This window comes from Clostridium puniceum (genome assembly GCF_002006345.1).
Lineage (GTDB): Bacteria > Bacillota > Clostridia > Clostridiales > Clostridiaceae > Clostridium > Clostridium puniceum.
This window is the reverse complement of record NZ_LZZM01000178.1, coordinates 1-51,885: the sequence shown is the minus strand read 5'-3', so window position 1 is coordinate 51,885 and position 51,885 is coordinate 1. Positions and strand designations below refer to the sequence as shown.

General features: G+C 27.6%; 42 protein-coding genes and 1 pseudogene. 9 read left to right on the top strand and 34 right to left on the bottom strand.

The window, feature by feature from the left end; genetic code table 11:
* Positions 1-106 precede the first annotated feature (106 nt).
* The 8 genes from CLPUN_RS14635 to CLPUN_RS14605 all read right to left on the bottom strand — a co-directional run bounded on the left by CLPUN_RS14635 (position 107) and on the right by CLPUN_RS14605 (position 9,443).
* Positions 107-751 (bottom strand): IS3 family transposase, encoded by a 645-nt coding sequence (locus CLPUN_RS14635; RefSeq protein ID WP_077847993.1) that lies wholly within the window; start codon positions 749-751, stop codon positions 107-109.
* Entirely contained in the window at positions 748-1,425 is a 678-nt protein-coding gene (locus tag CLPUN_RS14630) for a helix-turn-helix domain-containing protein (protein WP_077847992.1), read from the bottom strand. The genes CLPUN_RS14635 and CLPUN_RS14630 overlap by 4 nt, the downstream gene beginning before the upstream one ends.
* Positions 1,426-1,586: 161 nt before the next feature.
* Positions 1,587-3,014, bottom strand: coding sequence for an MFS transporter (locus tag CLPUN_RS14625; protein WP_077847991.1), 1,428 nt, complete (start codon positions 3,012-3,014; stop codon positions 1,587-1,589).
* 508 nt (positions 3,015-3,522) lie between these two features.
* On the bottom strand, positions 3,523-3,975 hold the full coding sequence (locus CLPUN_RS14620) for a MarR family winged helix-turn-helix transcriptional regulator (protein ID WP_077847990.1): 453 nt from the start codon (positions 3,973-3,975) through the stop codon (positions 3,523-3,525).
* Between the two features lie 603 nt (positions 3,976-4,578).
* Entirely contained in the window at positions 4,579-7,413 is a 2,835-nt protein-coding gene (locus CLPUN_RS14615) for an alpha-L-rhamnosidase (protein WP_077847989.1), read from the bottom strand.
* A gap of 63 nt (positions 7,414-7,476) precedes the next feature.
* Positions 7,477-7,626 (bottom strand): hypothetical protein, encoded by a 150-nt coding sequence (locus CLPUN_RS27690; RefSeq protein WP_158078778.1) that lies wholly within the window; start codon positions 7,624-7,626, stop codon positions 7,477-7,479.
* 63 nt (positions 7,627-7,689) lie between these two features.
* Positions 7,690-7,992, bottom strand: a complete 303-nt coding sequence (locus CLPUN_RS14610) for a hypothetical protein (RefSeq protein ID WP_077847988.1) — start codon at positions 7,990-7,992, stop codon at positions 7,690-7,692.
* Positions 7,993-8,048: 56 nt separating this feature from the next.
* Positions 8,049-9,443 (bottom strand): MFS transporter, encoded by a 1,395-nt coding sequence (locus CLPUN_RS14605; protein WP_077847987.1) that lies wholly within the window; start codon positions 9,441-9,443, stop codon positions 8,049-8,051.
* 466 nt (positions 9,444-9,909) lie between these two features.
* On the opposite strand from CLPUN_RS14605, the gene CLPUN_RS14600 reads away from it, so the two are divergent.
* Positions 9,910-11,013: an AraC family transcriptional regulator gene (locus tag CLPUN_RS14600; RefSeq protein ID WP_158078777.1), complete on the top strand. Its 1,104-nt coding sequence runs from the start codon at positions 9,910-9,912 to the stop codon at positions 11,011-11,013.
* Between the two features lie 169 nt (positions 11,014-11,182).
* Here CLPUN_RS14600 and CLPUN_RS29820 read toward each other — a convergent pair.
* From CLPUN_RS29820 to CLPUN_RS14565, 7 genes and pseudogenes are all read right to left on the bottom strand, one after another.
* Positions 11,183-12,983 (bottom strand): annotated as a pseudogene (locus CLPUN_RS29820) (N-acetylmuramoyl-L-alanine amidase family protein).
* Positions 12,984-13,022: 39 nt separating this feature from the next.
* Positions 13,023-13,235 (bottom strand): hypothetical protein, encoded by a 213-nt coding sequence (locus CLPUN_RS14590; protein WP_077847985.1) that lies wholly within the window; start codon positions 13,233-13,235, stop codon positions 13,023-13,025.
* Entirely contained in the window at positions 13,232-13,369 is a 138-nt protein-coding gene (locus tag CLPUN_RS29650) for a methyl-accepting chemotaxis protein (RefSeq protein WP_423237301.1), read from the bottom strand. Before CLPUN_RS29650 ends, CLPUN_RS14590 begins: the two co-directional genes overlap by 4 nt.
* A gap of 7 nt (positions 13,370-13,376) precedes the next feature.
* A complete protein-coding gene (locus CLPUN_RS14580; protein ID WP_077847983.1) occupies positions 13,377-13,838 on the bottom strand; it encodes a putative transcriptional regulator in 462 nt (153 codons plus the stop codon).
* Positions 13,839-13,941: 103 nt separating this feature from the next.
* Entirely contained in the window at positions 13,942-15,240 is a 1,299-nt protein-coding gene (locus tag CLPUN_RS14575; RefSeq protein ID WP_077847982.1) for an MFS transporter, read from the bottom strand.
* Positions 15,241-15,635: 395 nt separating this feature from the next.
* Positions 15,636-18,119, bottom strand: coding sequence for a glycoside hydrolase family 2 (locus tag CLPUN_RS14570; RefSeq protein WP_077847981.1), 2,484 nt, complete (start codon positions 18,117-18,119; stop codon positions 15,636-15,638).
* 66 nt (positions 18,120-18,185) lie between these two features.
* Positions 18,186-19,067, bottom strand: coding sequence for a glycoside hydrolase family 43 protein (locus CLPUN_RS14565; protein WP_077847980.1), 882 nt, complete (start codon positions 19,065-19,067; stop codon positions 18,186-18,188).
* A gap of 321 nt (positions 19,068-19,388) precedes the next feature.
* Here CLPUN_RS14565 and CLPUN_RS14560 point away from each other — a divergent pair, with 321 nt between their 5' ends.
* On the top strand, positions 19,389-20,486 hold the full coding sequence (locus CLPUN_RS14560; protein ID WP_077847979.1) for an AraC family transcriptional regulator: 1,098 nt from the start codon (positions 19,389-19,391) through the stop codon (positions 20,484-20,486).
* Between the two features lie 368 nt (positions 20,487-20,854).
* The gene (locus CLPUN_RS14555; protein ID WP_077847978.1) at positions 20,855-21,640 is read left to right on the top strand and encodes a hypothetical protein; all 786 of its coding nucleotides are present in this window, start codon (positions 20,855-20,857) and stop codon (positions 21,638-21,640) included.
* Between the two features lie 356 nt (positions 21,641-21,996).
* Here the strand turns inward: CLPUN_RS14555 and CLPUN_RS14550 are convergent, their stop codons facing one another.
* The gene (locus CLPUN_RS14550; protein ID WP_077847977.1) at positions 21,997-22,860 is read right to left on the bottom strand and encodes a LysR family transcriptional regulator; all 864 of its coding nucleotides are present in this window, start codon (positions 22,858-22,860) and stop codon (positions 21,997-21,999) included.
* Positions 22,861-23,271: 411 nt separating this feature from the next.
* Here CLPUN_RS14550 and CLPUN_RS14545 point away from each other — a divergent pair, with 411 nt between their 5' ends.
* Both CLPUN_RS14545 and CLPUN_RS14540 read left to right on the top strand, forming a co-directional pair.
* Entirely contained in the window at positions 23,272-25,236 is a 1,965-nt protein-coding gene (locus CLPUN_RS14545; RefSeq protein WP_077847976.1) for an ABC transporter ATP-binding protein, read from the top strand.
* Position 25,237: 1 nt separating this feature from the next.
* A complete protein-coding gene (locus tag CLPUN_RS14540) occupies positions 25,238-26,977 on the top strand; it encodes an ABC transporter ATP-binding protein (RefSeq protein WP_077847975.1) in 1,740 nt (579 codons plus the stop codon).
* A 348-nt stretch (positions 26,978-27,325) separates the two neighbouring features.
* Here the strand turns inward: CLPUN_RS14540 and udk are convergent, their stop codons facing one another.
* The 11 genes from udk to CLPUN_RS14485 form a co-directional block, all read right to left on the bottom strand.
* Entirely contained in the window at positions 27,326-27,946 is a 621-nt protein-coding gene (gene udk, locus CLPUN_RS14535) for a uridine kinase (protein WP_077847974.1), read from the bottom strand.
* Positions 27,947-28,148: 202 nt separating this feature from the next.
* Positions 28,149-28,970: a hypothetical protein gene (locus tag CLPUN_RS14530; RefSeq protein WP_077847973.1), complete on the bottom strand. Its 822-nt coding sequence runs from the start codon at positions 28,968-28,970 to the stop codon at positions 28,149-28,151.
* Positions 28,971-29,356: 386 nt separating this feature from the next.
* Positions 29,357-30,496 (bottom strand): tRNA guanosine(34) transglycosylase Tgt, encoded by a 1,140-nt coding sequence (tgt, locus tag CLPUN_RS14525; RefSeq protein WP_077847972.1) that lies wholly within the window; start codon positions 30,494-30,496, stop codon positions 29,357-29,359.
* Between the two features lie 299 nt (positions 30,497-30,795).
* Positions 30,796-31,821, bottom strand: a complete 1,026-nt coding sequence (gene queA / locus CLPUN_RS14520; RefSeq protein ID WP_077847971.1) for a tRNA preQ1(34) S-adenosylmethionine ribosyltransferase-isomerase QueA — start codon at positions 31,819-31,821, stop codon at positions 30,796-30,798.
* Positions 31,822-32,105: 284 nt separating this feature from the next.
* Positions 32,106-33,146, bottom strand: coding sequence for a Holliday junction branch migration DNA helicase RuvB (gene ruvB / locus CLPUN_RS14515; protein ID WP_077847970.1), 1,041 nt, complete (start codon positions 33,144-33,146; stop codon positions 32,106-32,108).
* A gap of 180 nt (positions 33,147-33,326) precedes the next feature.
* Positions 33,327-33,923: a Holliday junction branch migration protein RuvA gene (gene ruvA / locus CLPUN_RS14510; protein WP_077847969.1), complete on the bottom strand. Its 597-nt coding sequence runs from the start codon at positions 33,921-33,923 to the stop codon at positions 33,327-33,329.
* Positions 33,924-34,263: 340 nt separating this feature from the next.
* A complete protein-coding gene (locus CLPUN_RS14505) occupies positions 34,264-34,839 on the bottom strand; it encodes a hypothetical protein (protein WP_077847968.1) in 576 nt (191 codons plus the stop codon).
* Positions 34,840-35,077: 238 nt separating this feature from the next.
* Positions 35,078-35,812 (bottom strand): hypothetical protein, encoded by a 735-nt coding sequence (locus tag CLPUN_RS14500; protein WP_077847967.1) that lies wholly within the window; start codon positions 35,810-35,812, stop codon positions 35,078-35,080.
* A gap of 42 nt (positions 35,813-35,854) precedes the next feature.
* Positions 35,855-36,724: a radical SAM/SPASM domain-containing protein gene (locus CLPUN_RS14495; protein WP_077847966.1), complete on the bottom strand. Its 870-nt coding sequence runs from the start codon at positions 36,722-36,724 to the stop codon at positions 35,855-35,857.
* 456 nt (positions 36,725-37,180) lie between these two features.
* Positions 37,181-40,108, bottom strand: a complete 2,928-nt coding sequence (locus tag CLPUN_RS14490) for a hypothetical protein (protein WP_077847965.1) — start codon at positions 40,106-40,108, stop codon at positions 37,181-37,183.
* 419 nt (positions 40,109-40,527) lie between these two features.
* Positions 40,528-40,884: an MmcQ/YjbR family DNA-binding protein gene (locus CLPUN_RS14485; RefSeq protein ID WP_077847964.1), complete on the bottom strand. Its 357-nt coding sequence runs from the start codon at positions 40,882-40,884 to the stop codon at positions 40,528-40,530.
* Between the two features lie 280 nt (positions 40,885-41,164).
* Here CLPUN_RS14485 and CLPUN_RS28770 point away from each other — a divergent pair, with 280 nt between their 5' ends.
* Both CLPUN_RS28770 and CLPUN_RS28765 read left to right on the top strand, forming a co-directional pair.
* Complete coding sequence (locus tag CLPUN_RS28770) at positions 41,165-41,545, top strand: hypothetical protein (RefSeq protein ID WP_242954141.1); 381 nt, start codon at positions 41,165-41,167, stop codon at positions 41,543-41,545.
* 26 nt (positions 41,546-41,571) lie between these two features.
* Entirely contained in the window at positions 41,572-41,877 is a 306-nt protein-coding gene (locus CLPUN_RS28765; RefSeq protein ID WP_242954140.1) for a GNAT family protein, read from the top strand.
* 80 nt (positions 41,878-41,957) lie between these two features.
* Here CLPUN_RS28765 and CLPUN_RS14475 read toward each other — a convergent pair whose 3' ends face one another.
* Entirely contained in the window at positions 41,958-42,461 is a 504-nt protein-coding gene (locus tag CLPUN_RS14475; protein WP_077847963.1) for a L,D-transpeptidase, read from the bottom strand.
* A 99-nt stretch (positions 42,462-42,560) separates the two neighbouring features.
* Positions 42,561-43,559, bottom strand: coding sequence for a metallophosphoesterase family protein (locus tag CLPUN_RS14470; protein ID WP_077847962.1), 999 nt, complete (start codon positions 43,557-43,559; stop codon positions 42,561-42,563).
* Positions 43,560-44,072: 513 nt separating this feature from the next.
* On the opposite strand from CLPUN_RS14470, the gene CLPUN_RS14465 reads away from it, so the two are divergent.
* On the top strand, positions 44,073-44,561 hold the full coding sequence (locus CLPUN_RS14465) for a PTS sugar transporter subunit IIA (protein ID WP_077847961.1): 489 nt from the start codon (positions 44,073-44,075) through the stop codon (positions 44,559-44,561).
* A gap of 192 nt (positions 44,562-44,753) precedes the next feature.
* Here CLPUN_RS14465 and CLPUN_RS14460 read toward each other — a convergent pair whose 3' ends face one another.
* The 5 genes from CLPUN_RS14460 to CLPUN_RS14440 all read right to left on the bottom strand — a co-directional run bounded on the left by CLPUN_RS14460 (position 44,754) and on the right by CLPUN_RS14440 (position 50,923).
* Entirely contained in the window at positions 44,754-45,473 is a 720-nt protein-coding gene (locus CLPUN_RS14460; RefSeq protein ID WP_077847960.1) for an HAD family hydrolase, read from the bottom strand.
* A 72-nt stretch (positions 45,474-45,545) separates the two neighbouring features.
* Positions 45,546-47,297: a glycoside hydrolase family 13 protein gene (locus tag CLPUN_RS14455; RefSeq protein ID WP_077847959.1), complete on the bottom strand. Its 1,752-nt coding sequence runs from the start codon at positions 47,295-47,297 to the stop codon at positions 45,546-45,548.
* A 352-nt stretch (positions 47,298-47,649) separates the two neighbouring features.
* Complete coding sequence (locus CLPUN_RS14450; protein ID WP_077847958.1) at positions 47,650-48,522, bottom strand: sugar ABC transporter permease; 873 nt, start codon at positions 48,520-48,522, stop codon at positions 47,650-47,652.
* Position 48,523: 1 nt separating this feature from the next.
* Positions 48,524-49,471, bottom strand: coding sequence for a carbohydrate ABC transporter permease (locus CLPUN_RS14445; protein ID WP_077847994.1), 948 nt, complete (start codon positions 49,469-49,471; stop codon positions 48,524-48,526).
* Between the two features lie 222 nt (positions 49,472-49,693).
* Positions 49,694-50,923, bottom strand: coding sequence for a sugar ABC transporter substrate-binding protein (locus CLPUN_RS14440; protein WP_077847957.1), 1,230 nt, complete (start codon positions 50,921-50,923; stop codon positions 49,694-49,696).
* A 553-nt stretch (positions 50,924-51,476) separates the two neighbouring features.
* Between CLPUN_RS14440 and CLPUN_RS14435 the strand changes: the two genes are divergently transcribed.
* A partial coding sequence (locus tag CLPUN_RS14435) for an AraC family ligand binding domain-containing protein (protein ID WP_158078776.1) occupies positions 51,477-51,885 on the top strand: 409 nt, incomplete at its 3' end.

Below are 51,885 nucleotides of genomic sequence, written 5' to 3'. Positions count from 1 at the left end.
CTCGAACTTCCACATTGTCTCGTGAGCTTTCTAACCCAAACGTTACCATTCACGCTAGTCACGATAGAGTTACCCCGAATGGATGGGGCAGTCTAACGACAATGTATTACGCGACTTCTTGTCGCACCTGAAATCCCCTGTCACTATGAAACAGTGGCTTTGCAGTCGGATTAGAACTTACTGCTAAATCAAATGTATCAAAAACAAGCTGATTGTTATTTGAGTGACCAACAACATAAGAAACAATGCTCTTATCAGCTAAATCAAATATTGCGCTAAGGTAAGCCTTTTTACCATTAAGTAGTTTAAATTCTGTAACATCTGTTAACCATTTTTCATTTGGTTTATTTGCATAAAATTCTCTATTTAATTTGTTTTCTGCAGTAATTTGTGGAGTGCTTTGAATATAAGATTTTCTCTTTTTTCTTATAACTGACCTCATGTTTATAGATTTCATTAATCTATAAATTCGTTTATGATTATACTGTTTATTCAGAAGTCTATTTATATTCATTGTTATCCGACGGTATCCATAGATACCATTTACATCTTCATAAAGCTTAACAATCTCTTTTAGTATTATTGAATTCTTCCTATCTAATTCAGTCTCTGAACGGTTAATCCATTTGTAGTAAGATGATCGTGCAATATTAGCTAAATTGCATAAATCAGCTATCGGATATCCATTTTGCTCATGTAATTCTTTTATAGAAATATATTTATATTCTTGGAGTATTCTAGTACCTATCACCTTCTTTCTACTTCCTTCAATTTTTTTAAGAAATCAATCTCCATCTTTAAACGTGTATTTTCTGCTTCAATAAGTTTTAATTGTGCAGATAATTTATCAGACTCAGTAAGCTCAGCAGCCTCTTTACGCTTACCGCGACGGTCTGTTAGTTCTTCATATCCATTAGCTTTGTATTTTCTTACCCATGTATAAACTTGTTGATAAGAAACCTTAAACTTATCAGCAGTAGCTTGGTAATCATCATTATTCGAAATGCAGAATGCAACAATCTCAGTTCTTTCTTCATAAGTAGTTTTTCTTCCATTAGTCATAATTCTATCCCCTTGCTTACTATGAGATTTAAATGTTTTATGACTATTATACTTCTTAATCCATTGTTGAAGAATACTATGTGAAGAAATATTGTATTTGCTACAAATTTCAAACAAAGAGCCTATTCCGTCAAGATAATCTTTTATAGCTTGATATTTAAGTTCTATAGGGTAAAATGTATTTTTTGTTGTAGTTTTAAGTCCTTCAGCGCCATGTAGCTTAAATTTACGAACCCATTGATCAAATGATTTTTTCGTCACATTTAACTCATAACAGATTTGGGTAGAACTTTTATTCCCACAAAGATAATCTTCAACAGCTTCAAGTTTTTGACCTGGAGAAACTTTAGCTTTTCTTCCCATAAAAATATACTCCCTTCATAATGACAGTTTTATTATTTTAACTGTCTACTATAAAGGGAGCATATCATATTAAAAATTAAATGTCTTTTATCATATTTACCATATATTCTATTATACTCTAAACCTTAACCCTCAGAAAAAAATATTAATTATTTTATATGTTACTGCTTAAATTTTTTCTTCATTTTTAATCTTATAGCTGTTATTACTATTCCTATACAACAAATTAAAGCAGAGGCTATATATACATGCTTCATTCCAAATATAAAGATATCCTCTCTGCCTTTCACATATCCAAGTACTTTTATTCCCATTTTTATGCTCATGAAAGAATATAAAATTAAAGTAGCCATAGCTACACCTGAAGATTGCCCTAAATTTCTTACCAAAGCATTTATACTTCCTGCAATACCTAATTTATCACTAGGTGCTGAAGACATAACAAGTGAATTATTAGGAGATAAAAATATCCCATTTCCAATTGATATTAAAAAAATATATATAATCAATTCTTTAACGGGAGAACTTTCATTTAAAGTTGCCATTAAACTCATACCTATTCCCATAAGTATTAATCCACTAAGTGTTAAAAGCTCTGAGCCAATTTTATCAGATAAATAGCCGCTAAAAGGTGCAATTATTGTAATTATTAATGGAGAAATCATCATAATTATTCCTGAGTAATCAGGTGTCATTTTTAACACATTTTCAATATAAAATGGTTGAATAATATTGTTACTATTAAATGACATATAACATATAAATGTACATAATATACCTATAGAAAAAAGTGAACTTTTAAATAATGAAAAATCTACAAGAGTATACTTTACTCTCTTTTCTAAAAATATAAATGTAATAAACAAAATTATTCCCATAACAAAACCTGCTATAATTACCTGATTATCATATCCAATAATTTCGCCAGTTATAAGAGAATAAAAGCAGAAAATAACACTGACTCCAAAAATCACAGCTCCTACAAAATCAATATCTTCTTTTTTTTCACTTAATTGGTCAGGTAACATTTTAATACCTATTATTGTTGCTATCACTCCAACAGGAATATTTATAAAAAATATATAATACCAGTTTAAATATGAAATTATAACCCCCCCTAATGGTGGTCCTATCATGGTTCCAAGTGCTAAGAAAGTTCCAGATATTCCAAGTGCCTTTCCTCTTTCATTGGCAGGGAATACTTGGGTTATTATTCCTTGATTATTTGCCATGGCAGCAGATGCTCCTATTGCCTGGATTATTCTAAAAAACACTAGCGATGTAAAACTTTTTGACAAACCACAAAATAATGATCCCATAGTAAATACTAATAACCCTAAATTAAATACCATAGATTTTCCTTTTATATCCCCAAGTCTTCCAAAAAATAAAATTGTACTAACTATTGTAATTAGATAACAAATTATTATTAATTGAATAGAATACATATCTACAGAAAATATATTTACCATGGCTGGTAATACTACATTTACTATAGTGCTATCCAATGTTGCCATGAATGGAAGTAACACCAAAACAGCTAATATTATCCATCTGTTTTTATATTCCTTCCTTTTTTCTATCTCCATAATCCAAAATCATCCTCTTTAATTAATTTATCAGATTATTATACATTTCTTAATTAAATTTATACTTTTAAACAAGCATTTATAGAATTAGATCTCCATTTTCAAACATCGGTTTTAGATACATACCAAAAATTTAATTGTATTATAAGTCCTTTCAATAATTTATAATTTAAATGTAATATAATTAATCTATTCTTATATCTTAGTACCTATTAACCTTTTGCATGTATATACATATTATCAGAAAAATAACTCTTGATTACTACAAGTTTTATAAATAAACAAGAACTCCATTCTGTTATTACTTTTCACATTGTAATACATATATGAGAGTTATAAATTTAAAGGCTACAGTATCTAAAAACTTATAATCATCTTATGCAAATGACTATAAAATACTGACAAAATATTATTGTGAATATTTTTCAATGAAAGCAGATTATATTGAAAGATATGAAGTAAATATATGATTAAGGTCTTCATCTAAGCCAAAACTAGGTATATGTTATCATGAAGATATTTTATTGATAATAGTTTGGATTTGCGTTAATGTCTCCAAAAATCCCGTAAATTTTTCAGCACCAATCTCCTTAAATATTAGAGATTGAACATTATTCCATACTGGGATAGCTTCATTTAGTATTTCTTCTCCCACATTACTTAAAGAGATACATTTTCTTCTTGAATCATTACCGTCTGTTCTTACATTAACATATCCTTTTTTTCTTAAAATTTCAATATTACGAGTTAAAGTCGTTTGATCCATTAATAATATCTCTGCCACTTCACTTATTGCGATATTCTCATGTGCAGTTATATCTGATAATAATGAGAATTGAGGAGTTGTTAGTCCAACAGTCTGAAAAATTTGATCAAAATGCTGAGTAGTAATTCTTGTTGTCATACGCAGATTTCTACAAACACAATTTTTTAATGATTTTAAATTATTTAAATTAGACATAAATACTATACCACCGTCAAAAACGCTGAATATACATATAGTAATCTATAGTAATTCTCACTGTCAAGCTACTAAAAATTATCTATTTCTAAATTAATAGTATAAAATATCTATTATTCTTTCTTCACACTTTGCTTAATATTTAGATCATTTACTTTATTCTTATACATTATTTTTTATTAATAAATACAAATTGTTTTACCAAATCCAGAATATTTATCACTTGATACACATTTTGTTAACAATTTATTTGTCAGTCGATTAAATCTAAAAAATTATAAAATATGTTTCTATATTAAAAGAAATAAAAGATTATAAAACTGTAACAAGCATGACTACTAATAGTAATGATGCTCAAACTACTCTTAAATTTTAAGAATAATTTTTAATGAAAACTTTTTAAGAAGGCAGTTCAACCTATTATAAAATAGCTTAAACTGCTCTTCATTATAAATGAACATATCAATTTTAGATTTCCGTAGATTTTGTGGCGGAGGTTGCCCGTTCAGTAAGACATGAACTGCCTCTAAGCATAACTCACAATATTCTTTGTTACAATTTTCATTATTACTGGTTCTATATTTAATCGGAAATATTTATATATCAATCAATATTAACTTTAATTTCCCCTAATTTCTTATCCAACTCATCCAATACATCACTTGATACAGGAAAAAATGGCATATGTGATAATTCTCTTAGCGACTTATCCCCTACTTTTCCTATCATATGATCTGGAAGCATTATAGGCAATACTTCAACTAACCTCTTTTTACTTTCTTCATTTTTTACTAATTCCTCATAACTACATTCAGTACTGTAATATTTAATGTAAGCCACTTTTGGTACATAATAAAATTCATATGAACCGCTAACTAATTCTACAATTACATTTTCATTGCTTTTACTTGAATTAAGGTCCGTTTCTTTTAGTAACTTACTATTTACTTTTACATTTTCTAATTTTGCATTAGGTAATATTAAAGTTGCAGATGCATTAAATGGAATTAAAAATCTAAAGCTTAAATTTCCTTCTTCACTTATTTCCCATTGACTTTCATATAAACCTACTGATGAATTATACGATGCTTTTGCATATTTTAAACGATAATCAGGCATAGGAGTTAATTTTATATGCCTAAAACCTGGTTTGCTTTCTACTGGATTTATTCCTGCCATATATCTATACATCCATTCTACAATTGAACCATAAGAATAGTGATTTAATGAATTCATATCTGTACCACTTATTTTTCCATCTGGAAGTACAGAGTTCCAACGTTCCCAAATTGTCGTTGCACCCATTGTAACTGCATATAACCAGCTTGGATAATCTTTATTTAAAAGCAATGTATAAGCTAAATCATTACATCTATTTTCTGATAACGCTTTACATAAATAAGGAGTTCCGATAAACCCTGTTTTTAAATGGTTTTTATCTGCTTTAAATCTTTCACGTAAATCATTTATCACTCTTTCTACTTTGCCTTCTGGTGCTAAATCCATATAAAGTGCAATTATATAGGCTGTTTGATTTTTTAGTGCTAAACGTCCAGTGCTTGTAAAATATTCTTTCCTTATTGCTTCTCTAATTTCACTGGCTAAAGCTTCATATTCTTTAAATAATTCTTCTTTTTCTAATATTTTTGCAGCTTTTGCAACAATCCTTGAAGAATAGTAATAATACGCTGATGCAATAAAACCTGTTTCAGTTCCACCTGCAAAGCTGTTAGGATTTTCCCCATCTAATGCAAGCCAATCTCCTAATTGGAAGCTTGTTATCCAAAGTCTTCTTGAACCTGAATTATCATCTTGCTTTTTAATAAAATCTACCCATGCTTTCATACTATCAAATTGCTGCTCTAATATTCTCTTATCTCCATATTGAACATATACATTCCAAGGTATTATTGTTGCTACATCTGACCATCCACTAGAACAACCATCTCCAGTACCAGCTACTGGTACAATATTAGGTACAAGTCCTTCCCTAACTTCCTGCTCACGAGCTATATCATACATATACTTATTAAAGAAAGCAAAAGTATCCATATTAAAACTTGCAGTACCTGAGAAGACTTGTGCATCTCCAGTCCATCCTAAACGCTCATCACGTTGTGGACAATCTGTTGGAACATCTAAAAAGTTTCCTTTTTGCCCCCATAATGCATTCAGAAATAATCTATTTACTAATGGATTACTAGTTTCTATATGCCCTGTTAGTTCCATATCGGAATACAATACGCAGCCCGTAAAATTATCTGAATTTACTTTTCCATGATATCCACTTACTTTTACATATCTAAATCCATAGTAAGTAAAGTGAGGTCTTACTACAGCTTCTTCACCATCTGATATATATTTAAACTCACATTTAGCACTTTGTAGATTGTCTCTGTAAAAGTTGCCTTCTTGAAGAATTTCACCATATTGAAGAGTTATTTCACTACCTTTAGGAGCATTGGTTTTAAACTCAATCCAGCCAACCATATTTTGACCTAAATCAAGAACTGTTTCTCCAGCAGGTGTTGTGATTATTTCTATTGGTTTTAGTCTTTCTTTCATTTTTACTGGCAAGCTTAATCTTGCTTTTAATTTATCTGTACCTAAATCTATTTCTCGAACTTCATAACTAGTTTGTTCATTAAATGTAGAATCATAAACTTCACCATCGTAAATGCCACTTGATAAAATTTTGCTTTTTCTTGATTTCCAAGTTTCATCTGAATTTATTACAAGGCTAGTACCATCTTCAAAATCTATAACTATTTCACATAGTAAAGCAAACTTATCTCCATATAGATTTTCTGTTCTAGAAAGCCCAAAACGTCCTTTATACATTCCATTTCCTAGTAAAACATCAATTGTATTTTTTCCTTGTTCTAATGTATTGGTAATATCATAAGTTTGATATTGTAACCATTTATCATAAGCATTAAAGTTTGGAGCGAGATACTCCTCTCCACACTTTTGTCCATTAATATTTATTTCATATAACCCTAAACCACATACATAAGCACGTGCACATTTTATAGACTTTTCTATATTAAATTCTTTATTTAACACCGGATGTATTACACTATCTAATTCTGGTGTTATCCATTTTGAGCTCCAAGATTCATCTATTTTAGCTGTTTCAAACCAAGCAGACTCACTAGTTGCAATATCTCCATTATTAGCCCATACTGTTACCTTCCAGTAGTAACGAATTCTTGGTCTTAAATCTATAGGTAATTTAAAAGCTAAACTATCTATTTCTTCACTTTTTCCGCTATCAAAAACAATATCATTAAATTCTTTATCTAAAGCCACTATAATTTGTGCAGCGACTTGCTTTTTTGCATTTGTATCACAAGTTACAAATGAAAGGCTTGGCTTACTTAAATCAAATCCTAATGGATTTTCAATGTGATTTGTTTTTAAATTAATTATTTTCATAGTTTAAATCTCCCTCTAAATTGAAAATTTTGTACTAAATATCATAAGAATTCACAAATTATATTATTTATTTAAACTCATTATTTCATATGATGTTAATTCTGATAATTGTAATCCTATTTTATCTTCAAACCATGCTTCTGCCATGCTCATCCATTTAGCCTCCTCTAGATATACTTGGCTTTTAGTTTGAGCAGTAGCTATTCTAATCATAGATTGAACGTTAATGTTACATCTAAAATTTTTTAATTATTTCTATTAAATATCATTTATAAATTAATCATAATTAAAAATTATAGATATTTCTTTGATCTCTCCTTTAGAGTTTTTCCTAATTACATACTTCTTAATATCTTTACAATTATTTTGTAACTGATAATTTAACTCTGTTATAGTTGCCTTCGCTTTTTTAGTTAGACCTCCATCTTCAACCACTATAAATCGTTCTTTCTTACATGTTAATTCTTCATTTACATCATCAATAACTACAAAATATTCTGGTTTCTCATCTATTAACAAATACTGCTTTCCTACAGTTAGACTTGAACATAAATTATTATCTATACATTTTATTATCAATTTAAACACCTCATAAATTCTACTTTTTTATAATATTAAGATATAATATTTTATTTTTAATGATTTAATATTTTTCTTGAATTAAGCTTTTCTAATACGTTTGAGTACTCACTATCTAACTTATAAAGTGCCATCATTATTATTTCAATTACTGTAATAACTACAGGTATTATTATAAATAATGCATTTATTCCAAGCAGTGCTGGCGCAGATTGCACTTGCGCACCGCCAATGTATCCTGTTATTCCTAGAACCCATCCTATAAGACCTGTTCCTAATCCACTGCCTATCTTTGTTCCAAAACTTTGTGCACTAAATATTAATCCTTCTTGTCTTATTCCATTTTTCCACTCACCATATTCTACAGTATCTGCAAGCATAGGTCCTTGAGTCCATTGCGTTGCTGTACCAATTGCTTTTATAATTACTCCTGCAACTACAATTGTAAGATTAGCTGCGCCTAAGAACATAATTGCATATCCTACAACCATTAAAACTAAACCTGCTATTAACATATTTCTCTTACCAAACTTCCGAACTAATGGATATCCCAAAGGTATGCATATAAACATTGGAATCATATTACACAAAGCTAGAATTCCTACTGCCCCTGGATTTTTTAATATATATTGCGCAAAATATACTGTTACTCCCATACTAAGGGCCATTACCATATTCGAACAAAAACCATTTCCAGTTAATATAAGCCAATATTTGTTTTTAAATAAATATTTTATCTCATCTTTCATATCTCGTTTTTCTTTTTTAGAATTATTAGCATCATGATCTATACCATCATTTCCAACTCTTTCTTTTGTATTCACAAACGCTAATATAAATAATGCTGCAGAGATTGCTCCAAAAATTACAAATGTGATTGTCCATGCTATTTTCCCACCGCCAAAAGCATTTACTAAAGGTAATGTTCCTGCGTTAATAGCTAAACTACCTATTGTAGTCATTATTGATCTTATAAACCCAATGTTTTCTCTTTCCTTTTGATTTTGTGTAACCAATGAACTTAATGAATAATATGGTATTACCGCTGCCGTATAAATAATACAGAATGTATTGTATGTAAGAAATATATATACTAATTTTCCAATTTCACCCACTTCAGGTACTGTAAACAACAATATTCCCGCTATACCATAAGGAATTGCCATTCTTAAAAGCCAAGGCCTAGCTTTTCCATATTTAGATTGAGTTCTATCTGTAATAAATCCCATAGCAATATCTGCAATACCATCAAATATTTTTGATATTAACATTATTGAGCCAACAGCTGCTGCACTAACTCCAGCCACATCAGTATAGTAAAATAGTAAAAATGCACCCATTGCCGTAAATAATAAATTTATACCAACCTCACCTGAGCCATAGGATACTTTTTCTTTATAACTTAACTTTACATCTGCATTCTGAATATTATTCTTTATCACTTGTTCCATATATCTAACCTCCAATTATTTTACTAGATAGAAATTTTGACGAATCATATTTTAATTTAACAAAATACAATTTTATACGTTTTCACTTCATATAAAACTGTGCACTAAAAATTTGATTCTTGATCTTACTTTAGTTTTCATATTATTCACGACCTTATCTTATTTTTATTTTATATATATGTTCTAAAAAATTTTGTTCATTAAGATTTAATTTCTATATTAGAGTGATTGGATAAGACAACCAACTAAATTATGAACTTTCTTAATTAGAACTTATATATATCATTAATAAAGCAAACGTAATTTATTTTATGTACTCATTTTAATGTATGAAACCCTTTTTATCCATGATTTAAAACAACTTAAATTTGATTTTTTTTTAGATTGATTTTTTTGCCTAATTGTATACTAATTTTACTTTTGTTATACTGAATTCATAAGGTACATGAAAGGATGGGAAAATAAAATGATTGATATGTACACTATTTCTGGAATGATTCAATCCATTTTAACAAACTCTTATTTGAATAATGGAAAGAAGAAAAACTTTGAGGATGCAGTTATTGAATTGTATGAAAAAAAGAACTATGTGACTATAAAACCTAGCTTGCCTGAAGAATCCTTTTGGAATTGTTTATCTGATGATGAATTTTTAGATTTATTAAACAATATTCCAATTTGTATAAACACCATTCTTGAAAATGGATCTATAGTTAAATCTTCAGAATTAAAAGAATCTATTATTCTCCGAGAGCAAAGTGATATTTTTGTAAATAAACACTTTAATTATATAAATGATCAGACACATTCCCATGATTATTTTGAGATTTATTATGTCTTCAAAGGAAATTGTGAGTTTCAATTTGAAAAAGAACATCGCACTCTTGAAGAAGGCGAACTATGTATCATTGCACCTACATCATCACATAATATAATTGCAGATGATAAAGATTCCATCATAATTTCTATTGCCATTAGAAAAAGTACCTTTGATAGTACCTTCTTTACGCTACTTTCACAAAAGGATTTACTCTCTTACTTTTTTAAGACAATGCTTTATAACAAAACTACACCAAATTATCTTCTATTCCATACTAAAAATTCAAAGGATATTAAAATCATAATTAAAAATTTAATCATGGAAAACAATAAAAATGATATGTATTATAATACTTGCAGTATTAGCTGGGCAAACATTCTTTTTTCTACTATTTTAAGAAACTATAGTGAAACAATACAATTTAATAGCTATGACATGGGAAGTGATTTTTCATTAATCGTACAATATATACAAAATAATTATAAAACTCTTACACTAAATTCTCTTGCTGAATACTTTCACTATAGTGAATCTCATTTAAGCATATTAATAAAAAAGAATCTTAGCTTAAAATTTACAACTCTTATAACAAAGTTAAAAATGGAAGATGCTAAGAATTATGTTATAAATACTGATTTACCTATAGAAAAAATTTCTGAATCTGTAGGTTATAATTCTGTTGAACATTTTTCTAGAATGTTTAAAAGATATTATAAAAAATCACCACAGCAATATAGAAAATCACAATGATAAAATATTTAAAGGGACAGTAGATAGTTTGGTGTAAAAACAAAACTATCTACGTCCCTAAATTTATAAAAGAGCTAACTTGCTAATTATTAAAACTTAGCAAATTAACTCTTTTTAATAAATTTTAAAACTGTAACTTAAGCACCCTTTTGTAAAACTTTTTTATTCATTACTTAACCCAAGCTCCATTACTACCTAAAACATATCCATCAACACTTGTATTGCTTAACATAACTCCTGATGTATTACAAAAGTAACAATTTCCATTGTCATTAATCCAACCAGTTTGCATTGCACCTGACCCATTTAGATAGTACCATGACCATCAACATTTTGCCATCCAGTAGCCATAACACCGTCAGCTTTTAAATAATACCAAGCAGTACCAGCCTGTAGCTTTAGTCCCATCAGCTTTAATATAATTCCAAATTCCATCAGTATTTTTAATCCAGCCATTTACTGTGGTTAAAACCGTTGCTTCCGTTGTTGCATATGCCGTTTCCGTAGTTGTTGCATCATTTTTATCCTCTGCTGATGCTTTTGGATATACAATAGAATAACATTCTTTATCTGTATCCCAAACAACTACATCTGTTGGAAGACTACAATGTAAGTTTGTCATTCCGCCATCTACTTTATATAATTTTTCAAATTTATTGTCTTTACAATTGAATCTCTTAACATATCTATCCCCTAGAACCCAAACATCTCCACATCCTAATTTAAATCCATTTGTTTTTACATTCGCTTCATCATATTCATCTACATCGATGTAATTATAACCACCCTTTGATTTAAAATTAAGAGTTTCTGCATATACTTTTGCATTAATAAAATCATAATAAAAGCTAGTATTGTATCCCTGTGTTCCGCCTCCTATTGCATGTAATCCAATGCCTGTATAAACGCTACCCGAACCATTTCCTAATCCAAGTAATGATAGCGGATTACCATCCTCATCTGTCATAAAATATGTTTTTACATCTTTTGCATATTTAATTCCATTTATAGTATCTGATGCCTGACCTTTAGAAATCTTCTGTAATACCGTTACACTATTATCATCACTAATAGATTGTCTAAAATAATGAGATTTTGAACCTAATTTCACTTCATCTGTTACATTTTCATAATTGCTATCCTCTTTACCTGCTTCTTTTTTTCATATTGTAAGCTTTGCAGTTCTTACTATATATTCAGGTCCTTCATCCCATGTTCTATCATTTTCAATTTGTGCCTTTATTTCATAATGCTTATCATTTTCCTTTACTTTATAAGAAGAATTTGTATTTTTAACTGTAATACTACTACCAGTTGTTGTAGATACACAGATACTTCCTAAATTATAATCAACATCAATATCCTTCAGAATCAGAATAAATTGTAGCTGTATCCTTAGTATAACTTCCAACTACAAATGGGTTGTCCAATCTATAGAAATACTGCCTCCAGCTGCCTGTAAGCCCCCACATGGTTTCTTCGCCGCTGCCATCACCTCTTACAGTAGTGTCTGCTGTAACAAGGTTATCAATACTATCTTCTGAAAATCGTCTATCATTATCTTTCTTAATTTTATTTCTTAAATTTCTTGCAATATCCCCATTTTCAGCTACTCTACTATAATCATCTAATTCTTTGCCAGTTGTTATATCTACATAATATACAACACCAGTGCCACTCTCTGTCATTTCTAAATATTTTCCCTGACATATATCGCCTATTTTATCTCCTGTTTCAGCATCTTCTAATTTAGTATATTTTCCATCTTTCAAAAGATAAATAGCTCTATCTTCATCACCATTTATCTCACCATCAATAAGAAATACACCTCCAGCTTTTGAATAAGCATCATAAATAACTCCATCCTGAGACTTAATCATTTGATATTCGATTGCCATGGCTGGTACCATTGATACTATAGATGCAGCAATTATTAATAAACTTGTAATTTTTGTATATCTTTTTAACATATTTCCCCCTGCTTATTTCTTTTTATTTCTTAAGTTATGTTAATTTTTTACCCCCTCAACTAACTTTTGAGAATTTAAAGTGATTTCTTCGATAATTGTTGAGACTTCTTCAATATTTTGACCTTGACTTTCTGCAATATCACTTAAGTTATCCATTGACTTTGTGATACTTTCAATATTATTTTTCATTTCTTCTAAATACGATGATATTTGCTTAGACGCTTCACTACTTAACTGTGATAATTTTCTCATTTCTGTAGCCACAACTGAAAGCCTTTTCCATTCTCACCAGCTTTAGCTGCTTCAATAGATGCATTTAATCCCAACATATTTACCTGCTTAGATATACTTTTAATTAAATCTAAAACTTTACTACTTTCGTTTATGTTTATTTCAGTTTTTTTCTACTTTATCTATTATTTCATTAACATTATCTGATAATTTTTCTGCACTATCTTTGATTCCATTTATAGCATTATTAGTTTCAACTAGTGATACCATTAATTCTTTAGAAATATTTCTAATTTGACTTTCCTTCTCTGTATTTCTTGTTAAACACAAAATTCCTTTTACATTATTATCTGAGTCTTTTATTGGTATGCTTATGAGTTTAAAATCAATACCATGCTCTGCTTTTGTTAAAACAGTATGGATTGTTTTCTTATACATATTAACTTTATCTCTTACTGGATTTCTTTCTACTCTATCCCCTACTTTTGAAGGAGGTCTTATTGTTTTTCCTTCTGAAATAAATAATATTTCTTTTTTATCTTCAATAACAATAGAGGTATCTTCCTGAAAAAATTCCTTCATTATTGGTACTGAATTTATTAAATATTCAAATCCGCCTTCCATTTATATTTCCTTTCTTATAAGTAAAAGTATGATTATAAAAATAAATAGATATATAAGTGAATATAAATCTCCACCATATGCAGAGATTTATATTTAGTATTACTTATTCATTAACTAATTCTTCTTTTCCTAATGTTTTTTCATTCTTAGATTGTCCTACTTCTGGTATTGGAATTACCACTAAAGCAGAAAGTATTGAAAAGCCTGAAAGAACTATAAAAAAGAATGTATATCCATCATCACTCAATAATTTTGTTCCCAGTGTTATAAGCATTGGTGCTAAAAATTGAACAACTGCTGAGGATAATTGTGTTGTTGTATTCATTATTGCTATATCTTTCCCGGTATTCTCTTTAGATGGTAATATTCTATTTACCAATGCATTATCTATCGCTGTATACATACCAAAACCAAAGTTAAAGAAGAAGTTGCCTATTATTACAAAACTTACACTGCCAGAGAATGCAAATGCAATCATACAAATTCCTGTAATCAGTGCTGCTATCATTACAAATGGTTTTTGCTTTTTAATTTTATCTGATATAAAGCCTCCAAATATTCCTGCTACTACCATTAGCATTATTGCTGGTGATTGATATGCCATAACTCTCATAATATCACCTTCACCAAGATGGAATCTCATTATGTAGAAAAGAGTTAACATATTTAATCCAGCATTTGTAACATTTATAAAAAGTTTAGTAAGAAGTGCCCAAGTATATTCTGGATATTTCTTTACACTTGGATAGAAATTTTTAAAGCCTTCACTGAAACCTTTCTTCTTTTTTACGTTTCCTGTAAATTGAGTATCTTTGATAAGAAGTGCTGCTAGTATTCCACCTATAACTTGTATAAGTATAATTGCTAAAAGCTTTTGTTGAACAGGTACATCAGCATATACTCCAAGTAACGCCTGACCTATCATAACACAAACTGGAGCTGCTGCACCGAATAATCCAGACACTCTGCCGAATTTTTCAGGATCAACTTGTTCCGGAACTACTGCATAACATGACAAAGTTACCATTCCATAAAAGAGGTTAGCCAAACAATATCCTATAATAAGAACTGGTATTGAAGTTGCATAAGTAAATGTAAGCATTGATAATGCTCCTCCTACACTTCCAGCAAACATCCAAAATCTTCTTCTACCCATTTTAAATTTAGTCTTATCTGCAATAGCTCCACCTAAAGGAGATGAAATAACTAAAAATATTCCTGTTATTCCTCCTACCATTCCATATACTGCCGTTGCATTTTCAACTCCAACAATTCTAATAATATTAAAGGTTGCAAGTCCAAAGCCTAAGAGTACCAATGGTGCTATTGATGTACCTAATCCAAGAACTGCCCCTATTAAAAGTCTTGCAAAAGGTGTTTTTTGAAATCCTTGATTTTTCATAAATATAATACCTCCATTTTTTATAAATTACTTTGTTAACATTTCCATTTAGTTCAAATGAAAATGTTTTCTTATTTATGTAAACATTTTAACATTCTAAAAATTATCAATCCATGTAGTATTTTAATCTAAATCCGGCTTTTTTTTAGATATATTTTTCTTTAAAAATCACATTTTCAAATCATTGGATATTGGTCATACATAATTCAACTTAAACAACATATATTCCCAAAAGCTAAAACTATCTTCATAATAAATAGTATTCAACATAAAAAGAATGATTTACCAGAAATCCGGTAAATCATTCTAAATATAAACATATAACTTATAAATAAATATTCTGTATTAATACATTTTAATTCATGTTCTTTATATATCTGTATTATTCCCCAATACTATTTTGATACATTAATCTCTGTTTCAGCTGTAATTAACCCTTCAGATGATGCTTCTATCGTTAAAGTGCCACCATCTTCTGTCCCTTGTATAATTGCAATACAATATCCATTGAAAGCATTTCTAAAGTTAGTTTTATCAGAGTCATGATCCATAGGATTACCATTTCCTGTGCCTATTAAATCTCCGTCACCTATGATTTTAAATGTAACCTTATTTTGTGCATTAGGTACAACAACACCATCTTTATCAACAATTGCAATTGTTATAATAGTTACATCTTCACCATCTGCATTAATGGTTGTTCGATCAGGTGTTAATAAGATACCTGCTGGTGCTCCTGCTGTTTTTTGAACGTCCATTGAAACTTCAATACCATTGTTGTAACCTATCGCAATAAGTTCTCCAATCATATAATCAACATCAAAATCAACAAAGTACTTGCCATCTTCCTTTGACTTTTTACCTAATGATTTTCCATTTAAAATAATCTCTATTTCTTCACAATTAGTTATTGCTCTTACTAAAATATTTTTACCTTCCCTATCTGGCCAAGTCCAATGAGGAAGTAGATGTACTACAGGTTTATTTTCAATCCACATAGCTTGGTAAAGATAAAAATTATCTTTAGGTAATCCACATAAATCAAAGGTTCCACTTTGTGCCATTACTGATGGCCAAAAGAATGGAAATGGTTCTCCACGATAATCAAAGCCTGTCCAGACAAACATTCCTCCCATTCTAGGATTTTTAAGATAGAATTCCCAGGCTTCCTCTGGAGGGCATGTACCACCTGCTCCTCCTGCGGTCTCTGGAGCAATGCTCATTTGAGTAATTACCGCATTTATACATGATATAGAACATTTTTCAACACTATCCTCATAACAACCACGTGTTGTAGCTTTCATTACATTTTCAGTGCTTATAAAAAGATTCTCAGGGTAAGCTTCAAGATTTGGCAGTACATATGATTGTGCCAAGTCACTCTCAATATAATTTACTCCTATAACATCAAGTATATCTATATGTTTTCCTGAGCTTGATCCAAATATATCAGCACTCGTAATAAGCCTTGTTGAATCCAGAGATTTAACTATGTTCTTCATACGTTTATGCATACGTATTGACAGAGTGCTTCCTCCTATAAACTCTTCGTTACTAATACTCCACATAAAAACACTTGGATGATTTCTATCGCGTAATACTTGAGCCTCAAGATCTTTTATTTTTATTTCACTAGCTTCTAGAAGTCTACCTTCATTCATGACAAGCATTCCAAGTCTGTCACACGCTTCAAGAAGTTCAGCTGCTGGCGGATTATGAGCACAGCGATAAGCATTTACTCCTGCTTCTTTAAGTTTTTGAATCTTAAACTCATGTATTCTATCAGCTAATGCCACTCCAACGCCAGCAAAATCTTGATGCACTGACATCCCTTTAATAGGAGTATGCTTCCCATTTAATAATAAGCCTTCAGTTGTATATTCAATACTTCTTATTCCAAATACAGTTTCATAATCATCATTTATTTTATTTTCAGAAATTATTTCAGTTACAACCTTATAAAGCTTTGGTGAATCTATATCCCAAAGTTCTGGATTATCAACAATTATTTCCTGAACTATTTTATTCTTCTGCATTCCTTCGTTTATCGCATTCACAACACTTTCTCCAACAACATTCCCATCAGGACTTATTATTAAAGTCTCAAGAGTATATTTGGCCTCTTCAAAATCTTCATTGCATATTGTAGTTTCAATTTTAATTACAGCTTTATCAGCCTCTATTTTAGGAGTTTGTACGTAAGTTCCCCACCTATCAACATGAAGTTTCTCAGTCTTTGTAAGCCAAACATTACGATAAATTCCGCCGCCTTCATACCACCAGCCTTCATTACCAGAAGTTGTATCAATTCTCACAAGTATAACATTCTCGCCTTCTTGTCCATATTTTAACAAATCCGTAATGTCAAATTGGAAACTGCTATAACCACTGAAATTTTCTCCAATATAACAACCATTTACCCAATAATCAGATATTCTTCCAACGCCATCAAATTCAATAGAAATCTTTTTCCCCTCATCTTCTTTAGGAATAGTAAAAGTTTTTCTATAATATCCTATTGTTTGTGGAAGAAAACCATACATAGCATTTTTAAAGTCTTTTACATAGCTTTGATCAATAACAGCATCATGAGGTAATTTAACTTTATCCCACCCCTCTTTTCCTTTCTCAATAGATTCCATAGCAAACCAATCCTTATATTCATGCTCTGATGCTGCTCTTGGTCTATGCATTACCTTTAAAAGTGGTTCAATAGCAGAACCATTAAGAAACAAAGAACCATTTTCATCAACAGCATTGTTTGTATAACCACCTATTAATGCTGATTTTTGATGATTTTTAGGAATTGGTCCAATTTCATTTCTTGTAAAATACCAATCATTATTAAATTTAATTCTTGATCTAACTTTAGTTTTCATATTATCCACGTCCTTATCATAATTTCTATTTTATCTATGTCAATTGATAAACTATAACCAATTTATTTATAACAAAACTAATACACTGTCTATTTCTTTCACCTTTTTAAACTGAGGTCTTTCCTTATACAAATCATTTGGATAATGTAATGCGTATATTAACTCATTTTTATTGTTTTTAAATAACATTCCATGACCACCATTTTCACTATAAAGTGGAGTTTTTACATGATGCCACTGTCCATCTATTTCTCTATTATCTGAATATGCCATTCCTACTGCATAACCTCTTTCACCCCAACTAGACCAAAGCATTAACAGCTTTCCTGATTCTGTTCTATACATACATGGACCATCTACAAAATATACATCCCCATCAATTCCAAACTCTTTTTTGGCAAAAGGTATCGGTACCGACCATGGTGCTTTTGATGCTTGAAATAATAGTCTTGGTTCACTTACAGCCTCTTTCAAATCCTTTGAAAGTTCAATTACACACATATCCCCATTTGGAGTATCCTGAAAGGAATGTCCAAAAATCATATATGGTGTACCATTAGAGCTAAAATAAAGAGTTCCATCTAAACACTTCCAATCTATTGGAGTAACTGGTCCATCACTATGAGGTACAAATGGGCCAGTAGGTGAATTAGCTTTAAGTATTTGCGTTCCCATATTTCTATCTGGTGAACCAAATGTGGTTGCTAAGTAAAACTCACCTTTATAGTAATAACATTCAGGAGCCCAATAATTTCTGTCTGCCCAAAAATCACCGTTATTATGGAATATTTCTATAGGACCTTGCCATTCCTCCATATCTTCACTTACATAACAATCAAATCCTTCTGCAAGCCCCCAAGTTGTTGCACTTCTTGTACCATACAAATAATATCTTTCCTCATATTGCAAAATATATGGATCTCTAATATTTATTTCGTTAGTCTTCATTTATTATCACTCCTTAACCTGTTTCCATACCATCAAATTATTGTATATTCTATTTTTGTCTAATTTATTTTTTCTGAAATTACATAATTTTTTAGATATTAAAATAAACTGGCTATTATATTATTATCTTACATCTTTCATTTTAACGTATTAAAAATTATCAATCCATGGTATAATTTTATAAAAATCCGACTTTTTTTTAGATATATACATTTAATATTATAAATAAACATAACCATATAAGTTAGTCAAGAGAAAACGTTTTTAATTATGTAATTATTTTGCTACACTATTTATATTAAGGAAGGATAGAAATAAACAATGATAGACATGTATGTAACTTCTGGAATGGTACAATCCAGTTTAACAAGATCTTATTTAAATTATGAGAAAAAAAAAGGTTTTAAAGAAGTCATTACAGAAATGTATGAAAAAGAAAACTATGTAACCATAAAACCTAATTTATCAAAAGAACTTTCATTAAGTGACTTGTCCGAAGATAAATTTTTAGATTTATTATATGAATTACCAATTCATATAAATAATATTATTAAAGTTATTTCTAATACTGAAATAGGAGAAGCTGATATTCTTCCAGAAAATAGTGATATTTTTGTGTTTAAGCACTTCAATTATATAGATAATCATATTCATTCACATAATTATTTTGAGATTTGCTATATTTTTAAAGGTAGCTGTAATCTTCAGTTTGAAAAGGAACAACGTACGCTTGTTGAAGGAGATTTATGCATTGTTGCACCAACATCATCACATGATGTAATTGTCGATAATGAAAACTCTATAGTAATTACTATTTCTATTCGAAAAAGTACTTTTGATAGTGCCTTTTTCACTCTACTTTCTCAAAAAGATTTGCTTTCTTACTTTTTTAGAACAATCTTGTATAATCAAACTTCATCCAATTACCTTTTATTTCATACTGATAATTCAAATGACCTTAAGATGATAATTAAAAATTTGATTATGGAAAATTATAAAGGTGACATATACTACAATAACTGCAGTATTAGCTGGGCTAATATTCTTTTTTCTAATATACTGAGAAATTATAGTGAAACAATACAATTTTATAATTACAATATGGATAATGATTTTTCATTAATTCTACAATATATACAGCATAACTACCGAGATCTCTCATTAAAAACTCTTGCTGAACATTTTCATTATAGTGAAGCACATCTAAGCACATTAATAAAGAAGAATGTTGGTTTAAATTTTGTAGCTCTTATAACAAAATTAAAAATGTCAGATGCTAAAGATTATCTTATGAATACTAATTTATCCATAGAAAAAATAGCAGAATATATTGGCTACAACAATGTTGATCATTTTTCTCGAACTTTTAAAAAATATTATAACAATTCTCCACAACAATATCGGAAATCGCTTTTATAAACTTTTATTTAGAAATACTATTATACATACATATTTTAACCTTAAGTTGCTTTTTAATATTAATTATAAATATAAAACCTTTTATCATATGTGAAACTCATAACAATTAATCTCTTTATTGTCATGGGTTTCGTGTTTTGTAAAGTGTTTTATTTAAAATTCACAAAAAATTATAATTCAATTACTTCTATAAAATTCTCATATCTTTATAATTTTTTTCTAATGTATAATATCCTTTTTCTCCACACTTGCGTGAAGGTCACAATATATTTTTTACATAATAAATTCTTAAATCAATTAAAGAATTTAAATAAAACATCGAAATTATAAATATATTAAAATTATTGTAATTTTTAGGAGGCAAAAAAATGAAAATATTAACTAAGAATACTACACCTAGCAATAATACATCATTTATCTCTAAAACAAGTTTTAATAAAAAACTTACTATAAATGAAAAAATTAAAGAAAAAAATAATGAAACTAATGTAATAAAATTTTATGGCAAAGATAAAAAATCAAAAGACTCAGATTTTCTAAATTCAATTGTTGAAAGAAACAAAGAAATGCAAGAAAGAATAATTGATGTAAAATTAAAAGATTTTAAACATTTAATAAAATTAGAAGATCAAAAAGATAATGCCATTAAATCCATAAAAGATCTTTGTAAAGAAAATAAAGATCAATTATCGCAATGGAATGGAATAAGTTACGAACTAAATAATATATTATCAGGTAATGTTGACTCTGTTCTTCAAAATATGAGTTTTAAGAATGTGAATGATAATATTACTAATCTTGAAATAGGTGTCATTTTTGATGATTTATCTGGTTTAAAAAAATATTATGATGATGGTTTAGATTCGTCTTCAAGTTTTATTTCATATAGAAAATCAAAAGGAGACGATTCTACTTTCGATCCAAATAACTTGTCTGATTATAAGAAAGGTGCTTATTCTTTACTTGAGACATTAAAAGACTCATATAAAAATCTTTTTAGAATTAATGACGCAATTAAGGATTTCAAAAAAGACAGTAAAGAAAGATTAGAAGAAATGCAAAAAAACATGGAGAAAATAAGTTCCAATTTCAAATCAGAGAAAAGTGGATTTGATGAGGCACTAAAAATAGATAGAACAAAAAAAGGAAACTAAATTTTGAATATTATTTTTTATTGTATTGATGCCTTTAGTATAATTCCGATATTAAATTAACTGGCATATATTTTCAAATTGCTGAAAATATAATAATTTTGATTTAAGATGTCCATAAGAAATTTTCTTCAACATAATATGTATCAACACGAAATCCATGACAATAAATTTTTAATTGCCATGAATTTTGTGTTCTAGTGATACGTCTCATCTCTTCAGCCTAATATCTGATTTTTTCAATATACAAAAAATAATTTTATATTATATACTACTACAACTTTTAATTATAATTCATTTTTTTAAATATAAAAAAATCATAAAATATGTAAAATTTAATTTTCAAAAAGATACTATTTCTATTTAAAAAACTCTAAAAACTTCTTTGCAGCCATAGATAAGTATCTTTCCTTTATCCAAATAGCCGAAATTTGAGTTCTTAAGGTATCTTTATTTATTTCTTTATATTTAATATTATCCATAAAATCAAAATTAATAGCTGATTTAGGAACTATTCCAATACCAAGACCTGCTCTTGCCCATAAGATTGTAGTTCTTGCATCATCATTTATACAAAATATATTAGGTTCCAAGCCTAAATCTTGAAATTCTGTTAAAAGTATTTTTTCAAATCTTCTATATATTATTAATGGCACTTTCTTTAATTCTTCTAAAAGAATTTCCTTCTGCTGGCTTTCAAACTTATAATCACAACTCATAACAGCTACCATAGGTTCAGTTTCTAGAAATAAACATTCAAAATTTTGAGAATTAAAAGGTGTTCTAACTATACCTACTTCTATGATCCCTGAATTTATCTTTTCTATAAGTTCATAAGTATTTCCCTCATGTATTTCAAATTTTATATTTGGATATTTTTTATTAAACTCTATTAGCCTCTTACTTAAAAGAACTGTTCCAGAAGATGAAATTGTTCCAAGTCTTAATGTTCCTTGGATTCCTTTTCTAAACTCCTCTATTTCCTTTGTAGTCGAAGTTGTAATTTCTAATATATGTTTAGCCCTTTTATAAAGTATTTTTCCTGCATCTGTAAGCTTTATTTTTCTAGCACCTCTTTCGATTAATTTTATTCCAAGTTCATCTTCTAATAATTTTAATTGTGTACTTAAAGGTGGTTGTGCCATATGAAGCTTATTTGCTGCATGAGTTATAGTTCCTTCTTCTGCTATGGTAACAAAATATGTAAGCTGCTTTATATCCATAATTATTCCCTTTCATGATATATCTTTTATCAAAGCCATATTAAAACAATTGACATAGTTTTAAATACTAGATATCAATGTTAATTTCTTCATGTCATGTTTCTAATTAAGCTTTTTTAATTTAAATTGTTCTTAGGTGCGATTAATAAGTTCTTGGTCTTGCTTCACACTTTTTATAGGTATGTGCTTTTTTAATTTGGGTTGCTTAATAAAGTCCTTGGCTGTGCTTTGTACTTCTTCTAAATGTACATAATTTTTTATATAAATGCTCTTGGTTGCGCTTCGTACTTTTTTTAAGTGTATACTTTTTTAATATACTTTATATATATGATAAATATTTTTAATATACTTAATACTTTGTTACAATAATAACTGAAATATTGAATTTACTCAAGAAAGGATTTGATAAACATGCTTAAAATAGCACGTTTTTTAAAAGCTTACAAAAAACAAGTTATCTTAGGACCAATTTTTAAATTAATAGAAGCAATTTTTGAACTTATCGTTCCTATTATTATGGCTAAAATAATTGATATTGGAATTCAAAACAAAGATATCTCTTATGTTCTTAAAATGGGTATTCTTTTAGTCCTCATTGGAATTGTAGGTCTTTGTTCTTCTCTTATATGCCAGCGTTATGCAGCTATTGCTTCTCAAGGCTTTGGAACCACAGTAAGAAATGAACTATTTTCTCATATTAACACCTTCTCATATAAAGAAATTGATAAATTTGGTACACCATCATTAATAACAAGAATTATAAATGATGTTAATCAGCTTCAATTTGCAGTTGCCATGCTTATAAGACTTGTTATTAGAGCACCATTTTTAGCAATGGGTGCAATTATCATGGCAATAATTTTAGACTTTAAGCTATCATTAATTTTTTTAATAGCAACCCCGATTATAGTTGCTATACTTTATTTTGTAATGAGTAAATCTATACCTTATTTTCGCTCAATTCAAAAAAAGTTAGATAAAATTTCTTTAATAACACGTGAAAATCTTGAAGGCGTTCGTGTTGTTCGTGCATTTTCAAATCAAAATTATGAAGAAACTAGATTTAAGGATGCAAGTGATGACTTAAGCAACACAGCTATTAAAGTTGGTAAGCTATCTTCTTTATTAAATCCACTTACATATATTGTTTTAAATTTTTCAATAATTGCAATCATATGGTTTGGAGGAATACGCGTAGATGCAGGTAATTTAACTCAAGGACAGATAATCGCCTTTGTAAATTATATGACTCAAATACTTCTTGCCCTCATTGTCGTTTCTAACCTTGTTGTTGTATTTACAAAAGCCTCTGCTTCTGCAGCCAGAGTAAATGAAGTTTTTGAAACTTCAAGTTCTATAATTGGAAACAATAATAAACTTACATTAGATTTGAAAAGTGATGCTTATAAAGAAGCTTTAGATTTAAATCAAAAAAATAAAATTAACCTAAATACTCAAACATTAGGTCTTAGTTCTATTCGTAACAATCCTGCTAAGATTGAATTTAAGAATGTCTCATTTTCATATGGAGCTTCTGAAAAATATATACCAAACATTGGTTCAAATTCTATAGCATCTGATGAATACATTAATAAACAAACTAATTCTTTAGTCAGTGAAGCAAATTCTGGACCTTTACCTAAACCTGCTAATCAAGAATCACATGCTAGTCAAGTTTCATTAAATAATATCTCCTTTAAAATATATGAAAATGAAACTATAGGAATTATAGGAGGTACTGGTTCTGGTAAATCAACACTCGTTAATTTGATTTCTCGTTTTTATGACCCATCTAATGGAGAAATATTTATAAATGAACATAATTTAAAGGAATACCCACTTTATAAGATTAGACATAAAATAGGCTTAGTACCTCAAGCTTCAGTATTATTTACAGGTACTATTGCTGAAAATATAAAAATAGGAAATCCTGATGCTACTAATGAAGATATAAAAAGAGTGCTTGAAATTTCAGAATCCGCTGAATTTGTAGCTAAATTATCTAAAACATATGAAACCCATCTTGATCAAGGTGGTAAAAACTTATCAGGAGGTCAAAAACAAAGACTTACAATAGCTAGAGCATTAGCTATTAATCCTGAAATCTTAATCCTCGATGATAGTTTTAGTGCTCTTGATTTTGCAACTGATGCTAGGCTTAGGAGTTCTCTAAAAAACAAGCTCCCCAAAAATACTACAGTAATAATTGTATCTCAAAGGATTGCAACAATTAAAAATGCTGATAAAATACTTGTACTTGATGATGGAAGTCTAGTAGGAATTGGAACTCATGATGAATTAATGAAAAATTGTGATGTTTATAACGAAATTTATTTTTCTCAAAACCAAGAATCTGAAGAAAGAGAGGTTAATTAATATGAATAAAAACTCAATATTGTATAGATTATTATCATACACAAAACCTTATAAAATCTATTTATTTGGTGCTATATTAAGTGCAATTATAAGTATCTCTCTTACTTTATATGGTCCAATACTTATAGGAAATGCTATTGATTTAATTTTAGGACCAGGAAATGTTCAGTATACACAAATATTAAAAATATTAATTATCCTTATGTTTACAATACTTATAAGTTCACTTTTTCAATGGACACTTTCAAATTTTACAACTGCCATAACTCAAAAAACAGTAAAAGACATTAGAATAGATGCTTTTAATAAATTAAATAAGCTTACTTTTAAGTATATAGATTCAAATGCCCATGGAGATATTATAAGCAGAATAGTAAATGATGTTGATTCAGTGTCTGATGGACTTTTACAAGGATTAACTAGTCTTTTTACTGGTATAGTAACCATATTGTTAACTTTGGTATTTATGTTATCAATAAGTCCAATTATTGCTCTAGTTGTAATACTTGTTACTCCACTTTCTTTATTTGTTGCTTCATTTATAGCAAAACATTCTAATCAAATGTTTAAGGAACAATCAAAAACCCAAGGAGAATTAAGTGGTTATATTGAAGAAATGATTGGAAATCAAAAGATAATCAATGCATTTAACTGTGAACAAACGTCAATTAATAAATTTAAAGAAATAAATTCAAGATTGTATAATTGTGGTATTAAAGCTCAATTTTATTCTTCCCTTTCTAATCCTTCAACACGGTTTGTAAATGGGCTTGTATATGCTGCTGTTGGCGTTATTGGTACTATTTATGTTATATTTGGCGCTATATCTATAGGTGATATTTCTTGCTTTTTAACTTATGCAAATCAATATACCAAGCCATTTAATGAAGTTACTGGCGTAATAGCACAGCTTCAAACTGCATTTTCTTCTGCGAAAAGATTATTCGATCTTTTAGATGAAGAAGGTGAATCTAAAGATTTAGAAACTTCATTTGATAAATCAAATTTCATTGGTAATATAGAATTTTCTGATGTAAGTTTTTCATATAACAAGTCTAAAAAACTTATAGAAAATTTCAATTTAAAAGTTGATTCTGGAAATAAAATAGCCATTGTAGGTCCAACTGGAAGCGGCAAGACAACCTTAGTAAATTTACTCATGAGATTTTATGAAACTAATTCTGGAACCATAAAAATTGATGGAATTCATATCAATGATATGTCAAGACATAATCTCAGAAATTTATTTGGAATGGTTCTTCAAGAAACTTGGCTATATACTGGAACTATACGTGACAATATTTCTTACGGAAAAGCAAATGCTACTGATGAAGAAATTATAGAATCTGCTAAGAAAGCTAAAGCACATAATTTTATAATGAGATTACCAAATGGATATAATACTGTAATTTCTGAAGGTGGTTCTAATATATCTGCTGGCCAAAAGCAATTACTTTGTATTGCAAGAATCATGCTTTTAAATCCGCCTATGCTAATTTTAGATGAGGCTACAAGCAGCATAGATACAAGAACTGAATTAAATATACAAGAAGCCTTTAACAAAATTATGACTGGACGCACTAGCTTTATAATAGCCCATAGATTATCTACAATAAAAAATGCAGATATTATATTAGTATTAAAGAATGGTAAAATTATAGAACAAGGTAACCATAATAAATTATTATCACAAAACGGCTTTTATAAATCCCTATATAATAGTCAATTTGCTACAAATTAATAAATTAAAAACTTATGATGCTTTAAGCTTACATTATAAATTTTTATAAAAAATTATTATTTCATAACCTAAATTTATTCTATTAGATTGTAGCTAATAATTATCTCTAAATTAGAAAAGAACTCTAAATGCTAGATTTTATAACATTTAGGGTTCTTTTCATAACTGGTTATATCTAGATAAAATAAGAATAAGTGCTAACTCAATATAAACGCTCAGCACATAACTTATTTACACTAAAAACCTTCATATAAATGGCTTGTTTACTATTTACTCCTTATACATACATGAATGTTGTTAGTTTTTATAGTCCTTATATGTATTTTACAGCAGTCATATTTTCATTTATTAATTTTTATTCATAAAACTTTTAATTTTTTCTAATAGCATGCTTAAAGCAACTGTATTTTCTCCGCCTTCTGGAATTATAATATCTGCTCTTTTTTTACTTGGATCTACAAATTCTTCATGCATAGGTTTTACTGTACTTAAGTATTGAGTTACTACAGAATCTAAATCTCTGCCTCTTTCTTGAACATCTCTTAATAACCTTCTTATTATCCTTACATCTCCATCTGTATCAACAAAAACCTTAATATCCATTAAGTCACAAAGTTCTTTATTTTCAAATATTAATATACCTTCAACAATTATGACTTTAGTAGGTCTTACTTCGACGGTTTCATTTAATCTTGTGTGTTCAACAAAAGAATAAACTGGATGACATATTGAATTCTTTTCTTTTAAGCACTTAAGTTGATCAATTAAAAGATCAGTATCAAAAGAATTAGGATGATCATAATTAAGTTTTTTTCTCTCTTCTAAAGGAATACCTTTATTTGATTTATAATAATAATCATGACAAAGAATTACAACTTCCTCTCCAAAAACATCTTTAATTTTTTGGGATAAAGTTGTTTTTCCTGATCCACTTCCTCCAGCTATACCTATTACCATTACGTTTTGCATATTTTCCTCCAAATCATTTAATATATAAGTTTGCATTATTAATAACTATATATTAATTTTTAATAAACTCGTACCACTATTTCTATTAGATTTTATTATATAACAAAGAAAAAGACAACTCCTAATAAAATTTAGTATAAAAAATACTAAATTTTATTAAAAGTTGTCCATTTGTAATGCTTTTCTCATAAAATTAAACATGTCATAACACATTCTTTTCTAAAACTGAAGATTTCTTATATAAATACACTGTCAGATTTTTGTTATCCTTATTTACATTTTTTAAAATCACTGCATTTTGATTATTATAATTTTTATTGTCTCGCCCATCAAAAAACTCAATTGCTTTATTAACCTTTTTTATCTCTCCATCTTCCTTTTTGTATAATACAGAAATTTTTTCATTAAAATCTATACAATAGTTATTTACTTCTCTACATTTATTGGCTTCTGTTTCTTTTAAAGTTACATTATTCTCATTTCTATTAAATGACCTTCCTGCATTTTGTAGAAAATTCTCTTTATTATAAATGGTTTTATTATACTTCCTATTGCTGCTTTTTAAAACATTTTCTATTTTAACTACTAATGCTTCATATTTATCTATCATCATTACTAATTCTTCATATTCAGTAATATTATTACCATATTTTTCCTTAAAATCTTCTAACATATCTAAAGCTTTTTCCCTATCATATATTCCTTTAAATAATAAATCTTTTGCCAATTTAATTACTATGTTATTTATACTCTTATATTTTATAAATTGTAACATTCTTATAATGAAAAATATTGCTAATATACAGCAAGGTACCGAAATAAGTGGAAATTGTACCAATAACGCACCTAGAAATATTAATAATATAAAATTCTTATTCGCATCTTCATATACTTCAATACCTTCCAATAACACAGGATTATATGACAGAATTTTATCTATCATCAAATTTTTATTTTTTCTATTTATTTTTATATCACTTATTATAGATCTTCTTCTCACTTCTCTTTTTTTCTTATCTTTCATACCAACACCCTCCTTATTTTGTAATACCCTCCTTAATATTACATCCATTAGTGTTTATTATCAAGTTACTATATTATTTATATATTTATATGTTTTTTCACTATTACATAAGTTTCTTTTTATTACGTTTCATTTCGTTATCATATTTTTTTATAATTTGTCTATTATTCTCATTAAATTTTATTTTATCTTTATTACTAATTTTATAACTTAGCCTCCTTATTCAAAACCCTTTTATACAAAATTATATGAAAACAAAAACCATACATAAATAAAGGCTCTAAACACCTTTATATGCATGGTTTATTCATAAAACTTCACAATTATCTGTTATATAAACTTCTAAATACAATCTAATATTTTTTTTTAATCAAATATTTAATTTTTTAACTTCTACCTTCCCATGATCTTAATTTTTCTTCTTTAAATTCCTTAAAATATCCTCCATCAATGGCATCTCTTATATCTTCCATTAATTTATTATAGAAATATAAATTATGTAATACGCATAATCTCATAGCGAGCATTTCCTTTGCTTTAAACAAATGTCTTATATAAGCTCTTGTATAACTCTTACAAGCAGGACATTCACAACCTTCATCTATTGGCCTTGTATCAAGTTCGTATTTTGCATTCATTAAATTAAGCTTACCTTCCTTGCAAAATACATTTCCATGTCTTCCGTTTCTAGCTGGAAGCACACAGTCGAAGAAATCTACACCTCTTTCAACTGCTTCTAATATATTACTTGGAGTTCCAACTCCCATTAAGTATATTGGTTTATCTTCTGGCAAATGTGGTACAACAGCATTTATTACCTTATACATTTCTTCATGAGTTTCTCCAACCGCAAGTCCACCAATAGCATAGCCATCTAAATCCATTTTAGCTATTTCCTTAGCATGTTTTATTCTTATATCTTCATAAACTCCACCTTGATTTATGCCAAATAACATTTGCTCTTTATTTATTGTACCTGGAAGAGAATTTAATCTATCCATTTCGTTCTTACATCTTTCAAGCCATCTAGTTGTCCTTGCTACTGATCTTTCAACATAGTCTCTGGGTGCTGGATTTTCAATACATTCATCAAAAGCCATTGCAATAGTTGATGCCAAATTACTTTGAATTTGCATTGATTCCTCTGGTCCCATAAATATTTTTCTTCCATCTATATGAGAATTAAAGTATACACCTTCTTCTTTAATCTTTCTCATCTTTGCAAGTGAAAATACTTGAAATCCACCTGAATCTGTTAAAATAGGTCTATCCCAATTCATAAATTTATGTAATCCACCAAGCTTGCTAACAACTTTGTCTGTTGGTCTTAAATGAAGATGATATGTATTAGAAAGTTCTACTTGGCACCCTATTTCTTTTAAGTCCATAGTAGATACAGCACCTTTTATAACTGCTATTGTACCAACATTCATAAACACTGGTGTTTGTATAGTTCCATGTGGCGTTTCAAACTGACCTCTTCTTGCATTTCCATCCTTCTTCAATAAAGTATATTTTTTACTCAAAAGTTTCACCTCTTATAATTATAAATTCTTGTAGGTATCTAGAGAAAATATATAAAAAGATAGTTCAAACTTAAATTATTACAATAGTATTCCTTTGTTAAGCAATAAAAGTTAGAATATATATCTAAAAATACCTTATATAATTGAAACAATTGATTATGTCACCTCATCAATGTACTCAAAGCTTTTTTTAATATCACAATTACACTTGTAATTACTTTATAATTTCTTTTAGTATTTAATACTGTTTTGTAAAGTACTTTCTATTTAAAATTCCATAGAAACTTTTTCCTCAACTGTTAATTTATAAACATAGCATCTCCAAATGAGAAAAATCTATATCTTTCATTTACAGCTTCCTTATATGCATTCATAACATTATCTCTTCCAGCTAAAGTTGAAACAAGCATTATCAATGTTGATTCTGGTAAATGGAAGTTTGTTATTAATTTATCCACTACTTTAAAATTATATCCTGGATATATAAAAATATTAGTCCAGCCACTTTGTTCTTTAACTAATCCATTTTCATCACCAATGGTCTCTAAAGTTCTTGTTGATGTTGTTCCAACAGAAATAACGTAATTCCCTCTTTTTTTAGTTTCATTTATTATATCTGCACTTTCTTTTGAAAGCATATAAAACTCTGAATGCATCTCATGTTCTTCTAATGATTCAACTTTTACAGGTCTAAAAGTTCCAAGACCAACATGTAAAGTCAAATAAACTATATTTATACCCTTAACTTTTATTTCAGATAATAATTCTTTTGTAAAATGAAGACCTGCTGTTGGTGCTGCAGCTGAACCATTTTCCTTTGAATAAACTGTTTGATATCTTTCTTTATCTTCTAATCTTTCGTGAATATATGGAGGTAATGGCATTTCACCTAGTGTATCTAATACTTCTTCAAATATTCCATCATAGAAAAATTCAACGATTCTATTCCCATTATCTTTAACTTCTACTACTTCTGCCTTTAATTTACCATCTCCAAAAGTAAACTTTCTTCCTAATCTTGCTGATTTACCCGGCTTTGCTAAACACTCCCATTTATCCTTTTCAACTCTTTTAAGCAAAAGGAATTCTATTTTACCACCAGTCTCTTCTTTTTCACCAATTAATCTTGCTGGCATTACTCTTGTATTATTTAATACTAAAGTATCACCTTCCTTTAAATATTCTACAATATCATGAAATCTTTTATGACTAATGTCACCAGTTTTCTTATCTAAAACCATAAGTTTTGATGAATCTCTTTTTTCTAAAGGATGTTGAGCTATTAACTCTTCTGGCAAGTAAAAATCAAAATCTTTTACGTTCATATGTTATTCTTCTCCTAACTAAAAACCTTATTATAAATAAGCGTCCAAAAGTGATGCTTCAAAAGTGACAATCGAAAGTTTTACATTTCGTTCTTCGAACTTTTCCTGTGAGCATTTAACATTTGGTTATCATAATTTTCTCTGCGAGCAATTTTATATTTTTATTTTTAAATTTTCAATGTATAAGATTTATTCCGTTTAATAAGTTCTTGGTCGTACTTAATAAGTTCCTAATTGTGCTTTGAACTCTTTTCATAGATGAATATTTTTAGCAAACAATTTATCTACTCTTCAAAAAAATTCCCCTGCACACTGTTGTTGATTTTATTTTTTGAGGTATTTACTCTTCCAAGGTGATTATATGCTTTTTCACTTGCGATTCTACCTCTTGGAGTTCTTATTATAAAACCTTTTTGTAATAAGTAGGGTTCATAAACATCTTCTATACTTCCAAGCTCTTCTCCTATAAAATAGGAAAGTGTTTCAATTCCTACAGGTCCACCATTAAAATTATCTATAATAGCTTCTAATATCTTATTATCAACCTTATCAAAGCCTTGATTATCTACTTCTAATAATTCTAAAGCTTCCTTTGCTTCCTTTAGTGATACAAGATTATTACCTTTTACCTCTGAATAATCTCTAACTCTTTTTAATAATCTATTAGCAATTCTAGGTGTCCCTCTAGATCTTCTTGCAACTTCAAATGCTCCTTCCTCAGTAATTTTACATCCAAAAACAGTGGCACTTCTAACTAAAATTTCTTTAAGCTCTTCATCTGTATAATATTCCATCGAACAAAGTACACCAAATCTATCTCTAAGTGGTGCTGAAAGCATACCTATTCTTGTTGTTGCTCCTATAAGTGTAAATCTAGGAAGATCAATTCTTATAGACTTTGCAGCTGCTCCTTTTCCTATAACTATATCTAATGCATAATCTTCCATTGCTGGATACAAGATTTCTTCAACAGACCTATTTAATCTATGAATTTCATCAATAAATAAAACATCAAAATCCTTTAATGTTGTTAAAATAGCTGCTAAATCTCCAGCCCTTTCTATTGCAGGTCCTGAAGTAACTTTTAAATCTCCCCCCATTTCCGTTGCAATAATATTTGCTAATGTGGTTTTTCCAAGTCCTGGTGGACCATATAAAATCGCATGATCTAAAGCTTCATTTCTATTCTTTGCTGCCTTTATAAATATATCCAATCTTTCCTTAACCTTATCTTGTCCTATATATTCACTTATTTTTTGAGGTCTTAGACTAAGTTCAGAATTAGAATCTTCTTGCAATTCAAATGCATTAACTATTCTTTCCATAAAAACCTCCTCATTTCTAATAAATTATAGATTTTAACTGTGTAACTATATTTAAAATTTCACATTTAAATTATTAACTTAAATGTTAGTAAATAATTTATAATTTATTATATTATAACTTAATTTCTTCACAGGAATTTATATCTACCAAGTTTAACAATGTATAGTTAATTACTAAAACTAACCCATTAATAATTTCAAAGCGGCCTTAATTATATTTTCAATACTCTCATTTTTATCTACATTTTTAAGTACTGACTCAGCTTCCTTTTCACTATAACCTAATGCAAGTAATGCACTTAATGCTTCTGATAATACCATAATATTTTCGTTAGTGCTAATATCTGTATTTTGAGGCTCATTAAGTAATTCATCCGATTTTAATTTATCTTTAAGCTCTAAAATAATTCTAGCAGCTGTCTTTTTACCTATACCAATACCTCTACAAATATGTTTTTCATCACCAGTTAATATAGCATACTTCAAATTATTAACTCTACTTATTGATAACAATGATAATGCTGCCTTGGGACCAACACCACTAACTGTTAAAAGCAATTTAAATAATTCTAATTCTTCCTTAGAATCAAATCCATAAAGACCTAAAAAGTCTTCTCTCACAATTTGTTCAAGATAAAGCATAATTTCCTCTCCTGGTTTTGGAATGGAGGACATTGTAACGCCTGAGGTAAATATTTTATAACCAATTCCATTATTTTCCACTATTATATAATCCTTATTTATGCCTACATAATTTCCTTTAATATATTCGTACATTCAAATTCCTCCACTTTTATTATGATTATATGAATATTTTATCAAATATAATCTATAAAACCTAACTTATACTTTATCATTTAAAATGAAATTTTTCAATGCACAATTGACAGTTAACAATGGATAATTAATAATAAAATCTTCAAAATGATATTTATATAAAAATCTATAATTCTAAAAATCAGTAAACTTTTCTTACTTAACTATAAAATTGCTTATGTTATTAATACTTAGATTTTTTCTAGTTTCTTAAATACTTAAAAAGGTATGTGAGTAAATAATCACTCCATACCTTTTTTAATTGCACTTTTTAATCATAAATATCTATGTTCTAATGCATTTATGACAAAAATTCTGACAAATTTTCTTCTGCTTCTTCTTTTGAATCATATTCAAATTCAAAATTCTTAATTTTATTTTTATCCATTTCTCTTAAATTATTTACTTTCTTATTGTTCAAATATATATCTTCATTGTTTTCAATTAATAATATTCCATCCTTATCAGTTTTATATATAGCTAAAAATCCATCTTTTTCACCAATATAATATTTATTTGGTTTCACTGATTTAGAATTATCTTTTTTATATGTCATTTCACCATCAGCATTTAATTCAAGAACATATCCTTTCTCACTTAATGCTTTCGATAATTCTCCTTTTGTTAAATTTCCATCTATATTCAATTCTTTCTTTAACTCAGCTATTGTTAATTCTTTTTCTTTCTTTTCTCCTGAAAACAAATATATTTTTGTATTATCACTTAGTTTGTTGTTCTTATTTATCTCACTTGCTTCAACTGCATTATATTTTAAATTTTTATTAGTTATATATTTATCTGATAAATAATAAGTTATACCAAAAATAAATGCTAATATTATTACCATTCCAATAAATAGTTTCTTTTTACTAATCATAAATAATCACTCCTTATTAAGGAGTATTAACATTAATATATATATATATACATTAAATTACTTATATATCATATTAATCTGTTTTAATTGCTTTTCTGTATCTCCATTTTGAATAAATACATTTATATAGTCATAACCTGCAAAAAGTAAATCTCTTTGCTCCCTAAACTTATATGTAATTTGCTATATAGTAGAAAATAATACACCGATTTTATACCTACTCGACTTGTCGTTTTTATTAATTCCTTTTAAATGTATGTTTTAAGGCGTTTATTATTATAGCCCAAGTAATTCTAATACAATTTCTATAATTTATAATTGCATTTATTATTAAAACTCCTATTATAATTTCTAAATAATAAAATATAACTGTTAGTATTGGATTAATATTTACCCATTTCATATCCAAAAACATAGATGTTACAAAAGATAACCCAAATATAACAACACTAAAAATTATAAGACCTTTAATCATTCCTTTAAAATCTTCATGACTTGGTGCTATTCCACTTATTAATACTAAAAACAATAAAATTGTTATTAAACCTTCTTTAGTTATTAAAAATCTCGGATCTAAAATTCTTGATATTTCTGATATTTCACATTTTAATACAAATTTACTTTCTATAAATATAAATAGAGGTATATTAACCAAGGCCGGTGCTATTGCTATGAAAAATCCCTTTATGCTTATCAAAAATGGTATATTGCTGCTTATTCTTGACTTTACATATCCAGGTGTGTTCGCATTTGGCAAAAGTTTCACTTCTTCAATTTTAGCAAGGCATAATATGGCAACCAATAAATGAGCTAATTCATGAGCTGGCGTGCTAAGTGCATATATAAATTTTCCTAAATTAGAACTTATACTTCCTATTGCTCCTTGAAAAATTGATTGAATAAATCGTAATGCATAATAATATGAAAAATATAATAATAAAAAAACTGCTACTGATTTAATCGCTGCTTCCATTTAACCACATCCATTTCTATTTCTTCTTTATTATAAATATTCTTATCGTATTCTATTTATAAACCCACATCTTTTACATAATTCTTCCACTGCTTTTCTTTCTGAAAATCCATTATATATATCTTTAGCTCTTGTAAAATTTAAAATTTCATCTAAATTATTTTCAAAGATATTTCCAAGAGAAATACTTCCATCGCTATCTAAACAGCATGGTACAACAGTTCCATCCACTAATATACCTATTTGATCTCTAAGTCCATAGCAAAAAGCTCGTTCACCTAATTCTTCTACCTTTAAAGATGGCCATTTAAATTTTTCTCCCATACTAATATACACATTTTTTCTTAACTTAAAACTGTTCTTTTCTTTTAAACATTCTTTTAAGTCACAGTTTATTTCAAATTCTTTCTTAAGTAAATTAAATATATCAATATTCATATTATTACTAGCACTATACTTTGTATCTAAATTCCACAACCTTAAAGCACAAATTATATTAGTATTTTCTGCTGCATCTTTAACAAAGTCAATTATATTGTTTATGTATTTATTAAAATCAATTTGTTCTCCATTAGCTTCAAAACTATGAAGTGAAATATTTACCTGCCTCAATGCAGGTGCATTAAGTAACACACTTTTAACTTTGTCTATTAATGTTCCATTAGTAGTTATATTAACCTTTAATTGATTTTCTTTGCTTATTTCTAAAAAAGATTCAAGCTCTTTATTAAAAAACGGCTCTCCCATTAAATGGAAATAAATATAATCTGTATAAGGTTTTATATTTTTAACAATATGCTCAAAGGATTCTTTGTCCATAACCTCTAACTTTCTAGAGGTTCTAGGACAAAAATTACAGCTTAAATTACAAATGTTCGTTATTTCTATGTAAACTTTTTTAAATTTTTTCATTAATTATAACTCCACTCTTTAGTTTTTACTAACTGAAAAGCACTCCCTTGAAACTTTCCAGCCTTTAATAAGATTAAATATATTTATAATTACACCACTCTATTATATAACAATTTATTATTTTTCCAATAGTTTTTTAAATTAACATTAACAAATCATCTTTTTCATAAATACAATTATATAAGTTAATTTACAATTTTCTACCAATAAAAATTTCTCTTTAAATCTTAAAATCGGAATATATACTATAACAAAAAAAGAGCAAATGCACTAAATGGATTTGCTCTTTCAGTAAATACTTTATATTCATAAAATTAATCATTATTGTATTTCTTAGCGTACTTATTTAATTTCTTAGTTCTTATTTATTCTTTATGTTTATATTCTTAAATATCATCAATCTGATTAGCTTCTATATTTAAATTCTTTTACCTTACGCATAACTTCTATCAATAATTACCATGTTTTGATTTTCTTTATAATTTTACTTATAAAATTTTCTTTTCTATCTTTTTTATTACTTTTATTAAACTCATTTTTACTAGCAAAAAATATTAGCAACGCTCCTCCAAGTAATAAATATATCCACCATGGTATACTTAGCCAGAAATTTAAAGTGTTTAAAAATACACCTACTAGTAAAAATATTGCTCCACCAATAAAATATAATTTTCTTTGAATAATAAATCCCACAATAATGCTTATTATACATAAAATACAGAAAGCAATTGCTTCAAATGAGTTATTATTTTGATGAGATAACAAGAGAATAATTCCTACACTTAAGTACCAAATTCTTAACATAACTATACAAACAGTATTCTTTTTTTTGAAATAATACTTTATTATTAAATGCAATATAATAATAGATGGAACCAATACAAAATCCATTTGATACTTTTCTAAAAACCCTAATTTTAAAATAAGTCTTCCATAAGCAATATAATTAAAGAACATGGAGCTTATTTTTAAACTTCTTTTTAAATTTTCATTATTTATAAATTGACTTCCATAATATAAAAACACTCCAAACACTATAAGTGAAAAAATATTAAATACATATGGAATAGATTCGTCAAATGAAATCATAATTGAGCAAATAAGAGATATTCCCGAAAAAATATGGCAATATAATATTTCCTTTTGTCCTGAAATTTCATCCATATTATAAAGAATGTATCCTATTGCAGCTATTATGCAAGCTACCAAACAATTTGCTACTGTTTGGTTTATTGTATCAAAATAATAAATTATTCTTAAGCTTATAATCCAAAGACAGCCTATAGGAATATATATAAGTGCAATTTTTTTGCTCTTATACAAAAATAATACCAGTAATCCAATACACCCTATTAAAAATAATATAAATTTATAATTTAAGTTTTCAAAATCATTAAAAAATAAAGAATTAAAAAAACCAAAAGAATAAATTCCAATTATATATGAATTTAATCGCTTTTTCCATATTTCTTTAGAACATATCCAAATAATTGTAAGGATTAAACTTATGCATAAAAATATATTTTGTGGCTTTAAAAAAAATATATTCATTTTATTAAACCTAAATAATATGTCTAAATCCAATAATACAATTGTAATCATTGTTATAAATAAATATAAATATATTTTTATTTTTAATTCACTCTTTTCCAGAAGAAAACATCCTCCTGTTACAATAGCTACTGCTGTTCCAGCTATTATTCTATCTATTGGGAAAAACAAAGTAAGAAAATAAATCAATGCTAAAAATGTATGTCCTTCATATAAATATATTTTATAATTGTTTTTATTTTTTAAATTAAGAATTAAACTTAATCCATATATGCTTCCAATATTTAAAATAATATAAATAAAACCTAAATGAAATCTTCCATTAGAAAATATATTTTCTATTAATTTAAGCCCTGCTAATGTAAATAAATTTGCAATAAAAATAGTAATTGGTATTGCAAATTTTAATGCTCCTAAATAAAATTCATCTTTTGCTTTTTTTGTAGTAATAACTATAATGACTACTAATATATATATTAGTACTGCTGTATATAAAGCTTTTAATGGTATTATTGAAATTAAATCTAAAATTATCATTGTGCTTAATATTATTACATCTGTTCCAGTCTTTAAATATTTAAAGTTATTGAAATAATAAATCACTCCATAAATTGCAATCAATCCTAAATTCATTATAATGTAGTAAGCAAATACATCCATTTTAAGTCTAAAAGTAATGCATATCATATGTATTGCTAAAATCAAAATACTTGAAACAAATATTCCACCTTGAAATTTAAAATCATAAATCCAATAAGTTATAATAATTGTTAAAACAACAATTGCAACTGTAAGTATACCCACTTGGATAATTTGATTTGGCTCTCCCATCATAGTCACGATTGTTGCATAAACACTGCTACCTAAAATTCGAAAAATACATGCAACAAGATTAATAAGTACATAATATTTTATGGTTTTAGTAACAAAATGATATATACTTTGTGTTTTATTTAATTTATGATAAATACCTGATAACATTAATGTATAAATTAGTAACATTAATAATTCCATATTATAATTGATATTTAATTGTTTTAAAATAAACCAATATAATATCTCAGAATCAATAAGTGTAATCCATGTAAAAGTAACCTTTTTGTATTTTTTAATGCTATAAGAAAAAAATATTAAGCATATAGCCGAACTTATAATTCCATAAACATATCTTCCTTGGCCTCCAATACTTAAATAATTACCTAATAACTTAAAGAATCCTATAGATAATAATATTACTGGTAAAAATAAATTACCTAATATCCAAAATGCAAATGAAGTTTTAATAATTTTAAGCTTCTTTTCTGTAAATCTACTCATTAAAAAAAATAATATACTTACCATTAATAAAGCAATTGTTTTTACACCATTACTCATCAAACTCCATGTACTAGTTGCAAGAATTATTCCCGCAAGAAGAATCAAAACAATTCCTAAACTTAGAATTATTGTAATATTACGTTCTTTTATTAATTTACTTTTTTCATTTATATTTTGATTTCTTTCAATATCATATGATTTATTCACCGTAGTTTTTATTTCATTATTATTTATTTCACTTGATGGCTCTTCAAGTACAGTAAAATATTCTTCTTTAATTTTTTCTGGTTCTAAATCATTTCTAATCTCTTTACTATTATAAAAGTCATTTTCAGATAAATTTTCTGTATTCTGCTCATAAGTTTGAAATCTATCATTTGAAACTTCTTTCCATCTCAATTTTTCCTTACAATATTCATCTCTAATTTTTATTAATGCATTTTCTGAAATTTGACCTTGTTTCCATAGAAAGTTGATATACCCTAAAAATTCGTCTTTGTTAGCTTTATTATTCACTTAATCCCTCCCTTAACTTTAATGCTTTTGTTGCTATAAAATTTAGCAATATTTTTATTGCATATTATTAAATTTTATAGCTCATACTTTATAGTACCAAAAATTCATGTTAATGGAAAGGTCCTTACCATTTATCTATTTTTCATTATAAACAGCAAAGAGCAAGCGTATAAATACACTTGCTCTTTCTTAGTAACTGATTTTTACGTTGTCCGCCAACTGGGTACGACCCTACGTCGTACATCGCTTCCGGGATTTTTACGTTGCCCGTCACCAACTGTATACCTCTTAAGATATACGCTTCTGCCGGATTTAAGTGTCAGTCCACTAAGATAAATTTTTTATCTTTATCTTGTTTTTATTATATCGTTATTTATAATAAATTGCAATATGTTTTTTGAATTTTCTGATTTTTCATTTTAATCCATTAATCTCTTTTGAATCTTTTTGCCTAATGAAACCACAACTAAATCATATGACATATCTAGCATTTGTTTTACTACTTCATCAGGAACTTCTCCCTCAATATAAACCGAATTCCAGTGTTCTTTGTTCATATAATAACCTGATACAATATCTTGATATTCATCTCTTAAAAATTGTCCAAAGCTTGGCTCACATTTTAAAGTGATTATTGGATTTCCTTCCTTATCTCTTCCTTGCATAACAAACATCTTTCCTCTTATAAGATATCTAATCGCATTCCATTCTTCTTTAAAATCTTTTTCTGCACCTTTTTTATTAAGGCAATATTCATCAAACCATTCGTATTTCATAGCAAATCCTCCTACAATTTTAAATTTTATTTTGCTAATTTATATTCCTCTTCTTTTAATAAGTATGATACAACTAAATAATTTTTAGTATCTATTGCTTCTTTCTTTTAATAATTATTGTATCATAATTGGTAATATTGATATACAATATGTTATTTAATAAATGTTAAGTTTCCTAATTAACACTATTCATAAATTGAAGCAGAATATATGATATAATTTTAATATATTAATAGGTAATTTATACTATTAACACTATTTACGAAAGAATTTAATTATTATGCTTAATAATATTGCTAATAAAATGTTATCTAAAGATTTTTTATTAAATGTAGATATGCTTGAATGCATACGAAGAGGTAGTTCTAAAATTTTTTGGGCATCAGATGAAGGTGTTCTTTTAATAGATGTTCCTTCTCAAATATATATGCTTTCTGCTAATACTGAAATAACAAAAAATTTAATTAATAAACTACCTAACAATCTTAACCTAATTGTTACACATGATAAATTTTCTTTTGACTTATTAAGACAAAAATTTAACTTTAGTGAAACAATGATTTGCTATAATACAGTTTATACAAAGCAAACTCCTATAAAAATATTGAACTCTTCAATAGAAATTAAACATCTTACACTAGAACATAAAAATATTATATAATTAAAAAATACTCTAAAATAGATATGGTGGGTATTAATTATATTGAAAATAGATTGAATGCAAATGCTATGCTTGGTGGATTTATTCATAATAACTTATGTGGATTTATATGGAATCATGAAGAAGGTTCTATAGGTATGTTAGAAGTTTTTCCCAAATATATAGGTAGGGGTATTGGCTCAGCATTGCAAATTGCAGCTACTAATGAAGCTTTAGCCAACAAAAGTATCCCTAAGGACAAGTTATTGAAACAAATCAAGCTTCTATTGCACTTTCAAAAAAAGCTTGATTTTAAATTTTCAAATAATAAAACCTGCTGGTTAATTAAATAAAAAATGTAAAGATTTCCTTCAATAAACTAAGTCAGAAAACTAAAACACTAAACCACAATCTAGAAAACAGTTTAGTGTTTTTAACTTATTACTACTTTAGTTCCTATTGGAATATTATCATAAATCCATTTTGCATTTACTTTAGACAGTCTTATACACCCATCAGATAATTTCATTCCAAGCCTTCCATCTCTAACAGATCCATCTAAATTATATATTATTGAGTGGAACAAATAATTTCCCTTGAATTGAGTATAATACCAACATTTATATCCTTTGTTTACTCCAAAATAAAGTCCTTTAATTCCAATTTTATAAGTTCCTTTTGGTGTTGGTGTTGATTTCTTTCCTATTGTACATAAATAACTATTAACCATAGTCCATTTATTTGTGGTTCCCTTAAAAATATTTACTCTAAAGTTTTTAATATCTACCCAAATAAAATAACTAGTATTACTTGAAAAATTGTTTGAATTTACATAGTTTGTAACATCAGAACTCTGTTTTTCATCATTTGCCCTTATATTATCCTTACTATATTCTTTATACCTCAAAATTTCATATACTTTAGATAAAAACTTCATATTTTTTTCCTAAATTTATTATTCTAGAATATTATATGCACAATATATTAAATTTGATTTTTAATTAATATTAAATATAATTTATTACCACAAGTTCATTTATTGCATTGAAATTTCCTTATTAAATATCCATTTCTTTTCTTTAATATCTCTTCCATTAACAACAACCTTATTGCCATCAACTTCAACATACAACCCCTTAATATACGGTTCTCTCCTTCTACCGCCATCACTCTTGTCATCATATACGATAGTATAACTGACAGCTCCAGTGTGAATCATAGTAAACGGCTGTTTAAATAATATGCTACTATTATTTAAGTCACTATGTGTGTGTGAAGTAAATAATATTACTTCTGGATATTTTGATAGTATTTTTCTAACTTCTTTACTTTGTTCAACACCTATCCAACCTGTATTTCCATCATTTAAATGTTGATGTAAAAATACAAATATAGGTTTCCCTTTTTGATAATTTTCTGATAATTTTTCTTTCAGCCATTTTTGCTGGATATCAGATATAAAAGCTCTCACTGAATCTGTAGTTTTAGAATTACCATCCTCAGAACCTAAAGATATAAAATGATAATCATTGATCCATTTATCATGATATACTTTTTCCTCACCAGCAAATTCAAGGTATCTATTTATAAATGTTTTAACTTGCTCAGGTGAGTTTGACCCTGCCTCATAATCATAAAACTCATGATTTCCTATATTTTTAATAATCGTTTTAGGCAACAAATTTTTATTTTTACTTATAGCATCTTTAATTGAAACGTATGACTCTTCCTTACCTTGATCTACAGTATCTCCATTGAGTACCAATAAATCCATACGAGGATTTATATTGTGTAAATCCTCAATAGCATCTTGAAAGCTAGGAAGATTTCCATGTACATCTCCTAATACTGCAAAAGTAAGATCTTTCTTAGGTATTGTATTTTCTGTACTTTCATCAGTAGAAGTAACTTTTTCATTCGATATTGCTGATTCTGTACTATTATCCACAGCTTTAGGCTTATTCATATATATGGCTGCAATAACACCTACAAGGATTATAGCAATTGCAACAGAAATTCTTCTAAATTTTTTCATTCTTAATCACCTCTATTATTAAATACCTTCATATTATAAATATATATAACTTAATAGTATAATTCAATTCTTTTATAATACATTTTGTTTAATAATTATAACTATTAGATTTTCAAATTGCAAATATCTAAACTTCATAATATGGCTTAGAAATTCTTTATCTTTATTATTTTACTAAGCATATAATATTATTCATTAAATAACTCAATAAAAAATCTTAATTTTACTAAATAAAAAACTAGATGTAAAAATTACTTCTAAACTTATATCGTAATAATACTTTTTATATCTAGCAATTAGCATTTTTAATTTAATGCAAAATATATATTAAAATAAAGTTTAGATATATATTTTAGTACTACACTACATATACTCAATTACTGTACATGATTTTAATATATCCAATTGGTCACAGTTTATATATTTAATAAATACGGAATCAATTCCATGTTTTTATTGACTCTAAATTCTATAAATAATATAATACACTTACTAAGAATTTAGGAGGTATATATGTTTAAATTTTTTAATACAAAACAAAAAAATGATTTAAAAATTGTTGCCCCAGTTACTGGCACAGTAATTGATCTATCAATGGTTCCAGATCCAGTTTTCGCTCAAAAAATGGCTGGTGATGGTGTTGCTATTGATTTAACTGGTGAAACAATAGTTGCACCAGCTGATGGAACCTTAACATTAGTTTTCAAAACAAAACATGCCTTTGCTCTAACCCTTGATAATGGAATTGAACTATTAGTTCATATAGGAATAGATACGGTTTCACTAAATGGTGAAGGCTTTAAACAGCTTGTTCCAGAAGGTAATATTGTAAAAGCAGGAACTCCTATTATTGAAATAGATAAAGCTTTAATTTTAGAAAAAGGCTTTTCACTTATTACTCCAGTTCTAGTTACTAATCCAGATATTGTTTCTGAATTAATTATATCAACAGATAAAAATGTAACTGCTGGTGAAAATGAAGTTATTATATGCAAATTTTAAAATTAATCAATTAGGAAGAGGATAATTGTATTATCTTCTTCCTAATTGATTAATTTTATATATTATTAAATTTTGAGTCTCAGCCAAATTACATTAATATAAATGATTTTAATAGAAATTACTTATTTAACATATGCATAAGCAAAATAATCAACCAAGAATAAAATTACTTACATGCAAATTATTTTAAATTTATTTAGATATGATTAATTCGGCTATTTTATTTACATCTCCATCCATTATATTATATTTACTTTTAAGAATTTTCGTTATTTCAGATGATAGATTTGAATTAATATATAATGAATCTAGGCCAGCATAACTAGCCCCTTCAATATCAGCAATAAAATCATTGCCTATCATTATTGTATTTTTTGTATCTAAACTAAATTCCTTTAATAATTTATTATAAAACATATTATCCGGTTTACATACATAATGATCAGAAGAAAAATAAATCCCGTCAAAATATTCATATATTTTCAAAGTTTTCATTTCATATAATGTAAAAATTCTTTGTGCATTTGATAATAAGTAAATTTTTTTCTTCTTTTCTTTTAGTAAATCTAGTAATTCTAAAACTCCATCATAAAGTTTTAAATATTTGATAGATAGAATTCTAAACATTTGAGTTGTTGCTTTAATAGTATTTTCAGAAACATGTACATCTTTATCTTCAAATAGTAATTTAAATATGTTTTCTATTGGAAAATCCGGATAATCAGTACCCACAATAGACGATAGAGTTTCTTTTACTTTCCTCTTATAAGCAGCTTTTAACCCTTTTTCATTATAATAAGCGCCATTAAAAGAATAAAACAAAGCAAGCTTCTCCCAAAGTGATTTAGAATTTTCATTAGTATTAATATCTACTAATGTTCCATAAAGGTCAAAAATATAATTAGTGTACATAATATTAATTCAACTTTCTTAAATTTTGGTATGCTTAATTTTGATTCCATAAGTAGTATAATCTCATGCTTATTATACTTTTCTTATTAATATGCCATTTCTAAGTAATCTACTATGAGAATATAAGTGACTAAACAAAATTTCTCCAACATCCTCTACAGAAATAATCCCATCTGAACAATTAAGTAAAACTTCTAACTTATTGCCCCATTCATCTAGTTTTATATATTCTACGACTCTCTCATTCTTAACAGTGTTTGGAAAATGAAAATTACAGCTTCTGAAAAGTTGCTCCTTTTTTCTTAATTTAATTAATTTCTTTATAATATTTATTTTATTATCATATTTTCCATTTTCAATTTCATCCCAAGGCATGCATCTCCTACAATCTGGATCATGCTTACCTTCAAGGACAATTTCTGTTCCATAATATATACATGGACTTCCTGGCATTGTGAACAATACCGCTAACTGTTGATAAAAAATATTTATATTTTCTACTCTTGAGATTAATCTTTCTGTATCATGAGAATCTAACAAATTAAATAACACATTATTATTTTGCTGCATATACATTGTATAACATCTATTAATTGCACACTCAAAATCTTCCTTATTTAAACTTTTATCAATCCAAAAATCTGCAATAGTGCTTGTTAGTGGATAATTCATGACAGCATCAAGTTCATCGCCTTTAAGCCAAGAAATAGAATCATGCCATATTTCTCCTAAAATATAAAAGTCAGGCTTTATTGCTTTCACTTTTTCTCTTAATGTCTTACAAAATTTATGTGAAATTTCATTTGCAACATCCAGTCTAAGACCATCAATATCATAATTTTTTATCCAATATTTACATACATTTATAAAATAATTAATTACTTCTTTATTGTTTGTATTTAGTTTGGGCATATTTGTAGCAAACGCAAAAGAATAAAATTTTCCTTCCTCAGTATCTTTACTATTTTCATCAAAAGGCCATTCATTTACCATAAACCATTCAAAATATTTTGAATCTGGTCCTCTTTTTAATACATCTAACCATGGTTCAAATTTAGCTCCACTATGATTAAATACGCCATCTAGCATAATCCTAATTCCTTTTTCATGTGCTTTATCTATAAGGTTTCTAAATATTTTTTCATCCCCAAAATTAGGGTCTATTTTCAAATAATTAGTTGTATCATATTTATGTGTTGATGCTGCTTCAAATATTGGTGTCAAATATATGCCTGTAATACCCATCAATTCCAAATAATCCAATTTATTTATAATACCTTGCAAATCTCCTCCATAAAAATCTTCATTAGTAACATTGCCTTTACACCAAGGCTTTACACCTTTGGGACTAATAGAAGAATCTCCATTACAAAATCTCTCTGGAAATATTTGATACCAAACCATACTATTTACCCAATCAGGTGTAGTATTAATATCTGCACTGTTCATCCAAGGAAATGTAAAGCATTGTAGCATTCTTCCTTCCATATGTATTTGATTTTCATTTAAAAAACCATCCTCAAAATAATACCAGATTTCCTTGTCACTAACTAATTCAAAATAATACCTGCATCTTTTAAATTCTGGCTTTAAGGTTGTAGTCCACCATATTTGATGTTGTAACTTCTTTTTATACACAATCTCTTCTCTTTTTCCTTCCCATCTTTCATTTTCACCTAAAATTCCAGTCATAAATGGATCTCCATAATTTATAAAAACCTTTTTTACATCATAACCTGTTTTTAAATTTACAATTAAATCGTCGCTGTTAATTGGATAACAAAAATTATCTGAAGTTCTGTGATACACTGCTTCAAATTTCATAAGGCTCTGCTACCTCCTCTTATATAGTCCTTTAAAATTATAGGTTGTTTATATTCAAAATTTGTTTATAAACCAATAGTTTATAAACCATTGCTAATTTAAAATCTGATCATAAAATATCATATAAATAAAACAAATACATATTTAAAATTAGATATAGAAACAAATAACAACCTAACAATACAATATCTATCTTGTATCAAATCAAAAGCTATGTTTATCTTATAGTAGGATACTAGATAAACAAGCTAGAATATTATAATTTAAAATACATCAGCATACTAACTTGTTATTTTTTAATATGCCTTAATGTAATCTATAACTATAATCATTAACTCTGCACAATCTTTCTTTAACCTTTTACTGATCCTGCTGTCAATCCTTGTGCAAAGAATTTTTGTGAAAGAACAAATATAAAAACAACTGGTATTGATGCCATTATTGCAGCTGCTGCGAATTGAGTCCAATTTGCTGCATATTGATTTAAAATAAATACTCTCATCCCTGTTGCCACTGTTTGACTATCTGCGCCTTTTATAAGTGCTGATGTAAAGTAAAATTCACTATATGTTCCCACAAAAGAAAAGATAAATATTACTATCATCATATTTTTTATTAATGGAAGTATTATTTTAGCAAATGCTTGAAAAGTTGACGCGCCATCTATATACGCTGATTCAGTTAATTCCTTAGGAATACTATCCATATATCCTTTCATAAGCCAAATATTATATGCACTTCCACCTGCTAAAAGTATTGTTAATGCCCATAAGTTATCCATCATATTAAATTTATATGCAACTCCTAATATTGCTGGCAAGGCCATGGTTGTTGGGAACATTTGTAAAATTAAAAGTGACATAAGCCCATATCTTCTTCCCTTAAACTTTAGTTTAGAAAAAGCAAATGCTGCTGGCATTGTTAACATTAACTGTATCATAGCAACACTTATGCAAAGTAATACTGAATTTTTAATCCATACTAGAAATTTAGTTTTGGTCAGAACTTTCACATAATTTTCTAACGTAAAAGTTTTAGGGAAAATAGATGTTTGAGTAAATGCATTACCTTTAGCCATTGATGCTGAAACAACTGCAAGAATTGGTATAATTACTATTATACACATAATCCAAATCACCACTCTTGAAGCCCATGCAGTTCTTCTTGCAGATGGTTTTATTTTCTTTTTATATTTTAATACTTCAACATTTTCATTTGATGCCATATTAATTAACCTCCTCAAATTGTCCTGATGCTTTCATTTGTATAAATGAAATTGTACCTAATAGTATAAATATTATAATACTTATAGTAGAAGCTATTTCATATCTTCCAAATGTCATTGACAATCTATAATTAACCGATGCTAATATATCAGTGTAACCTGCAAATTGTGATCCAGCCCTAGCAGGTGCTCCGTTGGTTATTAAAAATGCGGTCCCAAAATTATTAAAATTAAATGCAAAACTTGAAATTACTAAAGGATATGCAGTTTGTGCAATAGAAGGCAATGTTATTTTCCAAAACTGAGTAAATTTATTTGCTCCATCAACATCTGCTGCTTCATAATAGCTTTTAGGTATTGCTTGCAACGCTCCCAAAGAAACATTCATCATATATGGAAATCCTAACCATACAGTAACTGCACTTACTACTATTTGAGAATATAAAGGATTTGTTAACCAAGGAATTGGTGTTGATATAAACTTAATACTAATAAGTAAATTATTAATTGCACCATAACTTCCATTAAACAAACCTTGAAATGAAAGTACTGCAACAACACCTGGTAGTGCCCATGGAATAACTAAAATTGCCTTATATATACCTCTTTCTTTTATATTTTCATTATTTACCAATATAGCCATGAAAAGTCCTAAAAGAAATCCTCCAATTGTTGTTATTACTGCATAAACGCAAGTCCATAAAAATACTGGGAAAAATACTTGGCTAAATGGCCCCTTAAATACTTCTACAAAATTTGAAAAACCTACAAAATTAATAACTCCTTTTGAATATTGTGTATAATCAGTAAATGCAATATATATTGTATAAATTACAGGTAGGAATGATAATACAAATATTGAAATCATAGCTGGTAATAAAAAAGGAACTGTGGCAATACTTTTTTTGCTTTTTCTTATTTTCGTTTTTTGTGATTTTGCTATTTTCATTTTTTCTATATTTTCCATAATTTCCTCCCTCTTTCGTATAAAAGAATACATTAAATATCTTTTAATTGTATTCTTTTATTTACTTATATTTACTTTTGTAATAAAACATTCTATACAAATTAATCTTATAATGTAATTTGTAAATAATATTTTATAATAAATAATTATTTATAAATTTAGTTTTCTCTTATATAAAATAAGGGGAAGTCTCCCTTTTCAGTTTTATTTCATTTGATCTATTCCTTCTTTTATTTGTTGCACTAATTGTTCTCCAGCTGCCTTAGGCTCTAATGTACCAGTGTTCATTGCAACTAAAGTATTTCCTCCTGGTGTCCATACTGCTTGCATTTCTGTAATATTAGGCATTGGTTTAGCAACCTTTGCTTGTTCGCTAAATGCAACCATATCCCTAGATGATTTAAATTTATCACTTTCAACGCCAGCCTTAGTTGCTGGAATTCTTCCACCTTTATCAATAATTATGTCATTAATATTTTCCATTAAATATTTTGTTAATTCCCAAGCTAAATCTTTATTTATAGATTTTTCACTAACAAATGCTGTTTGAACGCCTAAAGCTGTTGTAACAGGTTTTCCACCTAATGTTGGCATTGGTGCAATTTGATAATTAAGTCCTGCTTCTTTAGCTGCCCCAGTATCCCATGCTCCTGAAATATAGAATGCAGCTTCACCTGACATGAATCTATTTTTAGCTATGTCATCAGTGATATCTGCTGCAATAAGTTTATCTTTAACAACTAAATCATTAATGAATTGTAATCCTTTTATTGCACCTTCATTACCAAGTCCTATATCTGCTGGATCAGTTGTTCCATTGTTATTTTTAAATATATATCCACCTTGACCTGTAAGGAATCCTAGATTGTAATAAATAGCATTTACACTATATGAAAATCCAACATTAGGCTCTTTAGCCTTAGTTACAAGTTCTTCCATAGTTTTAGGAACTTCTTCAACCTTGTCCTTATTAATAAACAAAGAAACCGTTTCTTGAGCATATGGAACTGCATATTTCTTACCGCCTATAGTTACTGCATCAAGTAATCCGTTAGACATATATTTGCTTTCATCCATAACATCATTTGGTACTTCTGCAAGTAAACCAGCTTTTTGGAAGGTACCTAAATTGTCATTAGCTATACCAATCATTACATCTGGACCTTTAGAGCTGTTAGCTGCCTGAATATAGTCTTGTATTTGACCTTTATCATCTACAACATTAACTATAACACCTTTATCTTTTCCCCATTTCTCAGCTAATGCCTGAAGTTCTGGCAATTCTTGAGCATTCATATGTGACCAAACTGTTATTGTTTTATCATCTGAAGCACCACCTGCTGTTTCTTTTGCTGACCCACTACAACCTGCTAACGTTCCCATTAGTAATGCTGTTGTCATTATTAATGATAATATTTTTTTCTTCTTTACCATTTTTTAATTCCCCCTAATTTTTAATTAAATTTTTTTATTTTTTATCTTCAAGTTTACTTAATTATTAAGATTCTAAGTATATATATTAATGACTTTAAGTTAAACTTTTAGCAACCGATTGCATAATCCATAAAAAATAATAACTTATAATTAATGTAAATTATGTATTTTGTAAAAATTTGATTATAATTCTTAAATTATAATAATTTTATATTTCTCTAATTGAAACATTACAGTAATCGATTGCACTTCTTTGCTTTTTTACTTATAATATTAAATAATAGAATATTTTTTACTGTAAAGTATTTTTTTAACATTTGCAATCGGTTGCTTTAATTTGTACAACCTATTTTTACTTTAAATACCGTTTACAATAATTATTATAAACTTATACTTATTGATAATATAGCATTATATTCTAAAAATTATTGTCATTTATTAATATTTCAAATAATAATTTTTTAAGTTACCATAAAAAACTAATTTAACTGCATTTATATGTTTTAACTAATTTCAATATCAGTTAAGAAATACAAAAAAGGAGATGCCTTATATGAATTACAGCTATGAAATAGTTACAACTCCCAAAAGAATACCTGCTAAGATAGTAATACATACTGATCCTGGAGTAGTTCTAAAACATTGGCATAAAGATTTAGAATTAACGTACTTATATAAAGGAAGTGCTACTTTTTCTACAAACGGAAGAATTTCTTCTATAGGACGCAAAGAATTATTTTTAGTAAATAGTGGTGATGTTCATTCTGTAATTGATTATAGTAATGATGTTGTTACAATGATAACTATATTAATTTCATATAATTTTATTAAAGACAAATGTCCTGATATAGATAATTGGGAATTTAAATTAGAAGGTAAAAATAAAAGTATTAAAAGACTTAAAAATATTCATGAAGAAATAGTTAATTTATATATAAAAGATATGGAAATTAATAATACAC

Bases quoted from the DNA above. Each gene is read 5' to 3' on its own strand.
- CLPUN_RS14465 (WP_077847961.1), top strand. From the start codon at position 44,073: ATGTTTAAATTTTTTAATACAAAACAAAAAAATGATTTAAAAATTGTT.
- CLPUN_RS14530 (WP_077847973.1), bottom strand. From the start codon at position 28,970: ATGAAAGATAAGAAAAAAAGAGAAGTGAGAAGAAGATCTATAATAAGT.
- CLPUN_RS14615 (WP_077847989.1), bottom strand. From the start codon at position 7,413: ATGAAAATAATTAATTTAAAAACAAATCACATTGAAAATCCATTAGGA.
- CLPUN_RS14550 (WP_077847977.1), bottom strand. From the start codon at position 22,860: ATGGATATAAAGCAGCTTACATATTTTGTTACCATAGCAGAAGAAGGA.
- CLPUN_RS14460 (WP_077847960.1), bottom strand. From the start codon at position 45,473: ATGTACACTAATTATATTTTTGACCTTTATGGAACATTAGTAGATATT.
- CLPUN_RS14470 (WP_077847962.1), bottom strand. From the start codon at position 43,559: ATGAAAAAATTTAGAAGAATTTCTGTTGCAATTGCTATAATCCTTGTA.
- CLPUN_RS27690 (WP_158078778.1), bottom strand. From the start codon at position 7,626: ATGATTAGAATAGCTACTGCTCAAACTAAAAGCCAAGTATATCTAGAG.
- CLPUN_RS14560 (WP_077847979.1), top strand. From the start codon at position 19,389: ATGATAGACATGTATGTAACTTCTGGAATGGTACAATCCAGTTTAACA.
- CLPUN_RS14605 (WP_077847987.1), bottom strand. From the start codon at position 9,443: ATGGAACAAGTGATAAAGAATAATATTCAGAATGCAGATGTAAAGTTA.
- CLPUN_RS14485 (WP_077847964.1), bottom strand. From the start codon at position 40,884: ATGAAATACGAATGGTTTGATGAATATTGCCTTAATAAAAAAGGTGCA.
- CLPUN_RS14575 (WP_077847982.1), bottom strand. From the start codon at position 15,240: ATGAAAAATCAAGGATTTCAAAAAACACCTTTTGCAAGACTTTTAATA.
- queA (WP_077847971.1), bottom strand. From the start codon at position 31,821: ATGAACGTAAAAGATTTTGATTTTTACTTGCCAGAAGAGTTAATAGCT.
- CLPUN_RS14565 (WP_077847980.1), bottom strand. From the start codon at position 19,067: ATGAAGACTAACGAAATAAATATTAGAGATCCATATATTTTGCAATAT.
- udk (WP_077847974.1), bottom strand. From the start codon at position 27,946: ATGCAAAACGTAATGGTAATAGGTATAGCTGGAGGAAGTGGATCAGGA.
- CLPUN_RS14475 (WP_077847963.1), bottom strand. From the start codon at position 42,461: ATGAAGTTTTTATCTAAAGTATATGAAATTTTGAGGTATAAAGAATAT.
- CLPUN_RS14440 (WP_077847957.1), bottom strand. From the start codon at position 50,923: ATGGTAAAGAAGAAAAAAATATTATCATTAATAATGACAACAGCATTA.
- CLPUN_RS14600 (WP_158078777.1), top strand. From the start codon at position 9,910: ATGATTGATATGTACACTATTTCTGGAATGATTCAATCCATTTTAACA.
- CLPUN_RS14580 (WP_077847983.1), bottom strand. From the start codon at position 13,838: ATGGAAGGCGGATTTGAATATTTAATAAATTCAGTACCAATAATGAAG.
- CLPUN_RS14625 (WP_077847991.1), bottom strand. From the start codon at position 3,014: ATGGAGATAGAAAAAAGGAAGGAATATAAAAACAGATGGATAATATTA.
- ruvB (WP_077847970.1), bottom strand. From the start codon at position 33,146: ATGGAAAGAATAGTTAATGCATTTGAATTGCAAGAAGATTCTAATTCT.
- CLPUN_RS14495 (WP_077847966.1), bottom strand. From the start codon at position 36,724: ATGAAAAAATTTAAAAAAGTTTACATAGAAATAACGAACATTTGTAAT.
- CLPUN_RS14505 (WP_077847968.1), bottom strand. From the start codon at position 34,839: ATGATTAGTAAAAAGAAACTATTTATTGGAATGGTAATAATATTAGCA.
- CLPUN_RS14500 (WP_077847967.1), bottom strand. From the start codon at position 35,812: ATGGAAGCAGCGATTAAATCAGTAGCAGTTTTTTTATTATTATATTTT.
- CLPUN_RS14630 (WP_077847992.1), bottom strand. From the start codon at position 1,425: ATGGGAAGAAAAGCTAAAGTTTCTCCAGGTCAAAAACTTGAAGCTGTT.
- CLPUN_RS14455 (WP_077847959.1), bottom strand. From the start codon at position 47,297: ATGAAATTTGAAGCAGTGTATCACAGAACTTCAGATAATTTTTGTTAT.
- CLPUN_RS14445 (WP_077847994.1), bottom strand. From the start codon at position 49,471: ATGAAAATAGCAAAATCACAAAAAACGAAAATAAGAAAAAGCAAAAAA.
- CLPUN_RS14590 (WP_077847985.1), bottom strand. From the start codon at position 13,235: ATGAGAAAATTATCACAGTTAAGTAGTGAAGCGTCTAAGCAAATATCA.
- CLPUN_RS14545 (WP_077847976.1), top strand. From the start codon at position 23,272: ATGCTTAAAATAGCACGTTTTTTAAAAGCTTACAAAAAACAAGTTATC.
- CLPUN_RS14570 (WP_077847981.1), bottom strand. From the start codon at position 18,119: ATGAAAACTAAAGTTAGATCAAGAATTAAATTTAATAATGATTGGTAT.
- CLPUN_RS14450 (WP_077847958.1), bottom strand. From the start codon at position 48,522: ATGGCATCAAATGAAAATGTTGAAGTATTAAAATATAAAAAGAAAATA.
- ruvA (WP_077847969.1), bottom strand. From the start codon at position 33,923: ATGTACGAATATATTAAAGGAAATTATGTAGGCATAAATAAGGATTAT.
- CLPUN_RS14540 (WP_077847975.1), top strand. From the start codon at position 25,238: ATGAATAAAAACTCAATATTGTATAGATTATTATCATACACAAAACCT.
- CLPUN_RS14620 (WP_077847990.1), bottom strand. From the start codon at position 3,975: ATGTCTAATTTAAATAATTTAAAATCATTAAAAAATTGTGTTTGTAGA.
- CLPUN_RS28770 (WP_242954141.1), top strand. From the start codon at position 41,165: ATGCTTAATAATATTGCTAATAAAATGTTATCTAAAGATTTTTTATTA.
- CLPUN_RS14555 (WP_077847978.1), top strand. From the start codon at position 20,855: ATGAAAATATTAACTAAGAATACTACACCTAGCAATAATACATCATTT.